Source organism: Streptomyces sp. NPDC096040 (genome assembly GCF_040303265.1).
Classification (GTDB): Bacteria; Actinomycetota; Actinomycetes; order Streptomycetales; family Streptomycetaceae; genus Streptomyces.
Genome location: NZ_JBEOTA010000004.1, coordinates 311,930 through 366,173 on the forward strand (window position 1 = coordinate 311,930; position 54,244 = coordinate 366,173).

The 54,244-nt window shown below is 70.0% G+C and carries 59 protein-coding genes, 2 tRNA genes and 1 riboswitch (2 of these 62 cut by a window edge); of the genes, 31 read left to right on the forward strand and 30 right to left on the reverse strand.

Features of this window, described 5'->3' with window-relative positions:
• The 4 genes from ABTY98_RS06930 to ABTY98_RS06945 all read left to right on the forward strand — a co-directional run.
• On the forward strand, positions 1-571 hold the final stretch of the coding sequence (locus ABTY98_RS06930; RefSeq protein ID WP_352219894.1) for a UPF0182 family membrane protein. 2,390 nt of this gene lie to the left of the window's left edge; only the last 571 of its 2,961 coding nucleotides appear in the window; its start codon lies off the left edge, out of view; the stop codon is at positions 569-571.
• A 41-nt stretch (positions 572-612) separates the two neighbouring features.
• A tRNA-Met gene (locus ABTY98_RS06935) sits at positions 613-686 on the forward strand.
• 215 nt (positions 687-901) lie between these two features.
• Entirely contained in the window at positions 902-2,743 is a 1,842-nt protein-coding gene (locus ABTY98_RS06940) for a tetratricopeptide repeat protein (protein ID WP_352219819.1), read from the forward strand.
• A gap of 85 nt (positions 2,744-2,828) precedes the next feature.
• A tRNA-Met gene (locus tag ABTY98_RS06945) sits at positions 2,829-2,902 on the forward strand.
• 145 nt (positions 2,903-3,047) lie between these two features.
• Here the strand turns inward: ABTY98_RS06945 and ABTY98_RS06950 are convergent.
• The 3 genes from ABTY98_RS06950 to hisN form a co-directional block, all read right to left on the reverse strand.
• Positions 3,048-3,467: a Fur family transcriptional regulator gene (locus ABTY98_RS06950; protein WP_352219820.1), complete on the reverse strand. Its 420-nt coding sequence runs from the start codon at positions 3,465-3,467 to the stop codon at positions 3,048-3,050.
• A gap of 142 nt (positions 3,468-3,609) precedes the next feature.
• The gene (locus tag ABTY98_RS06955) at positions 3,610-4,002 is read right to left on the reverse strand and encodes a CBS domain-containing protein (protein ID WP_352219821.1); all 393 of its coding nucleotides are present in this window, start codon (positions 4,000-4,002) and stop codon (positions 3,610-3,612) included.
• Positions 4,003-4,185: 183 nt separating this feature from the next.
• The gene (gene hisN, locus ABTY98_RS06960; protein WP_352219822.1) at positions 4,186-4,986 is read right to left on the reverse strand and encodes a histidinol-phosphatase; all 801 of its coding nucleotides are present in this window, start codon (positions 4,984-4,986) and stop codon (positions 4,186-4,188) included.
• Between the two features lie 197 nt (positions 4,987-5,183).
• On the opposite strand from hisN, the gene ABTY98_RS06965 reads away from it, so the two are divergent.
• The gene (locus ABTY98_RS06965; protein ID WP_352219895.1) at positions 5,184-5,786 is read left to right on the forward strand and encodes a TetR/AcrR family transcriptional regulator; all 603 of its coding nucleotides are present in this window, start codon (positions 5,184-5,186) and stop codon (positions 5,784-5,786) included.
• Positions 5,787-5,802: 16 nt separating this feature from the next.
• On the opposite strand, the gene ABTY98_RS06970 is transcribed toward ABTY98_RS06965, so the two are convergent.
• From ABTY98_RS06970 to ABTY98_RS06985, 4 genes are all read right to left on the reverse strand, one after another.
• Positions 5,803-6,126: a DMT family transporter gene (locus tag ABTY98_RS06970; protein WP_352219823.1), complete on the reverse strand. Its 324-nt coding sequence runs from the start codon at positions 6,124-6,126 to the stop codon at positions 5,803-5,805.
• 72 nt (positions 6,127-6,198) lie between these two features.
• The gene (rsgA, locus tag ABTY98_RS06975; RefSeq protein WP_352219824.1) at positions 6,199-7,209 is read right to left on the reverse strand and encodes a ribosome small subunit-dependent GTPase A; all 1,011 of its coding nucleotides are present in this window, start codon (positions 7,207-7,209) and stop codon (positions 6,199-6,201) included.
• Positions 7,210-7,221: 12 nt separating this feature from the next.
• On the reverse strand, positions 7,222-8,550 hold the full coding sequence (gene aroA, locus ABTY98_RS06980) for a 3-phosphoshikimate 1-carboxyvinyltransferase (protein ID WP_352219825.1): 1,329 nt from the start codon (positions 8,548-8,550) through the stop codon (positions 7,222-7,224).
• Positions 8,551-8,670: 120 nt separating this feature from the next.
• Entirely contained in the window at positions 8,671-9,384 is a 714-nt protein-coding gene (locus ABTY98_RS06985) for a M50 family metallopeptidase (protein WP_352219826.1), read from the reverse strand.
• Positions 9,385-9,576: 192 nt separating this feature from the next.
• Here ABTY98_RS06985 and ABTY98_RS06990 point away from each other — a divergent pair, with 192 nt between their 5' ends.
• From ABTY98_RS06990 to def, 8 genes are all read left to right on the forward strand, one after another.
• A complete protein-coding gene (locus ABTY98_RS06990) occupies positions 9,577-10,392 on the forward strand; it encodes an SOS response-associated peptidase (RefSeq protein ID WP_352219827.1) in 816 nt (271 codons plus the stop codon).
• Between the two features lie 27 nt (positions 10,393-10,419).
• Complete coding sequence (locus ABTY98_RS06995) at positions 10,420-11,052, forward strand: alpha/beta hydrolase family protein (protein WP_352219828.1); 633 nt, start codon at positions 10,420-10,422, stop codon at positions 11,050-11,052.
• Between the two features lie 256 nt (positions 11,053-11,308).
• Positions 11,309-11,992, forward strand: coding sequence for an RNA polymerase sigma factor SigR (sigR, locus tag ABTY98_RS07000; RefSeq protein ID WP_352219829.1), 684 nt, complete (start codon positions 11,309-11,311; stop codon positions 11,990-11,992).
• On the forward strand, positions 11,989-12,327 hold the full coding sequence (rsrA, locus tag ABTY98_RS07005; protein WP_352219830.1) for a mycothiol system anti-sigma-R factor: 339 nt from the start codon (positions 11,989-11,991) through the stop codon (positions 12,325-12,327). The genes sigR and rsrA overlap by 4 nt, the downstream gene beginning before the upstream one ends.
• Positions 12,328-12,474: 147 nt before the next feature.
• The gene (locus ABTY98_RS07010; protein WP_352219831.1) at positions 12,475-13,794 is read left to right on the forward strand and encodes an HD-GYP domain-containing protein; all 1,320 of its coding nucleotides are present in this window, start codon (positions 12,475-12,477) and stop codon (positions 13,792-13,794) included.
• Between the two features lie 68 nt (positions 13,795-13,862).
• Entirely contained in the window at positions 13,863-15,107 is a 1,245-nt protein-coding gene (locus ABTY98_RS07015) for an HD-GYP domain-containing protein (RefSeq protein ID WP_352219832.1), read from the forward strand.
• Between the two features lie 111 nt (positions 15,108-15,218).
• On the forward strand, positions 15,219-16,199 hold the full coding sequence (locus ABTY98_RS07020; protein ID WP_352219833.1) for a hypothetical protein: 981 nt from the start codon (positions 15,219-15,221) through the stop codon (positions 16,197-16,199).
• Positions 16,200-16,325: 126 nt separating this feature from the next.
• Positions 16,326-16,976: a peptide deformylase gene (gene def / locus ABTY98_RS07025; protein WP_352219834.1), complete on the forward strand. Its 651-nt coding sequence runs from the start codon at positions 16,326-16,328 to the stop codon at positions 16,974-16,976.
• 127 nt (positions 16,977-17,103) lie between these two features.
• Here the strand turns inward: def and ABTY98_RS07030 are convergent, their stop codons facing one another.
• Positions 17,104-18,069 (reverse strand): helix-turn-helix domain-containing protein, encoded by a 966-nt coding sequence (locus ABTY98_RS07030; RefSeq protein ID WP_352219835.1) that lies wholly within the window; start codon positions 18,067-18,069, stop codon positions 17,104-17,106.
• Positions 18,070-18,162: 93 nt separating this feature from the next.
• Here ABTY98_RS07030 and ABTY98_RS07035 point away from each other — a divergent pair, with 93 nt between their 5' ends.
• Positions 18,163-18,405 (forward strand): hypothetical protein, encoded by a 243-nt coding sequence (locus ABTY98_RS07035; protein WP_352219836.1) that lies wholly within the window; start codon positions 18,163-18,165, stop codon positions 18,403-18,405.
• Here the strand turns inward: ABTY98_RS07035 and ABTY98_RS07040 are convergent.
• From ABTY98_RS07040 to ABTY98_RS07065, 6 genes are all read right to left on the reverse strand, one after another.
• Complete coding sequence (locus ABTY98_RS07040) at positions 18,318-19,346, reverse strand: ribonucleotide-diphosphate reductase subunit beta (RefSeq protein WP_352219837.1); 1,029 nt, start codon at positions 19,344-19,346, stop codon at positions 18,318-18,320. The two genes, ABTY98_RS07035 and ABTY98_RS07040, sit on opposite strands and share 88 nt — an antisense overlap.
• The gene (locus ABTY98_RS07045) at positions 19,346-21,700 is read right to left on the reverse strand and encodes a ribonucleoside-diphosphate reductase subunit alpha (protein WP_352219838.1); all 2,355 of its coding nucleotides are present in this window, start codon (positions 21,698-21,700) and stop codon (positions 19,346-19,348) included. Before ABTY98_RS07045 ends, ABTY98_RS07040 begins: the two co-directional genes overlap by 1 nt.
• 124 nt (positions 21,701-21,824) lie before the next feature.
• Positions 21,825-21,949: riboswitch (cobalamin riboswitch) on the reverse strand.
• A 4-nt stretch (positions 21,950-21,953) separates the two neighbouring features.
• Positions 21,954-22,508, reverse strand: a complete 555-nt coding sequence (locus ABTY98_RS07050) for a GNAT family N-acetyltransferase (protein ID WP_352219839.1) — start codon at positions 22,506-22,508, stop codon at positions 21,954-21,956.
• Between the two features lie 94 nt (positions 22,509-22,602).
• A complete protein-coding gene (mctP, locus tag ABTY98_RS07055) occupies positions 22,603-24,231 on the reverse strand; it encodes a monocarboxylate uptake permease MctP (RefSeq protein ID WP_352219840.1) in 1,629 nt (542 codons plus the stop codon).
• Positions 24,228-24,497, reverse strand: a complete 270-nt coding sequence (locus tag ABTY98_RS07060) for a DUF3311 domain-containing protein (protein ID WP_352219841.1) — start codon at positions 24,495-24,497, stop codon at positions 24,228-24,230. Before ABTY98_RS07060 ends, mctP begins: the two co-directional genes overlap by 4 nt.
• A 123-nt stretch (positions 24,498-24,620) precedes the next feature.
• Positions 24,621-25,385 (reverse strand): GntR family transcriptional regulator, encoded by a 765-nt coding sequence (locus ABTY98_RS07065; protein WP_352219842.1) that lies wholly within the window; start codon positions 25,383-25,385, stop codon positions 24,621-24,623.
• Positions 25,386-25,743: 358 nt separating this feature from the next.
• Here ABTY98_RS07065 and ABTY98_RS07070 point away from each other — a divergent pair, with 358 nt between their 5' ends.
• The 4 genes from ABTY98_RS07070 to ABTY98_RS07085 all read left to right on the forward strand — a co-directional run bounded on the left by ABTY98_RS07070 (position 25,744) and on the right by ABTY98_RS07085 (position 30,561).
• Positions 25,744-27,030, forward strand: coding sequence for an extracellular solute-binding protein (locus ABTY98_RS07070; RefSeq protein WP_352219843.1), 1,287 nt, complete (start codon positions 25,744-25,746; stop codon positions 27,028-27,030).
• 200 nt (positions 27,031-27,230) lie between these two features.
• Positions 27,231-28,217, forward strand: a complete 987-nt coding sequence (locus ABTY98_RS07075) for a carbohydrate ABC transporter permease (protein WP_352219844.1) — start codon at positions 27,231-27,233, stop codon at positions 28,215-28,217.
• Positions 28,214-29,050, forward strand: a complete 837-nt coding sequence (locus ABTY98_RS07080; protein ID WP_352219845.1) for a carbohydrate ABC transporter permease — start codon at positions 28,214-28,216, stop codon at positions 29,048-29,050. The genes ABTY98_RS07075 and ABTY98_RS07080 overlap by 4 nt, the downstream gene beginning before the upstream one ends.
• Positions 29,051-29,058: 8 nt before the next feature.
• Complete coding sequence (locus tag ABTY98_RS07085; RefSeq protein WP_352219846.1) at positions 29,059-30,561, forward strand: glycoside hydrolase family 3 protein; 1,503 nt, start codon at positions 29,059-29,061, stop codon at positions 30,559-30,561.
• Positions 30,562-30,572: 11 nt separating this feature from the next.
• Here ABTY98_RS07085 and nagB read toward each other — a convergent pair whose 3' ends face one another.
• Positions 30,573-31,358 carry a glucosamine-6-phosphate deaminase gene (gene nagB, locus ABTY98_RS07090; RefSeq protein WP_352219847.1) on the reverse strand — a complete coding sequence of 262 codons (786 nt, stop codon included), beginning with the start codon at positions 31,356-31,358 and terminating at the stop codon, positions 30,573-30,575.
• A 571-nt stretch (positions 31,359-31,929) separates the two neighbouring features.
• On the opposite strand from nagB, the gene ABTY98_RS07095 reads away from it, so the two are divergent.
• Entirely contained in the window at positions 31,930-33,393 is a 1,464-nt protein-coding gene (locus ABTY98_RS07095) for a sensor histidine kinase (RefSeq protein ID WP_352219896.1), read from the forward strand.
• A gap of 175 nt (positions 33,394-33,568) precedes the next feature.
• Here ABTY98_RS07095 and ABTY98_RS07100 read toward each other — a convergent pair whose 3' ends face one another.
• Positions 33,569-33,826, reverse strand: a complete 258-nt coding sequence (locus ABTY98_RS07100; protein WP_006142322.1) for a WhiB family transcriptional regulator — start codon at positions 33,824-33,826, stop codon at positions 33,569-33,571.
• 319 nt (positions 33,827-34,145) lie between these two features.
• A complete protein-coding gene (locus tag ABTY98_RS07105; RefSeq protein WP_352219848.1) occupies positions 34,146-35,114 on the reverse strand; it encodes a diacylglycerol/lipid kinase family protein in 969 nt (322 codons plus the stop codon).
• A 136-nt stretch (positions 35,115-35,250) separates the two neighbouring features.
• On the opposite strand from ABTY98_RS07105, the gene ABTY98_RS07110 reads away from it, so the two are divergent.
• Complete coding sequence (locus ABTY98_RS07110) at positions 35,251-35,691, forward strand: hypothetical protein (RefSeq protein ID WP_352219849.1); 441 nt, start codon at positions 35,251-35,253, stop codon at positions 35,689-35,691.
• A gap of 59 nt (positions 35,692-35,750) precedes the next feature.
• Here ABTY98_RS07110 and ABTY98_RS07115 read toward each other — a convergent pair whose 3' ends face one another.
• The 3 genes from ABTY98_RS07115 to ABTY98_RS07125 all read right to left on the reverse strand — a co-directional run bounded on the left by ABTY98_RS07115 (position 35,751) and on the right by ABTY98_RS07125 (position 37,789).
• A complete protein-coding gene (locus ABTY98_RS07115; RefSeq protein ID WP_352219850.1) occupies positions 35,751-36,824 on the reverse strand; it encodes an RNA polymerase sigma factor SigF in 1,074 nt (357 codons plus the stop codon).
• Positions 36,825-36,841: 17 nt separating this feature from the next.
• Positions 36,842-37,255 carry an ATP-binding protein gene (locus ABTY98_RS07120; protein ID WP_004925829.1) on the reverse strand — a complete coding sequence of 138 codons (414 nt, stop codon included), beginning with the start codon at positions 37,253-37,255 and terminating at the stop codon, positions 36,842-36,844.
• A 273-nt stretch (positions 37,256-37,528) separates the two neighbouring features.
• Positions 37,529-37,789, reverse strand: coding sequence for a UBP-type zinc finger domain-containing protein (locus tag ABTY98_RS07125; RefSeq protein WP_352219851.1), 261 nt, complete (start codon positions 37,787-37,789; stop codon positions 37,529-37,531).
• Between the two features lie 61 nt (positions 37,790-37,850).
• Between ABTY98_RS07125 and ABTY98_RS07130 the strand changes: the two genes are divergently transcribed.
• A complete protein-coding gene (locus tag ABTY98_RS07130; RefSeq protein WP_352219852.1) occupies positions 37,851-39,446 on the forward strand; it encodes a Na+/H+ antiporter in 1,596 nt (531 codons plus the stop codon).
• A gap of 20 nt (positions 39,447-39,466) precedes the next feature.
• Here ABTY98_RS07130 and ABTY98_RS07135 read toward each other — a convergent pair whose 3' ends face one another.
• The gene (locus ABTY98_RS07135) at positions 39,467-40,348 is read right to left on the reverse strand and encodes a 1-aminocyclopropane-1-carboxylate deaminase/D-cysteine desulfhydrase (RefSeq protein WP_352219853.1); all 882 of its coding nucleotides are present in this window, start codon (positions 40,346-40,348) and stop codon (positions 39,467-39,469) included.
• Between the two features lie 33 nt (positions 40,349-40,381).
• Positions 40,382-40,972, reverse strand: a complete 591-nt coding sequence (locus ABTY98_RS07140; RefSeq protein ID WP_352219854.1) for an N-acetylmuramoyl-L-alanine amidase — start codon at positions 40,970-40,972, stop codon at positions 40,382-40,384.
• 286 nt (positions 40,973-41,258) lie between these two features.
• Between ABTY98_RS07140 and ABTY98_RS07145 the strand changes: the two genes are divergently transcribed.
• The 4 genes from ABTY98_RS07145 to ABTY98_RS07160 all read left to right on the forward strand — a co-directional run bounded on the left by ABTY98_RS07145 (position 41,259) and on the right by ABTY98_RS07160 (position 44,640).
• Complete coding sequence (locus ABTY98_RS07145) at positions 41,259-42,665, forward strand: family 2B encapsulin nanocompartment shell protein (RefSeq protein WP_352219855.1); 1,407 nt, start codon at positions 41,259-41,261, stop codon at positions 42,663-42,665.
• A gap of 113 nt (positions 42,666-42,778) precedes the next feature.
• The gene (locus ABTY98_RS07150) at positions 42,779-43,879 is read left to right on the forward strand and encodes a family 2 encapsulin nanocompartment cargo protein polyprenyl transferase (RefSeq protein WP_352219856.1); all 1,101 of its coding nucleotides are present in this window, start codon (positions 42,779-42,781) and stop codon (positions 43,877-43,879) included.
• A 171-nt stretch (positions 43,880-44,050) separates the two neighbouring features.
• A complete protein-coding gene (locus tag ABTY98_RS07155; RefSeq protein WP_352219857.1) occupies positions 44,051-44,260 on the forward strand; it encodes a hypothetical protein in 210 nt (69 codons plus the stop codon).
• Between the two features lie 47 nt (positions 44,261-44,307).
• Entirely contained in the window at positions 44,308-44,640 is a 333-nt protein-coding gene (locus ABTY98_RS07160) for a DUF952 domain-containing protein (RefSeq protein WP_352219858.1), read from the forward strand.
• On the opposite strand, the gene ABTY98_RS07165 is transcribed toward ABTY98_RS07160, so the two are convergent.
• The 3 genes from ABTY98_RS07165 to ABTY98_RS07175 form a co-directional block, all read right to left on the reverse strand.
• Entirely contained in the window at positions 44,637-45,377 is a 741-nt protein-coding gene (locus tag ABTY98_RS07165) for a VOC family protein (protein ID WP_352219859.1), read from the reverse strand. The two genes, ABTY98_RS07160 and ABTY98_RS07165, sit on opposite strands and share 4 nt — an antisense overlap.
• Positions 45,378-45,396: 19 nt before the next feature.
• Complete coding sequence (locus ABTY98_RS07170) at positions 45,397-45,813, reverse strand: VOC family protein (RefSeq protein WP_352219860.1); 417 nt, start codon at positions 45,811-45,813, stop codon at positions 45,397-45,399.
• A 369-nt stretch (positions 45,814-46,182) separates the two neighbouring features.
• Positions 46,183-46,581: a helix-turn-helix transcriptional regulator gene (locus tag ABTY98_RS07175; RefSeq protein WP_352219861.1), complete on the reverse strand. Its 399-nt coding sequence runs from the start codon at positions 46,579-46,581 to the stop codon at positions 46,183-46,185.
• 106 nt (positions 46,582-46,687) lie between these two features.
• Here ABTY98_RS07175 and ABTY98_RS07180 point away from each other — a divergent pair, with 106 nt between their 5' ends.
• From ABTY98_RS07180 to ABTY98_RS07195, 4 genes are all read left to right on the forward strand, one after another.
• Positions 46,688-47,842, forward strand: coding sequence for an inorganic phosphate transporter (locus tag ABTY98_RS07180; RefSeq protein ID WP_352219862.1), 1,155 nt, complete (start codon positions 46,688-46,690; stop codon positions 47,840-47,842).
• 19 nt (positions 47,843-47,861) lie between these two features.
• Positions 47,862-48,092, forward strand: coding sequence for a hypothetical protein (locus ABTY98_RS07185; protein ID WP_352219863.1), 231 nt, complete (start codon positions 47,862-47,864; stop codon positions 48,090-48,092).
• A 34-nt stretch (positions 48,093-48,126) separates the two neighbouring features.
• Positions 48,127-49,041 carry a polyphosphate kinase 2 gene (ppk2, locus tag ABTY98_RS07190; RefSeq protein WP_352219864.1) on the forward strand — a complete coding sequence of 305 codons (915 nt, stop codon included), beginning with the start codon at positions 48,127-48,129 and terminating at the stop codon, positions 49,039-49,041.
• Positions 49,042-49,161: 120 nt separating this feature from the next.
• Positions 49,162-49,644 carry a GNAT family N-acetyltransferase gene (locus ABTY98_RS07195; RefSeq protein ID WP_352219865.1) on the forward strand — a complete coding sequence of 161 codons (483 nt, stop codon included), beginning with the start codon at positions 49,162-49,164 and terminating at the stop codon, positions 49,642-49,644.
• A gap of 66 nt (positions 49,645-49,710) precedes the next feature.
• On the opposite strand, the gene ABTY98_RS07200 is transcribed toward ABTY98_RS07195, so the two are convergent.
• Positions 49,711-49,965: a hypothetical protein gene (locus tag ABTY98_RS07200; RefSeq protein WP_352219866.1), complete on the reverse strand. Its 255-nt coding sequence runs from the start codon at positions 49,963-49,965 to the stop codon at positions 49,711-49,713.
• Positions 49,966-50,091: 126 nt separating this feature from the next.
• Positions 50,092-50,487 (reverse strand): superoxide dismutase, Ni, encoded by a 396-nt coding sequence (sodN, locus tag ABTY98_RS07205; RefSeq protein ID WP_352219867.1) that lies wholly within the window; start codon positions 50,485-50,487, stop codon positions 50,092-50,094.
• Between the two features lie 145 nt (positions 50,488-50,632).
• On the opposite strand from sodN, the gene sodX reads away from it, so the two are divergent.
• Positions 50,633-51,085, forward strand: coding sequence for a nickel-type superoxide dismutase maturation protease (gene sodX / locus ABTY98_RS07210; RefSeq protein ID WP_352219897.1), 453 nt, complete (start codon positions 50,633-50,635; stop codon positions 51,083-51,085).
• On the opposite strand, the gene ABTY98_RS07215 is transcribed toward sodX, so the two are convergent.
• On the reverse strand, positions 50,971-51,618 hold the full coding sequence (locus tag ABTY98_RS07215) for a CGNR zinc finger domain-containing protein (protein ID WP_352219868.1): 648 nt from the start codon (positions 51,616-51,618) through the stop codon (positions 50,971-50,973). The genes sodX and ABTY98_RS07215 overlap by 115 nt on opposite strands.
• 100 nt (positions 51,619-51,718) lie before the next feature.
• Here ABTY98_RS07215 and ABTY98_RS07220 point away from each other — a divergent pair, with 100 nt between their 5' ends.
• Positions 51,719-52,489, forward strand: coding sequence for a class I SAM-dependent methyltransferase (locus ABTY98_RS07220; protein ID WP_352219869.1), 771 nt, complete (start codon positions 51,719-51,721; stop codon positions 52,487-52,489).
• A gap of 109 nt (positions 52,490-52,598) precedes the next feature.
• Here the strand turns inward: ABTY98_RS07220 and ABTY98_RS07225 are convergent, their stop codons facing one another.
• Complete coding sequence (locus ABTY98_RS07225) at positions 52,599-53,399, reverse strand: amino acid ABC transporter ATP-binding protein (RefSeq protein WP_352219870.1); 801 nt, start codon at positions 53,397-53,399, stop codon at positions 52,599-52,601.
• Positions 53,396-54,244, reverse strand: partial view of an amino acid ABC transporter permease gene (locus ABTY98_RS07230; protein WP_352219871.1) — the 3' portion only. Its footprint extends 81 nt past the window's final position; only the last 849 of its 930 coding nucleotides appear in the window; its start codon lies beyond the right edge, outside the window — the gene reads right to left on this strand; the stop codon is at positions 53,396-53,398. Before ABTY98_RS07230 ends, ABTY98_RS07225 begins: the two co-directional genes overlap by 4 nt.

Here is a 54,244-nt window from a genome sequence, read left to right on the forward strand (position 1 = left end):
CCAGAGCAAGTTCAACTCCGAACAGGACATCGCCGCCGCGATCAAACTCCTCAAGGGCGGCGACTCCGAGGTGGAGTACGGCAATCTGCTGACCGTGCCACTGGACGGGGGCCTGCTGTACGCGGAGCCCGTCTACGTACGCGGTGCCGGCGTCAAGTACCCACTGCTGCGCAAGGTGTTGGTGACCTACGAGGGCAAGACCGCCTTCGAGAACACCCTCGACGAGGCGCTCAACAAGGTGTTCGGCTCGAACGGTTCGGGCACGGGGTCCTCGGACACCGGATCCTCGGACACCGGGACGACCACACCGCCGACGTCCGGTAATCCGACGGTCCAGGAGGCGCTGAACGACGCCCAGAAGGCCTTCGAGGCGGGACAGGAAGCCCTGAAGAAGGGTGACTGGACGGCGTACGGCAAGGCGCAGGACGAGCTGCAGGACGCGCTGAGCCGGGCCGAGAAGGCGCAGTCCAAGGCCGACAAGACCGGTGGGGGCGCATCGCCGAGCAGCAGTCCGAGCCCCGGTGCCAGTGTGAGTCCCAGCGCGAGCAGCAGTCCCAGCCCGAGCGGGTGATCACGCCCGCCCCGCGCCGTGGTACGGTTTGAACACAACGGCGCGGGGTGGAGCAGCTCGGTAGCTCGCTGGGCTCATAACCCAGAGGTCGCAGGTTCAAATCCTGTCCCCGCTACTGAAGTCGAAGGCCCGGATCCAAGAGGATCCGGGCCTTCGTGGTGTCCGGACGGGCGGCGAACGCATGTACCGATGCGTGAGGTAGCCGTGCCGCTGTGGGGAGTTGGCGGAGATGTGTTTGACTTGTCGTTCTGTGGGCATGTCGACAAAACGCTGAAGTGACCTCACGGGTTGCGCTATACCGGATGTACCCAGGTTGCAGGTGGTGCGACGATGGACGTTATGGGGGACAAGGCAACTCTGTTCGAGACAGGGCGATTTGTGCAGCCTTCGGGCGAGGAGCCAACCCGCGACGAGGCCGCTGAGGCCGCTGAGGAGGCACGCCGCCGGCTCCACGCCGAGGCCGGTGACGTCGAGTCGATGAGTGTCCTCGGCGCCATGCTGCTGCGCCGTGGCGACCTCGACGGAGCCGAACCCCAGTTGCGTGCCGCCACCGCCGCCGGTGACCGTGCCGCCGCCAACAACCTCGGCGTCCTGCTGCACCAGCGCGGCTACCCCGAGGAGGCCGCCGGATGGTGGCGGATCGCCGCGGTCGCCGGCTCCGCGGCCGCGGCTCACGCGCTGGGCCGGCACCACCGGGAGCGCGGGGACGAACCCGCCGCCGAGTACTGGCTGCGCCAGTCCGCCGAGCAGGGCCACGCTCTCGGCGCCTACGCGCTGGCCGACCTGCTGGAGCACCGGGGGGACGCGGACGCCGGCCAGTGGATGCGGGCCGCCGCCGAGCGCGGGCACCGGGAGGCCGCGTACCGACTGGCGCGCGCGCTCGACCGCAGAGCGGTCGCGGGCGAGGGCGAGACCGGGGGTGACAACGGTGTCGGTACGGAGGCCGCCGCCGGGGCTCCGGAGGTCGAAGAGGCCGAGCAGTGGTACCGGCAGGCGGCCGCACGCGGCCACCGACGGGCCGCGCTGCACCTCGGGGCGATCCTGGAGAAGCGCGGCCAACTCAAGGAGGCCGGGCGCTGGTACCTGACCTCCGCCAAGGACGGCGAGGCCCGGGCCGCCTGTGCGCTCGGCTTCCTGCTGCGCGACGCCGGGGACACGGAGAGCGCCGCCGTGTGGTGGCTGCGAGCCGCGCAGGACGGCGACGGCAACGCGGCCAACGCACTCGGCGCGCTGCACGCCGAGCGCGGCGAGACACAGACCGCCGAGCGCTGGTACCGGGCGGCGATGGACGCGGGCGACGACAACGGGGCGTACAACCTCGGGCTGCTCTGCGCCGAGCAGGGGCGGACCGCGCAGGCCGAGCAGTGGTACCGGCGGGCGGCCTACGCGGGGCACCGGGAGGCGGCCAACGCCCTCGCCATCCTGCTGCTCCAGGGCGGCGACACGGCCGGCGCCGAACCGTGGTTCTCCAAGGCCGCCGAGGCCGGCAGCGTGGACGCCGCGTTCAACCTCGGGATCCTCTACGCCGGGCGCGGTGAGGACCGTGTCGCGCTGCGCTGCTACGAGCAGGCGGCCGCCGCCGGGCACACGGAGGCGGCACTCCAGGTCGGCATCGCCCGGCTGCGGGAGGGTGACGAGGCCACCGCCGAGCGGCATCTGCGGTGCGCCGCGGGCGGCGGGAGTGCCGAGGCCGCCTACCGGCTCGCCGCCGTGCTCGACGCACGCCGGCCGGCGGTGTCCGAGCACGAGCTCGGTGAGTCCTCGCTGCACACCAAGACCGAGTGCGAGGAGTGGTACGAGCGGGCCGCCTCGCAGGGACACCGGCGTGCCCAGGTGCGCGTCGGGATGCTCGCCGCGGCCCGCGGGGACGTGGTGGAGGCGGCGCGGTGGTACCGGGTCGCGGCCGAGGCCGGGTCGCGGAACGGGGCGTTCAACCTGGGGCTGTTGCTGGCCCGGGAGGGAAGCGAGCCGGAGGCCGCCGTGTGGTGGCAGCGGGCCGCCGACGCGGGGCACGGGCGGGCGGCGTTGCGGCTGGCCCTGGTCTACGCGCGTCGTGGCGAGCTGGCGGAGGGGCAGCGGTGGGCCGACCGGGCGGTGGCGCTGGGGCCGGCCGAGGTGACCGAGCGGGCGGGTCGGCTGCGGGACGCCCTGCGCGAGGAGCTGTCGGCCTGAGCCTGAGTCTTTCCGCAGGTCAGGCGGGCTGACAGCAATGGATTTGCTTCTGCTGCCGTCCCTCACGTAATGTTCTGTTCATCGACGCGGGGTGGAGCAGCTCGGTAGCTCGCTGGGCTCATAACCCAGAGGTCGCAGGTTCAAATCCTGTCCCCGCTACTGAAGGCCGAGGGCCGGAATCCAGAAATGGATTCCGGCCCTCGGTGTTTGCATGGGCACGGGCACGGCTGCGTAAGGGCGTCGAGCCCAGTTGCCACGAAAGCCCCGGCGCCACAAGGGTGCCGGGGCCTTTCGGGAATGGTCGTCAGGCGGCCGTCGCGCAGTCCGGGCACAGGCCTCGGTACGTCACCTCGACGTCGGAGACCGTGAAGCCGAAGCGCTCCGAGGAGGGGAGGTCGGCCAGCGGGTTGCCGGTGGGGTGGACGTCGCGGATCGAGCCGCAACGGGCGCAGACCAGGTGGTGGTGGGGGCGGTGCGCGTTCGGGTCGTACCGCTTGGCGCGCTTGTCTGTCGAGACCTCGAGGACCTCGCCGAGCGAGACCAGCTCACCCAGCGTGTTGTAGACGGTCGCCCGGGAGATCTCCGGCAGCTTGGCGACAGCCCTGGCGTGGACCTCGTCGGCCGTCAGATGGACGTGCTCGCCGTCGAGGACCTCGGCCACGACACGTCGCTGCGAGGTCATCCGCCATCCGCGTCCACGCAGCCGTTCCAGAAGGTCACTCATAGACACCAGCCTAACAGCAGGCCGACCATTTTCCGAACAGGTGTGACTTTGGAACTCTACTTGACTTGGACTAAGTCCAACACGCGCGGGCCGGATCCCCGGAGGTCGGAGTCCGGCCCGTTCGGCGTGCCGGTCGGGGGTGCTAGACGGGTTGCGGTGCGCGTGCCCCGACCCAGCAGCGGATGATGTCGCGGACCGAGACGATGCCGGCCGGCTCACCGCCGTCGAGGACGATCAGATGGCGGAAGCCGCCATGGGCCATCGCCCGGGCCGCCTCCTCCAGGGTCCAGGTCGGGGCGGCGAACACGACGTCGTTGGTGGTGTGGGCGTGGATGGGCTCCGTGTCCGGGTTCTGACCCAGGCCGACGGAGTTCAGGATGTCGCGTTCGGTGAGGATGCCGATGCCGCCGGCGTCCGGGTCGTGGACGATCGCCGCGCCCACGCGACGCGCGGACATCAGGGCGGCTGCCTGGCGGAGTGTGTGGGCTGGGCCGACGGTGAGGACCACCGTGCTCATGGCGTCACGGACGAGCATGAAAGGTGCCACCTCCTAGAGAACCGCGGAGATAGTTCAGCGATTCACAAATGCACAATGTGGGGGTTCTCACAGGGTGGCAGGTAAAGCAGGGGTCAACAAGGGGGTGCAGGCAGTCAATTGAGGGCGCACGCGCTCATATGTGCTGTAGAAGACTGCGCTGTTCTGCCTCAGAAGGCTGTTTCAGTAACGCTGGGTGAGGTAGGACAGCAGCTCGTCGTGGAGCAGACCGTTGGAGGCGGCCGCGTTGCCGCTGTGCGGGCCGGGGCGCCCGTCCAGGCCGGTGAAGGTGCCGCCGGCCTCCGTCACCACGATCGCGGTGGCCGCCATGTCCCACAGGGACAGCTCCGGCTCGGCACAGATGTCCACCGACCCCTCGGCGACCATCATGTACGGCCAGAAGTCGCCGTACGCGCGCGTGCGCCACACCTCGCGGGTGAGGTCCAGGAAGCCGTTCAGCTGGCCGCGCTCCTCCCAGCCGCTCAGCGAGGAGTACGCGAAGGAGGCGTCGGCCAGTTTCGAGACCTTGGAGACGTGCAGGCGGGTGGCCGAGGTGAGGCTGCGGCCGGTGTAGGCGCCGTGCCCCTGCGCCGCCCACCAGCGGCGGCCCAGCGCGGGCGCGGAGACCACGCCGACGACCGGCCGGTAGCCGCCCTCGGCCGCCTCCATTAGGGAGATCAGGGTCGCCCAGACAGGGACGCCGCGTACGTAGTTCTTGGTGCCGTCGATCGGGTCGATCACCCAGCGGCGCGGGCCGGTGCCCTCGATGCCGTACTCCTCGCCGAGGATCGCGTCCCGTGGGCGGGCGCGCTGCAACTGGCCGCGGACCAGCTCCTCGGCGGACTTGTCCGCCTCGCTCACCGGGGTCATGTCCGGCTTGGTCTCGACCTTGAGGTCGAGGGCCTTGAAGCGGGCCATGGTGGCGGCGTCGGCCGCGTCCGCGAGCACGTGGGCGAGCCGCAGGTCATCGTGGTAGTCCGGCATGTGACGAACGCTATCTGCCGGGGTGGGGGCGGGGCTACACAGGGATGAGGCGCATACGGGGGATGCCCGAGGATCTGTGCGGGATCCACTGCCCGCGTGCGTTGGCCGAAGGGCCCCCCGGTGCCTTCGCGAACCCTTGACAGTGGGATCGTGCGCGTCAAATCTGGGCGCAGACTCGCTCGCCCCAGGAGGCGATGATGCCTGCAGCCCGGGAATCCCTGCTGGACGCCGCGTTCACGGCGCTGGCCCGCCGACCGTGGGCCGCGGTGCGGATGGTCGACGTGGCCGCGGCGGCCGGGGTGTCCCGGCAGACGCTGTACAACGAGTTCGGCAGCAAGGAAGGCCTGGCGAGGGCGCTGGTGCGTCGGGAGGCCGACGGGTATCTGGCGGGGGTCGAACGGGCGCTAGGCAGCCATACCGAGGTGCGGGAACGCCTGACGGCGACGGCCGAGTGGATGGCGGTGGCGGCTCGTGAGAACGTGCTGGTACGGGCGATGCTCACCGGATGCTGGAGCGAGCGGCTGCCGTCGCCGACGCTGACCGCGGTTCCGTCGTCCTCCCCGGTGCCGGCGCAGCGGCGGGCGGATGGGCCGTTGCCCTCGCCCGGGGAATTCGTGCAGATCGTGCGGGATCGCGCGGTGGCGGTGCTGTCCGGGCCGGGAACGGTGAAGGGGAACGGTGAGCTGGTCCGGTCCTGTGAACTCGTCGTCCGGCTTGCGCTGTCGTGTGTGGCCGCGCCGCCGGGGGAGGGCGGATTGGCGGAGTTGGTGCGGGGGGTGTTGCAGCGGCAGCCGGTGTGAGAGGGGCCGGGTGTGACTAGTGGCTCGAGCCCGAGAGCTGGAGGCCGATCACGCCGATGATGACCAGGCTGATGGAGACGATCTTCAGGGTGGATACCAGGTCGCCCAGGAAGATCATGCCGTAGATCGCCGTGCCGGCCGCCCCGATGCCTGTCCACACCGCGTACGCCGGGCCCACGTCCAGCTTCCTGAGGGAGAGGGTCAGGAGGCCGAAGCTGCCCAGGGCGAAGGACGCGAACGCGATCGTCGGCCAGAGGCGGGTGAAGCCGTGGGAGAGCTTGAGGCACACGGCGAAGCCGGTCTCCAGAATCCCGGCCACGATCACCAGCAGCCACGCCATGTGCCGTCCTCCCGTAAGTCCAGGTGCGATTATGCACTTACCGAACGCCGGCCAGGACAAACACCGCGGTGGTCAGTCGCCTTCCTTGCGCTCCCGCGTGGCCAGCAGCCGGCGCAGCGAGTAGAGACGGGCCGGGTCCGCGTGGCCCTCGGCGACCCACTCGTCCAGCGCGCAGTCCGGCTCGTCGTGGCTGCACGCGCGCGGACAGTTCACCGTGCCGGGCTCCATTTCCGGGAACGCGTGGATCACCCGGGACGGGTCGACATGGGCCAGTCCGAAGGAGCGGATGCCCGGGGTGTCGATGACCCAGCCCCCGTCGTCGGACAGGGGGAGGGCGAGCGCGGACGTGGTGGTGTGACGGCCCCGGCCCGTCACGGCGTTCACATGACCCGTGATGCGGCGACGGTCTTCCGGGACCAGCGCGTTCACCAGGGTCGTCTTGCCGACGCCCGAGTGGCCGACGAACGCGGTGATCTTGCCGTCGATCTGCTCCCGCACGCGCTGGGCCGCGTCGCCGGTCTCCAGCTCCTCGCGGCTCGTGACGACGTACGGGATGTCCAGCGCGCCGTACAGCTCCAGGAGTTCGTCCGGTGGGGCCAGGTCCGACTTGGTCATGATCAGGAGCGGGGTGAGTCCGCCGTCGAAGGCCGCGACCAGACAGCGGTCGATCAGGCGCGGGCGCGGTTCGGGGTCGGCCAGGGCCGTGACGATCGCCAACTGGTCGGCGTTGGCCACGACCACCCGCTCGAACGGGTCGTCGTCGTCCGCGGTCCGGCGCAGCACCGACGCGCGCCCCTCGATCCGGACGATCCGCGCGAGCGTGTCCTTCTTGCCGGACAGGTCACCGACGAGGGCGACCCTGTCGCCCACCACCGCCGCCTTGCGGCCCAGCTCACGGGCCTTCATCGCCAGCACGGTCCGGTCGTCGACCAGGCAGGTCAGCCGGCCCCGGTCGACGGTGAGGACCATGCCCTCGGCCGCGTCCTCGTGTGCGGGGCGGATGTGCGTACGGGGCCGGGTGCCCTTGCGGTTGGGGCGCTGGCGGATGTCGTCCTCGTCGGTTTGCTTGCCGTAGCGGCGCATGGTCGTACGCCCCTAGGCCCCGTCGCTCCCGAGCATCCCGGTCCACAGGTCGGGGAAGTCCGGCAGGGTCTTCGCCGTGGTCGCCACGTTCTCGATCTGAACACCCTCCACGGCCAGGCCGATGATCGCACCGGCCGTGGCCATACGGTGGTCCTCGTAGGTGTGGAAGACCCCGCCGTGCAGCCTGCGCGGGCGGATGTGCAGGCCGTCGGCGGTCTCGGTGACGTCACCGCCCAGCTCGTTGATCTCCTTGGTGAGCGCGGCCAGCCGGTCCGTCTCGTGGAGACGGAGATGGGACACGCCCCGCAGGGTGGAGGGGGAGTCGGCGAGGGCGGCGACCGCGGCGATGCCGGGGGTCAACTCGCCCACGTCACCCAGGTCGACGTCGATGCCGTGGATCCGGCCGGAACCGGTGAACTCCAGGCCGTACTCGGTCAGTTCGCAGGAACCGCCCATCTCGGTGAAGATCTCGCGCAGCCGGTCACCGGGCTGGGTCGTACGCGAGGGCCAGTCCGGGATCAGCACCTTGCCGCCTGTCACCAGGGCGGCGGCGAGGAACGGCTGGGCGTTCGAGAGGTCCGGCTCGACGGTCAGGTCCCGGCCGAGCAGCGCGCCCGGGGTGACCCGCCAGACGTTCGGCTCGCCGCCCGACTCCGGGGTGTCCACCTGGGCGCCGACCGCGCGCAGCATGTCGACGGTCATCCGGATGTGAGGGAGGGAGGGGAGCGTCGCGCCGATGTGGCGGACCTCCACGCCTTGGTTGAACCGCGGGCCGGAGAGCAGCAGGGCCGACACGAACTGGGACGAGGACGAGGCGTCGATCGACACCGGGCCGCCCTCCAGAGCGCCGCTGCCGTGCACGGTCAGCGGGAGCGCGCCCCGGCCGTCGTCGTCGATCCGGGCGCCGAGGGCACGCAGGGCGTCGATCACACCGTGCAGCGGGCGTTCGTAGGAGCGGGGGTCGCCGTCGAAGCGGATGTCGCCCGCGGCGAGGGTGGCGACGGGCGGCAGGAAGCGCATCACCGTGCCGGCGTTGCCGACGTCGACCGTGGCGGGGCCGCGCAGGCCGGCCGGGAGCACACGCCACGCCTCGCCGGAGCCGTCGGGGCCGACGCCTTCGTCGATGCCGACGCCCATCGCCCGCAGGGCGCCGGCCATCAGCAGGGTGTCACGGGACCGGAGGGGGCGGCGGAGCCAGCCGGGTTCGGAGGCGAGGGCGGCGAGGACGAGCGCGCGGTTGGTGACCGACTTGGACCCGGGCACGTGGACCGTCGCGTCGACGGCTCCGCTTGCCTGGGGGGCGGGCCAGAGGGCGGTTGGTGCGGTGGGGTTTGCGGCCATGGGGTCACTTTAGTGGGAGGCCGCGCGTAGAGCCTTCGTGTGCGGCTGTGCGGGGGCCGGCCGTGCCCGCGGCGCAGCCGCCGACCGACACGGCCCCGCGCCCCCGAACAGGAGGGCCGGTCATGCCCCCAGCAGCCACCTGCCCCCACCGATCAGCGAACACAGCGACACCGCGTGGAACAGGAACAGCCACATCCCCGCCGGTACGTGGGTCAGCCGTGACAGTTGGTCCGCGTCCGAGTCACCGGCTCCGCCCCGGGAGCGTTTCGCCTGTAGTTCGAACGCCGGGCGCACGCCGCCCAGCAGCAGGAACCACACCACCGCGTACGCGAACGCCGCCTGCACCTGGGGCCCGGCCAGCCAGGACACCAGCAGGAACGCGCCGCCCGTCAGGAACACCGTCAGGACGCCGTACGCGTTGCGGATCATCACCAGCATGGCGATGAGCAGGGCCGTCGCGACCCACAGCAGAAGGGTGATGCGGCCGGCGCCGAGCAGGGCCGCGCCGCCCAGGCCGAGGAGCGGCGGCGCGGTGTAGCCGGACGCCGCCGTGAGGATCATGCCCAGGCCGTGCGGCTTGCCCCGGCTGACCGTGAGGCCACTGGTGTCGGAGTGCAGACGGATGCCGGTGAGCTGACGGCCGGTGATCAGGGCGACCAGGCCGTGGCCGCCCTCGTGGGCGATCGTGACGGCGTTGCGCGATATCCGCCACACGGTGTGCGGGACGACCACGGCGGCCGCAGCGGCCAGCGTCGCGATCACCACCCACAGGTCCGGGTCGGGCTGGGTGCCGGTCAGCTCGTCCCAGAGAGAGGTCGCTGTGCTGGTGTCCATGGTCTCCGGTCGTTCCCTCTCGTCGTACGGAACCGGCAGTGTGACACGTATGTATGTGTGGACGGCATCCCAACGGCCAGGAGAAAGGGAACGTCCCCGGATCACCGGTGTCCGTCGGCGAGTTGGGCGCGAGACGCGGTCTGGTCCGCCGTCCCGGCTTCGGTCCCGGGAGTGAAATGTAGGGTTGTGAAGATGTGCGGACGGTACGCGTCGAGTCGTAGGCCCGAGGACCTGGCCGGAATCTTCGAGGTCGAGAAGTGGGAGCCCGAGGAGACTCTGGAGCCCGACTACAACGTGGCCCCCACCAAGGAGGTCTACGCGGTCCTGGACCGGCCCCTGAAGGACGCCGACGACAAGCGGCCGGTCCGCCAGCTGCGCAGGCTCAAGTGGGGCCTGGTGCCCTCCTGGGCCAAGTCGCCCGAGGGCGGAGCCCGGATGATCAACGCGCGCGCCGAGACCGTGCACGAGAAGCCGTCGTACCGCCGCGCCTTCGCCGCCCGCCGCTGCATCCTGCCCGCCGACGGCTACTACGAGTGGGTCACCGCCAAGGAGGAGCGCGACCTGGAGGTCGAGGGCAGGAAGAAGCGGCCGCGCAAGCAGCCGTACTTCGTACTGCCCGCCGACGGCTCGGTGTTCGCCATGGCCGGGCTGTACGAGTTCTGGCGGGACCGCACGCTCCCCGACGAGCACCCGCTGGCCTGGTGGGTGACCTGCTCGGTGATCACCACGGAGGCGGAGACCTCGCCACTGGCGGTGGCGCCCGCGGAGGGCCCCCGGTCACTGTCCGACATCCACCCCCGGATGCCGCTGATGCTGACCCCGGACCGCTGGGACGCCTGGCTCGACCCGGCCCGCACGGACGTCGAGGACCTGCGGTCGCTGCTCGCCCCGCCCCCGGAGGGCCTGATGCGGGCCTACCCGGTCTCCACGGCCGTCAGCAACGTCCGCAACAACAGCCCGGAGCTGCTGACGGAGCTGGAGGCACCGGAAGAGAGCACACTCTTCTAGCCTTCCGACGTGACCTAGCCTTCAGGCGTGACCACTTCGAAGATCGTCGGTACGGAGGCGGGGGACGCCCGCATCACCTGGTACGAGGCGGAGAAGGCCCGGCTGGTGCTCGCCCTGAGCCATGGGGCGGGCGGGGGCATCGAGGCCCGTGACCTCCAGGCGATCGCCGCGGTACTGCCGGAACACGGTGTGACCGTCGCGCTCGTGGAGCAGCCCTGGCGGGTCGCCGGGAAGAAGCTTGCCCCCGCGCCGAAGACCCTCGACGTGGGCTGGCGGGGCGTGTGGCCCGCGCTCGCCGCACCGGGGCTGCCGGTGGTGTCCGGCGGGCGCAGCGCCGGGGCCCGGGTCGCCTGCCGTACGGCCACGGAGCTGGGCGCGGCCGCCGTCCTCGCGCTCAGCTTCCCGCTGCACCCGCCGGGCAGGCCGGAGAAGTCGCGGGCCGAGGAGCTCCTGGGGGCCGGGGTGCCCACGCTCGTCGTCCAGGGCGGGAACGACCCGTTCGGGAAGCCGGCCGAGTTCCCGGAGGGCGACTACGCACTCGTCGAGGTGCCGTACGGCGATCATGGATTCGCGGTGCCCAAAAGGGCAGACATCGAGCCGGAACGGGCAGTGGCCATCATCACGAACGCGGTCGTCGAGTGGACCGCACCACTCGGGTGACACCCGGGAATGTTGAGTGGCGGACCACTGTTGAGGCGGACAGAAGTGCTGGGGCACCAGCGCCGACGCCGAAGGAGAGGAAGTCCGCCGCATGGGTTCGACCATCTGCCCGAGCCGCAGCAGCAGCGCTGACCTGGACTGGACAGTGCTGCACGCGGCCAAGACCGCTCCTATTCGAGCGGCGGCAGGCACGGGTCGTGTTCTATCCTCCGAGTCGAGTGGGATCGGTTTCGGTCCTGCCCTGGATCTTGAGGAGGTGGGTCCGGTCACTGGGACCGACGCAGGGACCGACAACGGCCAGGCGGAGCTGCCCGAGGGCCAGGGCACGAGCGCGGAGTCGACCTCGGAGCGCACCGCGCGCTTCGAGCGGGACGCGCTGGAATTCCTCGACCAGATGTACTCGGCCGCGCTGCGCATGACACGCAACCCGGCCGACGCCGAGGACCTGGTGCAGGAGACCTATGCCAAGGCGTACGCGTCGTTCCACCAGTTCCGTGAGGGCACCAACCTCAAGGCCTGGCTGTATCGCATTCTGACCAACACCTTCATCAACTCGTACCGCAAGAAGCAGCGCGAACCGCAGCGCTCGGCGGCCGAGGAGATCGAGGACTGGCAGCTCGCCCGTGCCGAGTCGCACATGTCGACCGGTCTGCGCTCCGCGGAGTCGCAGGCGCTCGACCACCTGCCCGACTCGGATGTGAAGGAAGCGCTGCAGGCGATCCCCGAGGAGTTCCGCATCGCCGTCTACCTCGCTGACGTAGAGGGCTTTGCGTACAAGGAGATCGCGGACATCATGGGGACACCCATCGGTACGGTGATGTCCCGGCTGCACCGGGGCCGCCGTCAACTGCGGGGCATGCTGGAGGACTACGCGCGTGAGCGCGGCCTCGTCCCGGCCGGCGCCGGAGAGTCGAACGAAGCGAAAGGCTCGGGCTCATGAGCTGCGGAGAGCCGCACGAGACGGACTGCAGTGAGGTACTCGACCATCTGTACGAGTTCCTCGACAGTGAGATGCCGGACGTCGATCGCGTCAAGTTCAGGCAGCACTTCGAGGAGTGCTCGCCCTGCCTGGAGAAGTACGGGCTGGAGCAGGCCGTGAAGAAGCTGGTCAAGCGGTGCTGCGGCCATGACGACGTACCGAGTGACCTGCGGGCCAAGGTGCTGGGGCGGCTGGACCTGATCCGCTCCGGCCAGGCCGTCCCGGAGCACGACGTCACGGCCACGCAGACCGCACCGGCCAAACAGGCCGCTCCGGTCACTTCGCAGGAGAGCTGAGCGCCCCTTGCCGAGTGCTCCCCGCCGGGCGTCGCCGCCCCGGTGGTCCGTCACCCGAATGTGCTAATCCTCCGGTCATAACCCCCGGGCCCTCCGGCTCCCGCCTAGGCTCCTGAGCCTGGACAGGCATGGTCGGGGGAGGGTGAGATGGAGGCGGTTCCGGCGCGGGTGCGCGCGTACGTGACCTGTGCCGCCCTCGGCGCCCTGTGCTGTCTGCTGCCACTGCCGTCGCTGCGCACGCCCTGGTGGGCGGTGGCCCTGCTGGCCGCGCTGTACGCGGGCTGCGAACACGTCGTACGACGTCGGCTCGGCGGCACCTTCTACCCGGTGCTGCTCGCCGGTGCGTTCCTGCTACCACCGCCGGCCGCCGCGCTCGTACCGCTGCCGGGTGCGCTGCTCTCGCACGTCGAGCAGCGGCCGCAGGCGCTGCGGCGGATCTGGCGGGCCGCCGAACTGGCGCTCGCCGTCTGGAGCGCGGGGCGGGTCCACTGGGCGCTGGGCGGCCGGGACTCCGTCGTGGGCTGCGACTTCCCGTACGCGCTGCTGCCCTGCGCGGCGGCGGTCCTGGCGTTCTGCGGGGTGCTCGCACTGCTGGACGGCGGGATCCTCGCCCTGGCCGAGCGCGTCCCGGCACGGCGGGCCTGGCGCGGTCTGCTCTCCCGGTCCCTCGCGCCGATCGGGGTGCACGGGCTCGCCGGGCTGATGATGGCCGTCCTGTGGCGCAGCCCCTTCGGTCCCGTGGCCGCGCTGCTCGTCCTGCTGCCGATGTGCGTGTCCTGGTGGGTGTTCGCCCAGTACCACCGGGAACGGGCCGCCCACCAGGCCACCATCCGCGCGCTCGTCCAGGCCGTCGACATCAAGGACGGCTACACCCGCGGGCACAGTGAGCGGGTCGGACAGGCCTCCGTGATGATCGCCCGCGAACTGGGCATGGACGACGAACGGGTGGAGGTGCTCCGCTTCGCCGGCATCCTGCACGACGTGGGGAAACTGGGCGTCCCGACCCGGCTGCTGCGCAAGGACGGCCCGCTCACCCCGGAGGAACGCCGGATCATCGAGCTCCACCCCGAGTACGGCCACGAGATGGTGCGCGGGATCTCCTTCCTCGGCGAGGCCCGCGCCGCGATCCTGCACCACCATGAGCGCATCGACGGCAGCGGCTACCCCTACGGTCTGGTCGGCAGTCAGATCCCCGAGCCCGCCCGCGTGGTGGCCGTCGCCGACGCGTTCGACGCGATGACCTCGACGCGCTCCTACAGCCGGGCCCGGCCGGTAGGGGCGGCGGTGGAGGAGTTACGACGCTGCGCCGGCCGGCAATTCGACGCGCGGGCTGTCGACGCCCTGGTGCGAGCCCTGGCCAAGGAGGGCTGGCACCCCGCGGTGACCGCCGACGTCCTCCCACCCGACCCCACCGTTTCCGGTCGGCCGAGAAGTGAGGCGCAGAACGTCGTGCGGGGCACCCCATGACACCGGGCAACCAGGCGTTCGGCACCAGGCCGAGAGCTGATCGTGGCCCCGCCGGTCCACCTGTCGGAATGCGTTTCCACTTCCCCCGGGCCCTCTGGTGCATCCGGCTCGCCGCCCTTCTCCTCGCTCTCGGCTGTCTCGCCGGCACCCTCTGGGAAGGGCTCGACGGCCGGGGGATCGCGCTCGCCTTCGGGGGCCTCGTAGCCGTCGGGGAGCTGAACCGCCGGACCGGTGCCGAGGCGCGGGAGGCCGCTCCGCTCGGGGCCGCCGGAGGGCTCGCCTACGCCCTGCTCGGTGCCGAGGGCGGGGTCGCCACGCACGACGGGGCCTTTCAGGTCGTCACCGTCGTCTGCGCGGCCTCGCTGCTCGGCAGCGTGCCCCACATAGCCGGCGGCCGCCGGCCCACCCTCGACCATCTCGCCCGCCGGGTGCTCACCGTCGGCTTCGCCGCCGTCTGCTTCCAACCCCTCTACAGCAGGGGCGTGTTGGAGCAGTGGGGCGGACCGGCGTACGCGCTGCTGCTGGTCGCGCTGCTGGTGCTCACCGCGCTGTGCGACGCCGTACTCGCCGCCGCGCAGGCGCACTCCCGCACCGGATGGCCGTTCGGGCCGCTGCTCCGGGACGAGCTGCGCGGACTGCTCGGCATCGGGTCCGCAGTCTGTGCCACCGGGGCGGTGATGGCACTGGCCGTCGCCGTCGTCGGCCTCTGGGCGCTGCCCGTCTTCTGTCTGCCCCTCCTCCTCACCCAGCTGTCCCTGCGCCGGTACGCGGCCGTGCGGGCCACCTACCGGCAGACCATCGCCTCCCTCGCCCGCGCCACCGAGATAGCGGGGTACACCCCGGCCGGGCACGCCCGCCGGGTCGCCACACTCAGCCAGGCCGTCGGGCGTGACCTGGGGCTGTCCGGAGCGGAGCTCACCGTGCTGGAGTACGCGGCGCTCATGCACGACATCGGCCAGCTGAGCCTGGTCGACCCGGTACCGGCCGGGGCCACGGCCGCGCTGCCGCCGGTGGAACAGCGCCGCATAGCCCTGCTCGGCGGGGCCGTCGTACGGCAGACCGGGGTGGACGCGGCGGTCGCCGTGGTCGTGGAGCGGCAGGCCGATCCCTACCGGGAGCAGCCGCTCGCCGCGCGGATCGTGCGGGTCGTCAACGCGTACGAGGAGAAGGCCCGGGATTCCGGGCCCGGTGGGCCGTTGACCGCGCTGGAGGAGTTACGCCTGGCCACTGCGGGGGACTACGCTCCCGAGGTCGTGGAGTCCCTGGCACGCGTACTCTCCAGGGACTGTCTGACCTTGCGCACGGCTGGGTAACCCATGGGTAATGAGCGGCCCTCCCGTCGTACGTGGTTGGATGCGAGGGAGAGGGTGTCCGGGGGCACAAGCCAGCCCACTGTGCGGAAATGGAACTGGCAGGCGGGAATCGTGAGGATCTTCGGCAAGGGACGGCACCGGCCCTCCGCCTCCTGGCGGCAGGCCACCGATCGCGCGTTCACGCTGATCGGCGACGGCCGGTACGAGGACGCGGGCGAACTGCTGACACGTGCCGCCGACCTGGAACCCTGGCTGTCCGAGTCCTGGTTCAACCTCGCCCTGCTGCACAAGTTCCGGCACGACTGGGAGCAGGCGCGGGCGGCCGGGCTGCGCGCGGTGGCCCTCCTTGACCGGGAGACCGGGGCGCCCGACTGGTGGAACGTCGGTATCGCGGCGACCGCCCTGCAGGACTGGCCGCTGGCCCGGCGGGCCTGGCAGGCGTACGGGCTGCGGGTGCCCGGCGGCGCCACCGCCTCCGGTGAGCCGACCGGCATGGACCTGGGCAGCGCCGCCGTACGGCTGTCCCCGGAGGGGGAGGCCGAGGTGGTGTGGGGGCGGCGGCTGGACCCCGCCCGCATCGAGGTGCAGTCCATTCCGCTGCCGTCGTCCGGGCGGCGCTGGGGCGAGGTCGTGCTGCACGACGGCGTGCCGCACGGCGAGCGGACCACGGTGACCGGGCACGCGTACCCCGTCTTCGACGAGATCGAGCTGTGGGCGCCGTCGCCGGTGCCGACCTGGGTGGTGCTGCTGGAGGCGGCGACGGAGACCGACCGGGACGCGCTGGAACAGCTGGCCGGGGACGCCGGGTTCGCGGCGGAGGACTGGTCGTCGTCGGTGCGGTTGCTGTGCCGCATGTGCTCCGAGTCGCGGATGCCGTCCGACGAGGGCGACGGGGTGCATCTCGATCCGCACGACCACAGTGAGCCGGGGCATCCGGGGCCGCTGGGGCACCGGACGGACGGGCAGCTGTGGGTGCCGGAGCGGGAGTGCGGGGTGGCTGCGCCGGCTTCGCTGGTGAGGGGGTTGCTGGACGGGTGGGTTGCCGACAGCCCTGACTCCCGGGACTGGCGGGATCTGGAAGAGGTTTGCTGAGCTTTGTGCTTCGGCTGCCCGCGCGGCGGAGTCGCATATGTCACAGCCCCGCGCCCCTAAAAGCATCCACGTACCCTGTACCTGCAACATCTCTCCCCGCTTTACCTAGGAAGGCTTACGTCGGTCATGGCGCAGCAGGACACCGATCAGCAGCACGCGGGCGTGCTCCCCGTGGATGACGAGGGGTTCGTCATCGACACCGAGGGGACCGAGGAGCGCGAGAACGCCTGGCGTGCGCGGGGGACCTCGCGGCCCATCACCGTCGTCGGGAACCCGGTGCTGCACAAGGAGTGCAAGGACGTCACCGAGTTCGGGGACGAGCTGGCGCAGCTGGTCGCCGACATGTTCGCCAGCCAGCGGACCGCCGAGGGCGTCGGCCTCGCCGCCAACCAGATCGGTGTCGATCAGAAGGTGTTCGTCTACGACTGCCAGGACGACGAGGGCGCCCGGCACGTGGGCGTGGTGTGCAACCCGAAGCTGGTCGACCTCCCGGCGGACAAGCGGCGGTTGGACGACAGCAACGAGGGGTGCCTGTCGGTGCCCACCGCCTACGCCCCGCTCGCCCGGCCCGACTACGCCGAGGTCACCGGGCAGGACGAGAAGGGCAACCCGATCAAGGTGCGCGGCACCGGCTACTTCGCTCGGTGCTTGCAGCACGAGACCGATCATCTGTACGGCTACCTGTACATCGACCGGCTCTCCAAGCGTGAGCGCAAGGACGCCCTGCGGCAGATGGCGGAGAACGAGCCCCGCTACCCCGTGGTCGCCAACGACTGAGGCGGAGAAGGCTGTTGTGGCGCCTGGTCGGGATCGTCCGGCCAGGCGTTCGTCATGTGGGGTAGTGAATGGAGCAAGTCCGTTCCCAGATCGGTCGGTTCGCTCCGGAACGCGCGCCGGTAGGCGTTCAGGCGGCCTCCGGTCCCCGGAAGGCGCGCCGGTAGGCGTTCGGTGTGGTGCCCAGCTCCTTCACGAACTGGTGCCGCAGCGCGGCCGCCGTACCGAAGCCGGTGCGGCCCGCGATGGCGTCCATCGTCTCGTCCGTTCCCTCCAGCAACTCCTGGGCCAGCAGCACCCGTTGCCGCAGGATCCAGCGGTACGGCGTGGTGCCGGTCTCCTGCTGGAAGCGGCGGGCGAAGGTGCGCGGGGCCATCAGGGCGCGGGCGGCCAGCTGCTCGACGGTGACCTCCTCGTCGAGATGCTCCGCCATCCAGGCCAGCACCTCGCCGACCGTGTCGCAGGGGCCTTCCGGCAGGGGGCGCTCGATGTACTGGGCCTGGCCGCCGTCCCGGTGCGGGGGTACCACCATCCGCCGGGCGATCTTCTTGGCGACCTCGGGGCCCTGTTCCTTGCGGACGATGTGCAGACAGGCGTCGATGCCGGCCGCGGTGCCCGCCGAGGTGATCACCGGGTCCTCGTCGACGTACAGCACGTCCGGCTCGACCCGGGTGCGCGGGAAGCGGCGGGCCAGCAGCTGGGCGTGCCGCCAGTGCACGGCGCACCGGCGCCCGTCCAGCAGCCCGGCCGCGCCCACCACGAAGACGCCGGAGCAGATGCTGAGCACCCGGGCACCCCGGTCCACCGCCCGGCGCAGCGCGTCGAGCAGCTCGGGCGGGTACTCCCGGTCGACATTGGCGTCGGAGGCCGGCACCGCGATCAGATCGGCCTCCTCCAGCCGGTCCAGACCGTACGGCGTGGAGACGGTGAGGCCCGGCACATGGGTGCCGAGCGCCGGCCCCTCCGCCGAGACGACCGCGAAGTCGTACACCGGCAGCCCCTCCTCGGAGCGGTCGAGGCCGAAGACCTCGCAGACCACCCCGAGCTCGAAGGGGTGCACACCGTCCAGCAGCACCGTGGCCACGTTCTTCAGCATGCTGCCAGTGTGCCTCGCCGCTGGCAGTAATTCGAGGCTGCATGGCAGTGCTGCCACTCACGGTAAGGAGTATCCGGCGCGACAGTGGTGTCCATGAACGGAAACCAGATCGAAGGTCTCGTCGGAATGGTCCTGGTCCTCGGAATCCTGGTCCTCATGGCCCTCCCGTCCGTGCTCGGCATCCTGCGCGACAGGCGCATCGACCGGCAGATCAGGGAGGCCCATGAGGCCCGCGGGGAGCAGCAGGCTCAGAAGTCTTCGTCCAGGTCGACGGTGCCCTCCACCGCGACCTGGTACGCGGACGGGCGCCGCTCGAAGAAGTTCGTCAGCTCCTGAACGCCCTGCAGCTCCATGAAGGAGAACGGGTTCTCCGAGCCGTACACCGGAGCGAAGCCGAGGCGGCCGAGCCGCTGGTCGGCGACGCACTCCAGGTACTGGCGCATCGACTCGGTGTTCATGCCGGGCAGGCCGTCACCGCACAGGTCACGGGCGAACTGCAGCTCCGCCTCGACGGCCTCCCGCAGCATGTCGGTGACCTGCTGCTGAAGCTCGTCGTCGAAGAGCTCCGGCTCCTCCTTGCGGACCGTGTCGACCACGTCGAACGCGAAGCTCATGTGCATCGTCTCGTCGCGGAACACCCAGTTGGTGCCCGTGGCGAGACCGTGCAGCAGACCCCGGCTGCGGAACCAGTAGACGTACGCGAACGCGCCGTAGAAGAACAGGCCCTCGATGCACGCGGCGAAGCAGATCAGGTTGAGCAGGAAGCGGCGCCGGTCGGCCTTGGTCTCCAGCCGGTCCAGGTTCTCCACCGAGTCCATCCACCTGAAGCAGAACTCCGCCTTCTCGCGGATGGAGGGGATGTTCTCGACGGCGGCGAACGCGGCCGTCCGGTCCTCCGGGTCGGGGAGGTAGGTGTCAAGGAGCGTCAGATAGAACTGGACGTGCACGGCCTCCTCGAAGAGCTGGCGGCTCAAGTAGAGCCGCGCCTCGGGGGAGTTGATGTGCTTGTACAGCGTCAGCACCAGGTTGTTCGCCACGATCGAGTCGCCGGTCGCGAAGAAGGCGACGAGCCGGCCGATCAGGTGCTGCTCGGAGGGGCTGAGCTTGGCGAGGTCCGCGACGTCCGAGTGGAGGTCGACCTCCTCGACGGTCCAGGTGTTCTTGATGGCGTCCCGGTAGCGCTCGTAGAAGTCCGGGTAGCGCATGGGACGCAGAGTCAGCTCGAAGCCCGGGTCGAGCAGGTTTTTCGATGTGACAGCCTTGTTCTGGGTGGTCATTACTGGCAGGCCTCGCAGGACTCGGGGTTTTCCAGGGAGCAGGCGACGGCGTCCGTCGTCTGCTGTACGGGGACGGTCGCCCGGGCGGCGCGGGCGATCCGGGTCGCCGGGCGCGAGCGCAGGTAGTACGTCGTCTTCAGGCCCGATTTCCAGGCGTACGCGTACATCGAGGAGAGCTTGCCGATGGTCGGCGTCTCCAGGAACAGGTTCAGGGACTGGGCCTGGTCCAGGTACGGGGTGCGGGCGGCGGCCATGTCGATCAGGCCGCGCTGCGGGATCTCCCACGCCGTGCGGTACAGCGCCCGTACGTCCGCCGGGATCCACGCGAAGTCCTGCACCGAGCCGTTGGCCTCGCGCAGCGCCTCACGGGTGCGCGCGTCCCAGACGCCCAGGTCCTTGAGCTCCTGGACCAGGTAGGAGTTGACCTGGAGGAACTCACCGGACAGTGTCTCGCGCTTGAAGAGGTTGGAGACCTGCGGCTCGATGCACTCGTACACACCGGCGATCGAGGCGATGGTGGCCGTCGGCGCGATGGCGAGCAGGAGGCTGTTGCGCAGACCGGTCCTTGCGATCCGCGCGCGCAGCGCCGCCCAGCGCTCCGGCCAGGTGAACTCGACGCCGTAGTGGTCGGGGTGCAGCACACCCTGCGCGGTACGGGTCTTCTCCCAGGCCGGCAGCGGGCCGCCGCGCTCGGCGAGGCCGGCGGAGGCCTCGTACGCGGCGAGCATGATCCGCTCGGCGATCCGGGTGGAGAGCGCCTTGGCCTCGGGGGAGTCGAAGGGCAGCCGCAGCTTGAAGAAGACGTCCTGGAGGCCCATCGCGCCCAGGCCGACCGGCCGCCACTTGGCGTTGGACCGGCCCGCCTGCTCGGTCGGGTAGAAGTTGATGTCGACGACCCGGTCGAGGAAGGTGACGGCGGTGCGGACGGTGTCGTCCAGCCGCTCCCAGTCGAGGTCACCTGTCGATGTGTCGACGAACGCACCGAGATTGACGGACCCCAGGTTGCAGACGGCCGTCTCACCGTCGTCCGTGACCTCCAGGATCTCCGTGCAGAGGTTGGAGGAGTGGACGACATGGCCCGCGGTGGCCGTCTGGTTCGCGGTCCGGTTGGCCGCGTCCTTGAAGGTCATCCAGCCGTTGCCGGTCTGCGCGAGGGTGCGCATCATCCGGCCGTACAGGTCACGGGCCGGGATGGTCTTGCGCGCGAGGCCCTTCTCCTCTGCCGCGCGGTACGCGGCGTCGAACTCGTCACCCCACAGATCCACCAGCTCGGGCACGTCGGCGGGGGAGAAGAGCGACCACTGCCCGTCGGCGTTCACCCGGCGCATGAACTCGTCCGGGATCCAGTGCGCGAGGTTGAGGTTGTGGGTGCGGCGGGCGTCCTCACCGGTGTTGTCGCGCAGCTCCAGGAACTCCTCGATGTCGGAGTGCCAGGTCTCCAGGTAGACCGCGGCCGCGCCCTTGCGCCGGCCGCCCTGGTTCACCGCGGCCACCGAGGCGTCGAGGGTCTTCAGGAACGGCACGATGCCGTTGGAGTGCCCGTTGGTACCGCGGATCAGCGAACCGCGCGAGCGGATCCGGCTGTACGACAGGCCGATACCGCCGGCGTGCTTCGAGAGGCGGGCGACCTGGTGGTACCGGTCGTAGATGGAGTCCAGTTCGTCCTTCGGGGAGTCGAGGAGGTAGCAGGACGACATCTGGGGGTGCCGGGTGCCGGAGTTGAAGAGGGTGGGGGAGGACGGGAGGTAGTCGAGGCGGCTCATCAGCCCGTAGAGCGCGGCGACTTCGTCGACCGACCTGTGGGTGTCGTCCTCGGCGAGGCCGGCGGCGACGCGGAGCATGAAGTGCTGGGGGGTCTCGATGACCTTGCGGGTGATCGGGTGCCGGAGCAGGTAACGGCTGTGCAGCGTGCGCAGCCCGAAGTAGCCGAAGCGGTCGTCGGCGTCCGGGTCGACCAGGGCGTCCAGGCGGCCCGCGTGCAGGCGCGCGAACTCGGCGGTGCGGTCGGCGATGAGGCCCTCACGGTGACCGACGGCCACGGACTCGGTGAAGGACGTCACGCCCTGCGAGGCGGCCTCGCCGCGGATCGAGATCGTCAGCAGCCGGGCGGCGAGCCGGGAGTAGGCGGGGTCCTCGGAGATGAGGCCGGCGGCCGCCTCGGTGGCCAGCTCACGCAACTCCGACTCGTCGGCCCGCGCGGACCGGCCCCGCAGCGCGGCGGCGGCGACCCGGCCGGGGTCGGCGTCGGGGAGGTCGGCGGTCAGCCCGGTCAGGGTCCGCAGCAGCGCGGTGCCGGGACCGTCCTCGTCCACAGAGATGGTCGCTGAAGCCGGTTCGGCTGGCGCGATGGTCACGTGGGGCTCTCCCTCGCTCGGCACGGGGCCTGGCGGAGGGCAGGGAGCAGCCACGAGCGCACACACGCGTGCCGCGTCCCCGGCCCACTCCACGAGGCCCGGACGTCAGAACACCCGGGCCGGACGGCCGGGCGTGCTGTCGGCAGGTCCTCGGACTGACGCTTGTGCACAGATGTGCGCAAGTACACCGTTGCGGGACAGTTCCGGATTCGCACCGGATTCCCCTGCGGCGACAGCGAGCATGAGCATACATCTAGTGCCGCGCTGTCGCGGCACCCCCACATGTTGTGTCGTGGCGGTGCCGCAGCGTCAACTCATAGGTGAGGAGAGTGATGTCGTCCAGCTGCGGCAAGGGATTCCAGTCCCGCTCGGGTGTGCGGACGAAGCCGAGGCGTTCGTAGATGCGGTGGGCGGATCTCATGGTGCGCTGAGTCGACAGGACGACCTTCTCGCAGCCGTCGAGGGCCTGCGCGCGGTCGATACAGGCGCGGACGAGTGCCTCGCCGGCGCCATTTCCGCGGGCGGCCCGGTCGACGGCGAGCATCCGGATCTCGGCCTCTCCGGGGGCGGCGAGGTCGGCCATCGGGCCGGGGCCGGAGACGAACGTGACTCCGCCGAGGAGGGCGTTGCCGTTCACGGCGACGAGAACGGTGGCTGCGGCTGCCCGATTCGCGACGTCCTTGAGTTCGGTGAGATACGAGTCGCTCTCGCCGAAGTCCAGGAGGCCGTCCTGGAGGTAGGCCTGGGCTGTCAGCTCGCCGAGGGGGCCGTATTCGGTGGGGTGCGCTTCCCGGATCAGGATCGTCATGCGGGTGAGTGTGTACGACAGCGGGCCGCCGAGGGTGGGATTTCTCGGTGGCCCGCTGTGGGTTGTGCGTGGCTGGTCGCCGCCCCTGGTTTGTTCAGTGGGCGCCTTCTGCGACAGCCGGAGGAAGTTCGACCTCCACCCCCGGGTCGCCGGCGTCCGCCGTGTAGTCCTGTGCCTTTGTCTCGTCGACGCCCTCCGGAGCCTTCAGCGCCTTCAGGGCGAACGTCAGGACCACCGTCACCACCACGTTCATCACGAACGCCGTCAGGCCGATGTAGCCGATCTCGCCGAAGCCCGGGATCTCCTTGGCCGAGCCGCCGAAGTGCTTCTGGGTGGGCGAGGCCACCCCGTACGCCGCGACCGTGCCGTAGACCATGCCGACCGCCCAGCCCGCCAGCAGGGCCCAGCGGTGGAACCAGCGGGTGAACAGGCCGCCGACCAGGGCCGGGAAGGTCTGCAGGATCCAGATGCCGCCCAGCAGCTGGAAGTTGATGGCGACCGTCTTGTCCATGGTGAGGACGAAGACCAGCGCGCCGACCTTCACCAGCAGGGACACGAGCTTGGAGACCTGGGCCTCCTGCTTCGGTGTGGCGTCCGGCTTGATGAAGTCCCGGTAGATGTTGCGGGTGAAGAGGTTCGCGGCCGCGATGGACATGATGGCCGCCGGGACCAGGGCGCCGATGCCGATCGCCGCGAAGGCCACGCCCGCGAACCAGTCCGGGAACATGTTCTCGAACAACTGGGGGATCGCCAGCTGGCCGTTGGTGACCTTGACGCCGGCCGCGATCGCCATGAAGCCCAGCAGGGCGAGCAGGCCCAACATCAGGGAGTACAGCGGCAGGATCGTGGTGTTGCGGCGGATCACCTCACGGCTCCTGGAGGAGAGCGTCGCGGTGATCGAGTGCGGGTACATGAACAGGGCGAGCGCGGAGCCCAACGCCAGCGTGGCGTAGGTCCACTGGCCCGCCTCCGGTGGGGCGAGCGCGCCGCGCGGTTTGCCGGTCGCCGGGTTGACCTGGGCGAACGCGTCGCCGGCCTTGGCGAAGATGTCGTCGAAGCCGCCCAGCTTGATCGGGATGTAGATGATCGCAACAGCGATGACGATGTAGATCAGCGCGTCCTTCACGAACGCGATGAGCGCGGGCGCCCGCAGACCGGAGGAGTAGGTGTACGCCGCCAGGACGCCGAAGGCGATCAGCAGCGGGAGGTCCTTCACGAACCAGTTGGTGCCGTCGCTGCCGCCGACGCCCATGACGTCGAGGACGGCCTGGATGCCCACGAGCTGGAGCGCGATGTAGGGCATCGTCGCCAGGATGCCGGTCAGGGCGACGGCGAGCGAGAGGCCCTTGGAGCCGAAGCGGCCGCGCACGAAGTCCGAGGTCGTCACATAGCCGTGCTTGTGGGAGACCGACCACAGGCGGGGCAGGAACGTGAAGATCAGCGGGTAGACGAGGATCGTGTACGGCACCGCGAAGAAGCCGGCCGCGCCCGCCGCGTAGATCGCTGCCGGTACGGCGACGAAGGTGTACGCCGTGTAGAGGTCGCCGCCGAGCAGGAACCAGGTGACCCAGGTGCCGAACGACCGGCCGCCCAGGCCCCATTCGTCGAGGGAGTGCTCGTTCTCGGCCTTGCGCCAGCGCGCGGCCAGGAAGCCGATGACCGTGACGGCCAGGAAGAAGAAGATGAAGACGCCGAGCGCGACGCCGTTCACACCGTCCTTCACTTCTGCGCACCCCCGCTCGTGTTCCCGCTCTTGCGGGCACGCTGCTCCCGCTGCCACAGCTGGTACGCGGTCATCGTGAGCGCGGTGGAGATCAGCACCCACAGCATCTGGTACCAGTAGAAGAACGGGATCCCGATGAACGTCGGGTCCGTCTTGGCGTAGGAGCCCACCCACAGCATCGCCACGAAGGGCGCGACGAGGCAGACGGTGATGATCACGCGTATAGGTGTCACCACCGGGTGCCTCACTTCAGGTACATCCGACATACCGCGGCTCCGTCCCCTCACCGTGCGCCTGTGTAATGCGCAGGCAATCTAGGTCACGGTGTCACCGGAGCGGAAGTGGCCGTCCGTCTATCGGTATGTCGATTCTGTGAAGGGCGGTCCGCGTCAGTCCTGCGGTCGCTTGAGGCGGGCCACGAACTTGTAGCGGTCGCCGCGGTACACCGAGCGCACCCATTCCACCGGCTGGCCCTCGCGGTCCAGGGAGTGCCGGGAGAGCATCAGCATCGGCAGACCCACGTCGGTGCCGAGCAGGCCGGCCTCGCGCGGGGTCGCCAGCGAGGTCTCGATGGTCTCCTCGGCCTCGGCGAGATGGACGTCGTACACCTCGGCGAGTGCGGTGTAGAGGGAGGTGTACTTGACCAGGGAGCGGCGCAGGGCGGGGAAGCGCTTGGCGCTCAGATGGGTCGTCTCTATGGCCATGGGCTCGCCGTTGGCCATGCGCAGCCGCTCGATGCGCAGCACGCGCCCACCCGCCGTTATGTCGAGCAGGCCGGCGAGCCGGTCGTCGGCGGTGATGTAGCCGATGTCCAGCAGCTGCGAGGTCGGCTCCAGACCCTGGGCGCGCATGTCCTCGGTGTACGAGGTGAGCTGGAGCGCCTGGGAGACCTTCGGCTTGGCGACGAAGGTGCCCTTGCCCTGGATGCGTTCGAGCCGGCCCTCGACGACCAGCTCCTGGAGGGCCTGGCGGACGGTGGTGCGGGAGGTGTCGAACTCGGCGGCCAGCGTGCGCTCGGGCGGGACCGGGGTGCCGGGCGTCTGTGTCTCCGTCATTTCGAGGAGATGTTTCTTCAGGCGGTAGTACTTGGGCACACGCGCGGTACGGACGGCTGTCCCGCTCTCGTTCTCCGCACTGCTGACGTCGGTGCTCATGCTCCGCCTTCCCGGCTCCTGATCCGGCCACCTCGTGGCACGGCAGCGTACCGGGAGTTCCCCTGCACGCTGCGTGATCCCCTCTGTATACCGCCGCGGGCCCTTTTGGTCTAGTCCACCACTGGAGTGGTCTACCGGAATTGTCTCGTCCGCGCCTCGGATTTTCGAGGGCTTCTTACTTAAAGGTTCCTGCATATATAGGTCGCATAACGGCTGGTCGGAGCCCATTCGGCCCCCCTTGACAGGCCTGCTGGTCTGGGCCAGGCTTCCCGCACTGGTCTACACCATTGGTCCAGGTCCCGGCCCAACGCTCGCGCGGGGAGGCAGGGGGGTTTGTGGCATCCCTGAGGAGGGTGGCGTGAAGCGCAAGCTGATAGCCGCGATTGGTATCGCGGGCATGGTCGTCTCCATCGCGGCGTGTGGCAGTGACAACAAGGACGACAACAAGGCGCAGGGGGCGGACGCCAAGGAGCTGACCGTCTGGCTCACCGTGGACGCGCAGAACAACTGGCCCGACCTGGTGAAGGCCGCCGACGCGGCCGTGCAGAAGAAGCACCCCGGCATCAAGATCAAGCACGAGTACTACGGCTGGCCGGACAAGAACACCAAGCTGGACGCCGTCCTCGCCACGGACAAGGCCCCCGACGTGGTCGAGATGGGCAACACCGAGATGCTCGGCTACATGGTCAAGGGCGCCTTCGCCCCCGTCGAGACCTCCCAGTTCACCAATTCCGACCAGTGGCTCGACGGCCTCAAGGCCTCGGTGACCTACGACGGCAAGACCTACGGCGTGCCGTACTACGCCGGTGGCCGCGTGGCCAACTGGCGCAAGGACATCGCCGCCTCGGCCGGCATCAAGACCACGCCGAAGACCTACACCGAGCTGACCGCCGACCTGGACAAGATCCAGAAGAAGGAAGGTGACAAGTTCAGCGCCTGGTACCAGCCCACCCGCGACTGGTACGCCGCCATGTCCTTCGTCTACGACGCCGGCGGCTCCATCGCCGCGGAGTCCGGCGGCCAGTGGAAGGGCAACCTCTCCTCGCCCGAGTCCATCAAGGGCCTCACCGAGTTCAAGAACGTCATCGACAAGTACATGCACGGTGACAAGACCAAGGACGAGTCCGACCGGTACATCGTCTACGGCCAGGGCAAGTCCGCCATGATCTTCGGTGCCGCCTGGGAGGGCGCGACCGCGGCCGACCCGAAGAACGACAAGACGGGCGGCAAGCTCAAGAACAACCTCGTCAACTTCGTGATGCCCGGTCCGTCCGGCAAGAACATGCCGGTCTTCCTGGGCGGCTCGGACCTCGCCATCCCGGTGAAGTCCAAGGCCCAGGGCGTCGCCGCCGAGTGGATCAACGCGTTCACCGGTCCCTCCGGCCAGAAGGGCCTGATGGCCAAGGGCAACCTGCCCAACAACAAGACCGACCTCGCGACGCTGAAGAACGACCCGGCGACGGCGGTTCCGGCCACCGCGGCCGAGTCCAACTGGTTCGTCCCGATGGCGCCGGGCTGGGGCCAGGTCGAGAAGGCGCAGGTCCTGCAGACCATGCTGCAGAACATCGGCACGGGCAGGCAGACGGTCGAGGCGGCGGCGAAGGCCGCGGACGCGGCGATCGACAAGGTCATCAACAAGGCGTAGTGGCCTGCGGCCGGGCCTGGCCCACGGGGGCGGGTCCGGCCGGTGCTTGAAGTCGGAAAGTGCCGCGACGGTTGGTGGGTTGGTGCCGGTGCGTTGTGGCTGGTCGCGCACATGCGGCGGTAGTCGCATATCGATACCGCCCCGCGCCCCTGGAGGGGCGCGTTGATGCCGGCCTCTCTTCATCTGCTTAGGAGCTCGCGATGAGTGCCGCTGATACCACCACACCCGCCAAGGTGCCGCCGCAGCGGCAGGCGCCACCCCCGGGCCCCCAGGCCAGACCACGTACCAACCGGCGCTCGGGCGGTCCCGCCGTCCCCTGGATGCTGCTCGCGCCCTGCCTGGCGATTCTCGGGCTGGTGCTCGGCTATCCCTTCTACCGGCTGGTCGCCCTCTCCTTCCAGGAGTTCGGGCAGTCCCAGCTGTGGGGGTTCAAGCCGGCCGAGTGGGTCGGGTTCGGGAACTTCTCCGGCGTCCTGGGCGACACCGAGTTCTGGCAGGTCGTGCTGCGCACGATCGTCTTCGCGGTCGGCTGCGTGGTCTTCACCATGGTCGTCGGCATGCTCATCGCCCTGCTGCTGCAGCGGGTCTCCGGCTGGGTGAAGACCCTGGTCAACATCGTCCTGGTGGCCAGCTGGGGCATGCCGGTCATCGTCGCCACCACGCTCTTCAAGTGGCTCTTCGACTCCGACTACGGCATCCTCAACGCCCTGCTCAGCAAGATCCCCGGGGTCGAGATGATCGGCCACAACTGGTTCGCCAGCGGGCCCCAGGGGCTCGCGGTGATCATGCTCCTGGTGGTCTGGGGAGCGGTGCCCTTCGTGGTCATCACGCTGAGCGCCGGTCTGACCCAGGTCCCGGCGGAGCTGGAGGAGGCCGCCCGGCTCGACGGCGCGGGCGCCTGGGGCGTGTTCCGCTACGTCACGCTCCCCATCCTGAAGCCGATCATCGTGATGCTCACGACCCTCTCGGTCATCTGGGACATGGGCGTCTTCCCGCAGGTCTTCGTGATGCGCGGCGGCCACCCCGAGCCCGAGTTCCAGCTGCTGACCACCTACTCCTACGACCGCGCCTTCGTGGTCAACGACTACGGACAGGGCTCCGCGATCGCCCTGCTCACCGTGCTCCTCCTGCTCGGTGTCGTCGCCGTGTACATGCGCCAGATGCTGAAGATCGGAGAGGTCGAATGAGTACCGCAGCCGTCCGCAGGGGCCCACGTCTGGGCTGGAACCTCCTCGGCCTCCTGGTCTTCGTCATCGTCGGCTTCCCCGTCTACTGGATGCTGAACACGGCGTTCAAGCCGGCGAAGGACGCCATCGACCCGGACCCGAGCCTGCTGCCCACGGGGCTGACCCTGTCCAACTTCCGCCGCGCCCTGGACATCGGCGACTTCTGGGGCTCGGTGGGCCGCAGCCTGATCGTCTCCCTGTCCGTCGTCGTGATCGGCATGGTCATCGGCCTGCTGGCCGCCCTGGCCATCTCGCGGTTCGCCTTCCGCGGCCGCAAGGTCGTGATCGTCGGCATCCTCGCGGTCCAGATGGTCCCGCTGGTCGCGATGATCATCCCGGTCTTCCTGCTCCTCAACGACCTGGGGCAGTACGACAAGCTGACCGGCCTGATCATCACCTATCTGACCTTCATCCTCCCGTTCACGGTGTGGACCATGCGCGGCTTCATCGTCAACATCCCGAAGGAACTGGAGGAGGCCGCGATGGTCGACGGCTGCTCCCGCACCGGTGCCTTCGTCCGGGTGGTCTTCCCGCTGCTGGCCCCGGGCCTGGTCGCCACCTCGGTCTACGCCTTCATCCAGGCCTGGAACGAGTACATCTACGCCCTGATGCTGCTCAGCCAGGAGCACCAGACCGCGACCGTCTGGCTCGCCAACTTCACCACCAAGCACGGCACCGAATACGCCCCGATGATGGCCGGCTCCACGATGATGGCCGTGCCGATCGTCGTCCTGTTCCTCCTCGTCCAGCGCAAGATGGCCGCGGGCCTGACCGCGGGCGCCGTGAAGGGATAACGCCCCCGATGACGACACTCGCAAGCGGCACCACCGCGTCCGGTCCGAAGGACGGCCTGACCCGCGACGCGCTGACGGTCCTCCAGCCCGGCTTCACCGGCACCACCGCCCCCGACTGGCTGCTGCGCCGGCTCGGCGAAGGCCTCGCCTCCGTTGGGGTGTTCGGCCGCAACGTCGCCTCGCCCGAGCAACTCGCCGCCCTCACCGCCCAGTTGCGCGCCGAACGGGACGACGTCCTGGTGGCGATCGACGAGGAGGCAGGTGACGTCACCCGCCTCGAGGTGCACACCGGCTCCTCCTTCCCCGGCAACCACGCCCTCGGCGCCGTCGACGACGTGGAGCTGACCAGGGAGGTCGCCCTCGAACTGGGCCGTCGCCTCGCGGCCTGCGGGGTGAACTTCGACTGGGCCCCCGCCGCCGACGTCAACTCCAACCCTGCCAACCCGGTCATCGGCGTCCGCTCCTTCGGCGCCGACCCCGACCTGGTCGCCCGCCACACGGCGGCCTATGTCACCGGCCTCCAGACGGCCGGGGTGGCGGCCTGCACCAAGCACTTCCCGGGCCACGGCGACACGGCCGTCGACTCCCACCTCGCCCTGCCCCGCGTCGACGTGACCGCCGATGTGCTGCGCGCCCGCGAACTGGCCCCGTTCCGCGCCGCCATCGCCGCCGGTTCCCGCGCCATGATGAGCGCGCACATCCTGGTCCCGGCCCTGGACCCGGCCCGACCGGCGACGTTGTCCCGCACGATCCTCACCGATCTCATCCGCGGCGAACTCGGGTACGACGGCCTGATCGTCACCGACGGCATCGAGATGCAGGCCATCTCCGCCACCTATGGCATCGAACACGGCAGCGTCCTCGCCATCGCAGCCGGAGCCGACGCGATCTGCGTCGGCGGCGGCCTCTCGGACGAGGAGACGGTACGACGCCTGCGCGACGCCCTGGTCGCCGCGGTCCACTCCGGCGAACTCCCCGAGGAACGCCTGGCGGAGGCGGCGGACCGGGTACGGTCACTGGCCCGCTGGACGGCGACGACATCGGCTCCGGACCCGAACCCGCAGTTCACCGACATCGGCCTGGTGGCGGCCCGCCGCGCACTCGATGTGACGCGCGTCGACTCCTGCACGCCGCTGACCGCGGCCCCCTTCGTGGCCGCGTTCACCTCGGAGTCCAATATCGCGGTGGGCACGGAGACCCCCTGGGGGGTGACGGCGGAGCTGTCCCGCCGGCTGCCCGGCACCGAAACGGCCTGCTTCACGGGCGACCACGCAGGCGAGGAGGCCCTGGCGGCGGCGGGCGACCGCAGGATCGTGGCAGTGCTCCGAGACGAACACCGCCACCCCTGGATGACAACGGCCCTGGACGTGCTCCTCAAGTCCCGCCCCGACACGGTCGTGGTGGAAATGGGCGTCCCCCAGGCACCCCCCAGGGGCGCCCTGCACATCGCCACCCACGGAGCGGCAAGGGTCTGCGGCACGGCGGCGGCAGAGGTAATAGCGCCCCGGTAGGGGCAAATCCGCTAGATCCCCTGCCAAGCAGGCTTGTTGGCGAACGTGTACCGGAAGTAATCCGCAAGCTTCAGCTTCGACGCGGCGGCCTCGTCCACCACCACCGTCGCATGCGGATGCAACTGCAACGCAGACGCGGGACACACCGCGGCGACCGGCCCCTCCACGGTCGCCGCGACCGCGTCGGCCTTCCCCTCACCCGTCGCGAGCAGCACCAGATGCCGCGCCTCCAGGATCGTCCCGATCCCCTGGGTGATCACATGGTGCGGCACCTGCGAGATGTCCCCGTCGAAGAACCGCGCGTTGTCGACCCGGGTCTGCTCGGTGAGCGTCTTGATCCGCGTCCGCGACGCGAGCGACGAGCACGGCTCGTTGAACCCGATGTGCCCGTCGGTCCCGATCCCGAGCAACTGCAGATCCACGCCGCCTGCCCGGCCCAGCGCCCCGTCGTACGCCTCACAGGCGGCCTGTACGTCCTCGGCCGCGCCGTCGGGGCCGAGGAACGCGTCCATCCCGATCCCGAGCGGCTCCAGCACCTCGCGCCGCAACACCGAGCGGTAGGACTCCGGATGCTCGGCCGGCAGCCCCACGTATTCGTCGAGCTGGGCTATGCGCGCCCGCGAGGCGTCCACGGCACCGGACCGCACCTTGGCCGTGAGCGCCTGGTAGATGGGCAGCGGGGTCGAACCAGTGGCCACCCCGAGCAGCGCGTCCGGCTTGCGGCGGAGCAGTTGGGCCATGGCCTCGGCGATCAGCTCGCCACCCGCGGCGGCGTCCGGAACGATGACAACTTCCACGCTGGGCCTGCCGTTCTGTCTATGTGGTTTAGACCAATCTGATGGGACCAATCTAACAGAACCGGCCCCGTCCCCCCCCGGGAGCGGGCGCAGGAAAAGAGGACAAGTGTGAGGTTACGTGAATGCGTCAGATCGGGTGAATCAAGGAAAATTCCCACCCGCGGACCGGAGTGTCGGAAATTGCGGCGCCCTTCCGGCCCCACAACCGTCTCCGGCGGGCTACGCTGCGATCCGTCAACTGTGAACAGTCTCCAACGCATGGACACACACCGTGGTCTAGTCCACAATTGCGTACGAGGGCTGAAGGAGTACGGCGGGACCGTGCCCCACAGTCACACTCTTCCGTCTTCCCCGCACAGGAAGGCGGACCGAGGAACCGGAGCTCTCTGCCCTGACTGCCCCGGCTCCTCACCTTCGGCCGATCGGGACCGCACACCCCGTGGCCGTTGCTGCTCCGGGCTGCGGTGCCGGGAGGGTTGAGGGTCCCTCTCAGGCGCCGCGGCCCGCGGGTGTTCCAAGGCGCTTTTAGGCCATGAACAGACCCGCGGGTACGCTCGCAGATGTGCCCTCCATGAACGAACTGGTCCGCCAGCACACCGCCCTCGGCGACTCCGACCTCGAGTGGCTCCATCTGCTGGTCTCGGAGTGGCAGCTGCTCTCCGACCTCTCCTTCGCCGACCTGGTCCTGTGGGTCCCCACCCACGACGGCACCCGCTATGTCTCGGTGGCGCAGATGCGCCCCAACACCGGTCCCACCTCCTACCAGGACGACATGGTCGGCCACCTGGTCCCGCGCGGCCGCCGTCCCATGCTGGACATCGCCCTGGACGAGGGAAGGATCGTCCGTGAGGGTGACCCGGAGTGGCGCGAGGAGGTCCCCGTACGGGTCGAGTCCATCCCGGTACGGCGCGAGGGGCGGGTCCTCGGGGTCATCGCCCGCAACACCAACCTGCTGACCGTGCGCACTCCGAGCCGGCTGGAGCTGACCTACCTCCAGAGCGCCTCCGATCTCGCGCAGATGATCGCTGCCGGATCGTTTCCCTTCCCGAACCAGCAGGTCGACATGGATGCCTCGCCGCGCGTCGGCGACGGCCTGATCCGGGTGGACGCGGACGGCATCGTCCAGTACGCCTCCCCGAACGCCCTCTCCGCCTACCACCGTCTCGGCGCCGCCGACCTGTTGGGCCACGACCTCGGGCAGACCACCGCCGAACTCGCCCCGACCAAGGGGCCGGTGGACGAGGCACTGGCCAAACTCGCCAGCGGCTGGGCGCCCCGCGAGTTCGAGATCGAGTCCAGCGACGGTGTGATCCAGTTCCGGTCGATCCCGCTCAAGCCCAAGGGCACCCGCATCGGTTCCCTGGTGCTGCTCCGGGACGTCACCGAACTCCGGCGCCGCGAACGCGAGTTGATCACCAAGGACGCGACCATCCGGGAGATCCACCACCGGGTGAAGAACAACCTGCAGACGGTCGCCGCGCTGCTCCGCCTCCAGGCCCGCCGGATCGAGTCGGAGCGCGGCCGGGAGGCCCTGGAGGAGGCCGTACGCCGGGTCGGCTCGATCGCGATCGTGCATGAGACGCTGTCCCAAAACCTGGACGAGCGCGTGGAGTTCGACGAGATCGCCGACCGGGTGCTCGCGATGGTCGCCGAGATCTCGCCCGGCAAGGTCACCGGCCGGCGCACCGGACGCTTCGGCATACTCGACGCGGAGGTGGCGACCCCGCTGTCGATGGTCCTCACCGAGATCCTGCAGAACGCCCTCGAACACGGCTTCCGCGAAGGCGACACCGGCACCGTCGAGGTCACGGCCGTCCGCGGCGGCACCACCAAGGAGGCCCGCCTTCTGGTCACCGTCCAGGACGACGGCGTCGGCCTGCCCGAGGGCTTCGACCCGCACCGCTCCGGCAACCTCGGTCTGCAAATCGTACGGACGCTGGTGGAGGGCGAGTTGGGCGGCACGTTCGACATGGTGCCGGCGCCGGAGCGGGGGACCCGGGTGATCCTCGACGTACCGGTGCAGACGCAGAAGTAGCCCGATGCGGGTACCGGGGCACAGCAAAGAGCCCCGGACCTGGTGGGTCCGGGGCTCGCTGCTCGTTGCTGCTCGTTCCAAGCGCATCGGGGGTACTGCGCGCTGCGGCTCGGGGGCGGGAGATGCGTACTCGCTGTACGCGCCGCCAAGCTCAGGCTGAGCGGGGTGGGTTGCGTCAGGCGGAGGCCTGACGAGCCCGGTTGCGGGCGGCACGGCGCTTCATCGCGCGACGCTCGTCCTCGCTGAGGCCACCCCAGACGCCGGAGTCCTGACCGGACTCAAGCGCCCACTGCAGACACTGGTCCATAACGGGACAGCGACGGCAGACGGCCTTGGCTTCCTCGATCTGCAGCAGCGCAGGACCGGTGTTGCCGATGGGGAAGAAGAGCTCGGGGTCTTCCTCGCGGCAAACGGCGTTGTGACGCCAGTCCATGGCTGCTACCTCTCCTTGGTATTACATGCACGTTGCTTGTGAATGTGAACGCTTTCACGAATCCCTCAACAAGTGAAGGGCCGACCGCCAGGTTCCCTGGCAGGGGTCCTGTGAGTTGAAGGGGATTCCGGTGATCAGTGGACGCCAGTCTTGCGGGCTGTCCCGACCGCCACGTAGAGCCTCGCAAACCTCAGCGACGGATACAACCCCTTCCGGAAAGTTTTTTTTGATTCCTCGGTGTCGACTGGGTCACAGCCGTACTTCCATGGGGTGGATCCTGGCCTAAACGTTCGAGTGAAAGGACTTTGGCCCGTTCCGCTCACACAATCACACGCAGTGCGCGGCGTACGCCTGTGAACGTCACGCTCGTACGCAGTCCTAGGTGGTCGCCGTCCATCTGAAGGGGGAGGGCGACCTTCGAATGCAAGGTGAACTGGTCCAGATCGTGCAGGGACACCGCATGCTTGCCATGGGGTCCGCGCTCGGGGGACGAATTCAGCAACTGCGTGCCATACCGGGCAACCGCGGCGGTCGACAGACGGCTGAGACCGAGTACGTCGATGCCCTTATCGAACGAGGCCTTAGGCGACGTGTACATCGGGCGATTGCCGAGATACGTCCAGGGCGAGGTGTTCGAGACTATCGCCACGACCAGATCCTTGATCGGGTCGCCGCCCGGCCGCTCAAGCGTGATCGCGCCGTGCCGGCGGTGCTGCTCACCGAAGAACTGCCGGACGACCTGTCGTACGTACAGTGCGTGCGTCGACTTCTTGCCGAGCTCGCGCTGCTGCTCGACCCGCCCCACCACGCCGGCGTCGAAGCCGAGCCCCGCGTTGAAGGTGAACCAGCGGGCCGGGACCGCCTCGTCCTCGGTGCCGGGTGTACCCGCGGTCAGGCCGAGGCCGACGATCCGCTCCTGTTTCTCGCGCAGCGCGTCCAGCAGCGCGCCGGTGGCCTCGATCGGGTCGTTCGGCAGGCCGAGGGCGCGCGCGAAGACATTGGTGGAGCCGCCGGGGACCACCGCGAGGCCGGGCAGCCGGTCCAGGTCGGGGCCGGCGTGGAGGAGGCCGTTGACCACCTCGTTGACCGTGCCGTCGCCGCCGAGGGCCACGACCAGGTCGATGTCGTCGCTCTCCGCCGCCTGCCGACCCAGGTCACGGGCGTGGCCGCGGTACTCGGTGGTGACGGCCTCCAGCTTCACTTCGCTCGCGAGCGCGTGGATCAGGACATCACGCCTACGTGCGCTTGTGGTGGTTGCCGCCGGATTGACCACGAGAAGTGCACGCATGGATTGCAGCGTACCCACTCGAAAGTACCGGGCCCAGGGCGCGTTAGGGATCCGGTAAGAGAAAGGGGCGTGAGTCTGAACACGTGGTCCTGCGGGGCGGGGGCCGGTGTTTTCGGGCGAGGGCTACCCTTCTGGCGTGAGCAATGCGCCTACGGCTGAGAAGGCCGACGTAACCGACGGACCCCGTCCTCGGCGGCTGACGTATGCGGCCGCGCTGAACGGGCTGGAAGGCCTCGCGCTGGCGGTCGGCGGGGTGTGGATGCTCGTCCTCGGGTTCACCGGATCTCCGGACGACCGGGGGCAGGCGGTCACCGGGGGCATCACGGTGATGCTGCTGGCGCTGCTGCCGCTGCTGGCGGCGCGGGGGTTGCTGCTGCGGAAGAGCTGGAGCCGGGGCCCTGCGGTGATCACGCAGATCATGGCGCTGCCGGTGGCCTACAGCTTGCTGCAGGCCGACAGTGCGTCTGTGCCGGCGGGGATCGTGCTGGCCGTGGTGGCCATTGCCTCGCTGGTGCTGCTGGTGAACTCCGCCACCACCCAGGCCCTTGGGATCAAGGGGCCGGGGCGTAGCGGCTGACCTCTGGTCCTTGGCGGAAAGATCTGCGACGGAAAGATCTACGGAGATCTACGGAAGATCTACTCCTCGACCAGCAGCTTCTCGCGTAGCTGGGCCAGGGTCCTCGCCAGCAGCCTCGAGACGTGCATCTGGCTGATGCCGACCTCCTGGGCGATCTGGGACTGGGTCATGTTGCCGAAGAAGCGGAGGAGAAGGATCCGCTTCTCTCGGGGCGGGAGGTCTTCCAGGAGCGGCTTGAGGGACTCGCGGTACTCGACGCCCTCCAGAGCCTCGTCCTCCGCGCCGAGCGTGTCGGCGACCGCCGGGGACTCGTCGTCGGTGTCGGGGACGTCCAGGGACAGGGTGGAGTACGCGTTGGCCGACTCCAGGCCCTCCAGGACCTCCTCCTCCGAGATGGCCAGCTTCTCGGCCAGCTCGTGCACCGTGGGGGAGCGGCCGTGCTGCTGGGACAGCTCCGCCGTGGCGGTCGTGAGCGCGAGGCGCAGCTCCTGGAGACGGCGCGGGACGCGGACCGCCCAGCCCTTGTCGCGGAAGTGGCGCTTGATCTCGCCGACCACGGTCGGGGTGGCGTACGTGGAGAACTCCACGCCCCGCTCCGGGTCGAACCGGTCGACCGACTTGATCAGGCCGATGGTGGCGACCTGGGTGAGGTCGTCCAGCGGCTCGCCGCGGTTGCGGAAGCGGCGCGCGAGGTGCTCCACGAGCGGCAGATGCATCCGGACCAGCTTGTTGCGTAGCTCCGCGTACTCGGGGCTGCCGTCCTTCAGCTTGCGCAGCTCGATGAACATGGCGCGGGCCCCGCTGCGGTCCTGAGGTACGTGCTGGGTCGCCTGCACAACCTCCGCGGCCAGCGCCTCGTCCTCGGCGTATCGCTCGTGCTCGCTCATCGTCCCGCCCGTCGCCCTTCCACGAGCCGTCGCCCCGGCTCGGTCCGGGGCCGCGACCCCGTTCCGCCCTTCCGGGGGCGCGCTCTGCACGGCATCGTCCGGCCCGATCCGCCCAGAGGGTTCCTCCGGGTGCGGCCTGGCCTGTTCCGGGATGCCGTCGATGCCGTCAGCCATGCGTCGGGAGCCGGCCTCGGGGTCTTCGCCCCCGGCCGACAGCTCCCGTGTGCCGCGCTCTTCGTCCCGCACCGGCCCGTCCCCGTTCCTCACGCCGGCCCGGGTCCCGCGCCGCGCTGTTTGTAGAGGCTGATCGACACGGTCTTGTCCTCGTCGACGGCCGACGAGACCTTGCCCGCGAGGGCCGAGAGCACGGTCCAGGCGAAGGTGTCGCGCGACGGGGCGTGGCCGTCCGTGGTCGGGGCGGAGACCGTGACCTCCAGAGAGTCGTCGACGAGGCGGAAGACACAGCTGAGCACCGAGCCGGGAACGGCCTGCTGGAGCAGGATCGCGCAGGCCTCGTCCACCGCGATGCGCAGGTCCTCGATCTCGTCCAGGGTGAAGTCCAAGCGGGCGGCGAGACCGGCCGTGGCCGTCCGCAGCACCGACAGGTAGGCACCCGCAGCCGGCAGCCGGACTTCCACGAAGTCCTGGGTCGCGGGCTCGCCTGCGATCTGGGACACCCTCACCTCCATGGTGGTACAAGCTTTTCGGGGCCGAGGGTCGCCCCCCGGGGTAACGCACTACATGCTTCAGCGGTGACGCTACCGCGCTCCGAACTTTTCTGTCCCGGGACCCCAAACCCCCTGGCGTCACTCACAGTAAACCTGTGGATACGCTCCGTGTCTAGGGGTCCGGCTTGCCCAATTGGGAAGAGCGCGCGCCGGGTTGACGTACCCCGGCGTCGAACCGTCGAACCGTCGCCGCGGCCGCCCGTCGGCAGCCGTAGTGCAGTGTCACACGAGGACGTGGTCGACGAAGCACCAGCGCCAGTCCTCACCCGGCTCGAAGGTCCGCATCACCGGGTGACCGGACGTCTCGTGGTGCCCCGTCGCGTGTCTTCCCGGTGACGAGTCGCAGCAGGCGACATGGCCACAGGTCAGACAGAGCCGCAGCTGGACCGGGTGCCAGCCCCGGGCGAGACACTCCGGGCAGGTCTTGTTCTGCGGCTCGGGTTCCGGGTGCGGCAGCGCGGAGGCGTGCGTGCACTGTTTCATGATTGCCAGATTACGACGGGTGTGCGGGTGGCCGCGCGGAAAATGAGGGCGGGCGAGGATCATGGACGTGTTGCCACTGCTGTTGCTGGTTGCGGGAAGCGCGGCGATCGCCGGCGCGGCGCGGCGCACCCCGGTGCCGGCGCCCCTGCTGCTGGTCGCCGTCGGCCTGGCGGTGTCGTACATTCCCGGAGTTCCCGACTACACGCTCGACCCGGACATCGTGCTCCCGCTGGTGCTGCCTCCGCTGCTGTACAAGGAGGGCACCGAGAGCTCGTATCTCGACCTGCGGGCGAACATGCGGCCCGTGGCGCTGCTGTCGGTGGGGTACGTGCTCTTCGCGACCTTCGTCGTCGGCTGGGCCGCCTACGCGATCGTGCCCGGGCTGCCGCTGCCCGCGGCGCTGGCGCTGGGCGCGGTGCTTGCGCCCACGGACGCCGTCGCGGCCGCGTCGATCGGCCGCCGGGTGGGACTGCCGTCCCGGCTCACCACGATCCTGCAGGGCGAGTCCCTGCTGAACGACGCCACGGCGATCACCGCCTACCGGGTGGCCGTCGCGGCCGCCCTCGGCGAGAGCGCCTCCTGGATCGACGGGGTCGGCGAGTTCCTGCTGGCCGCGTTCGGCGGCGTACTGGTCGGCGTGGCGCTGATGGTGCCGATCCACTGGCTGCGCACCCATCTGAAGGAGCCCCTGCTCCAGAACACGCTGTCGCTGCTGATCCCGTTCGTCGCCTACGGCGTCGCCGAGCAGTTCCACGCCTCCGGTGTGCTGGCGGTCGTGGTGGTCGCCGTCTATCTCGGTCACCGCGCCTGGGAGGTCGACTTCGCCACCCGCCTCCAGGAGGAGGCGGTGTGGCGGATGGTCGCGTTCCTGCTGGAATCGGCGGTCTTCGCACTGATCGGACTGCAGCTGCCGGTCGTCCTGAAGGGTCTCGGGGCGTACAGGGGCATCGACGCCGCCTGGTACGCGATCGCCCTCTTCCTCGCCGTGGTCGCGGCCCGGTTCGTGTGGATCTACCCGGCGGCCTTCCTGCCGCGCCTGCTGTTCCGGCGGATTCGTGAACGCGAGGAGGACCTCAACTGGAGGAGCCCCGTCGTCGCCTCCTGGGCCGCCATGCGTGGCGTGGTCTCGCTGGCCGTCGCCTTCTCGATCCCGCTCACCGTGCACGACGGCAGCCCCTTCCCGCAGCGCAACCTGATCCTGTTCCTGACCTTCACGACCGTCATCGGAACCCTGGTGATGCAGGGCCTCAGCCTGGCCCCGCTGATCCGCCTGATGAAGTTCCCGCCCCGGGACGTGCAGGCCGAGACCCTCGCCGAGGCCAACGCCCAGGCGCAGGCGTCCCGCGCGGCCGAGAACCGCCTCGACGACCTCCTCGCCGACGACCGCAACCAACTGCCGCCGCCGCTCGCCGACCGCCTGCGCACGGTCCTGGAACGCCGCCGCAACGCCGTCTGGGAACGGCTCGGCCAGACCAACCCCATCACCGGCGAGTCGGTCGACGAGACATATCGCCGTCTGTCCCGTGACATGATCAGCGCCGAACGCGAGGTCTTCGTCCGCCTCCGCGACCACCGTTACATCGACGACGAGATGCTCCGCACCCTGCTGCGCCGACTGGACCTGGAGGAGGCGGCGGCATACCGGGAGGCGGCCTGAACTCGCAGGAGAAGCGCTGGTCAGCCGGTGATGACCGCCGCCACCCGCGTCCCCCGCCCCCACGCCCCTTCCGCGGCCAGCTCGACAAGCCCATACAGCAATTTGGCGACATACAACCGCTCCACCGCCATCCCGTGCCGGTCCTCGAAGTCCCTGGCGAAGTCCTGGAGTTCGGGTGTCGTCCGCGCGTACCCGCCGAAGTGGAACCGCCCGTCGAGCGACCACTCCCCTCGTCGCCCCCCGAACGCCTCCGTCTGGAGCCGCTCCGTCTCCCCTTCCAGGAACCCGCCCCTCAACACCGGCACCCCCAGCGCCCGCTGCCCCGTGCCCAGCCCGGCGGCGAGCCCGGCCAGCGTGCCCCCGGTTCCGCACGCGATCGCCACCACGTCGGCCCGTCCGCGCAACTCCTCGCCGAGGGCGCGGCATCCCCGTACCGCGGCGGCGTTGCTGCCGCCCTCCGGCACGACATACGCGTCCTCGGCTCCCGCCGCGCGCGCCAGAGCGGCCGGCACCCCCGGCTCGGTCTTGCGTCGGTACGTCGACCTGTCGACGAAGTGCAGACGCATGCCGTCGGCCGCGCACCGCGCCAGCGAGGGGTTCAGCGGCCGGGCGGCCAGTTCCTCGCCCCTGACCACCCCCACCGTGGGAAAACCGAGCAGGCGCCCCGCCGTGGCCGTCGCCCGCAGATGGTTGGAGTACGCCCCGCCGAAGGTGAGCACCGGCCGTCCGTCCGCCGCCTCGATGTTCGGGACCAGTTTGCGCCACTTGTTGCCGATCAGCTCCGGGTGGATCAGGTCGTCCCGCTTGAGGAGGAGCCGGACGCCGTGGCGGGCGAACCGGTCGTCGGCCAGCTCCTCAAGGGGGGACGGGAGCCGGGGGCTGAGTATGTCGGCGCTGGTCACGCCGTCATTGTCACCCGGGGCGCGCACAAGCGGTCACTTCAGGCGGTCCCGGACGCGCTCGCGCAGCCAGTCCATGGTGAAGCCGCGGGGGTCCACCTTGCCCGGCTGCCACTCCAGGTGGCCGATCACCGACCGCTCGGTCCAGCCGTGCCGCCGGCACACCGCCGCGGCCACCTTCTCGATCGCCTCCAGCTGGGCCTCGGGCCAGGGGTCCTCGCCGTCGCCCATGTTCTCGCACTCGAAGCCGTAGAAGTGCCGGTTGCCGTCCGTGTTCGCCTCGTTGTCCGGGGGCAGGGCCTTCTCGGCGATCACGGCGCGCAGCACGTCGTCGTCGCCCGGTCCCGCGTGGTTGGCGCGGCCGTGGCCGACCAGATGGACCGTGCCGTCCTTGGCGATGACGCCGTGGCACAGCGGGCCGGGGAGGTCGGGGCGGCCGTCGTAGCAGATCCGGACCGTGTGTTCGGTGCCGTGGGTCACCGTGTGGTGGATCATCACGCCGTGGACGGGGCCCCAGGGCCCCTTGTGGTTCCGGTTGTGTTCTCTCCACTCGCCGACCTCGACGACCGTGACGCCCTCGGTGCGCAACGCGTCGAGGAAGGCGTCCGCGGACATGGGTGGGGCCATGACCGCCTCCTTCGCTTTTGTGCTGGCTTGTACCGAACTTCTACAGAAGCCGGATGTCCGGGACCAGCTCCCACGAGGGTGTTCGGATGGCGTGCGAGCCGATCAGGACAAGTCGCCATATCGCGGGTCAGGTGAGTGGATATTCGCCCGGCATGCCCACTTGTTCGATGATCTATTCCCGCTCTTTCGGGTAATGGCACCAGCACGCTGCGTGATGACAGGGTGGTCGGCGAGACCGATGCGCGGGCAGTTCGGCGTCCGTGCAGGTATGGGAGGGCATTTCCTTATGTCGGTAGGCGAAGAGGTCCGCACGGATCAGGGCAAGCCGCAGCAGTCTCTGGACACCGCGGCCGCGCGGAACCTGGCCACCACGACCAAGTCCGCGCCCCAGATGCAGGAGATCAGCTCCCGCTGGCTGCTGCGGACGCTGCCCTGGGTCGATGTCCAGGGCGGCACGTACCGAGTGAACCGGCGGCTCACCTACACGGTCGGCGACGGCCGTATCACGTTCCTGAAGACCGGCGACCGTGTCGAGGTCATCCCCGCGGAGCTGGGCGAGCTGCCCATTCTGCGGTCGTACGAGGACCAGGAGGTGCTGGGGGAGCTGGCCCAGCGCTGCCGGCAGCGCGACTTCGCCGCGGGCGAGGTCATCGCCTCGTTCGGCAACCAGGCGGAGGAGGTCCACCTGCTGGCCCACGGCCGGGTCGAGAAGATCGGCACCGGCCCCTATGGCGACGACGCGGTGCTCGGCGTCCTCGCCGACGGCGCGCACTTCGGCGAGCAGGGCCTGATCGACCCGGACGCCATCTGGGAGTACACCGCCCGCGCGGACACGGCCTGCACCGTGCTGACCCTGTCCCGGCAGGACTTCGAGCAGGTCGCGGAGCGCGCCGACTCACTGCGCGAGCACCTTCAGCAGCTGCGCGCGATCCCCGAGCAGCGCACCAACAAGTACGGCGAGAAGGAGGTCGCTCTCGCGGCCGGCCACAGCGGCGAGCCCGAGATCCCGCACACCTTCGTCGACTACGAGGCCCGGCCGCGTGAGTACGAGCTGAGCATCGCCCAGACCGTGCTGCGCATCCACACCCGGGTGGCCGACCTCTACAACCAGCCGATGAACCAGACCGAGCATCAGCTGCGGCTCACCGTCGAGGCGTTGAAGGAGCGCCAGGAGCACGAGCTGATCAACAACTCGGAGTTCGGGCTGCTCAGCAACTGCCAGTACGACCAGCGGCTGCAGCCGCACGACGGCGTGCCCAGCCCGGACGACATGGACGAGCTGCTCAGCCGCCGGCGCGGCACCAAGCTCTTCCTCGCCCACCCGCGCGCGATCTCCGCCTTCGGGCGTGAGCTCAACAAGCGTGGACTGGTCCCCGAGTCCGTCGAGATCGGCGGCAACCGCATCCCGACCTGGCGCGGGGTCCCGATCTACCCGTGCAACAAGATCCCCGTCTCCGAGGCCCGGACCACCTCGATCATCGCCATGCGTACGGGCGAGGCGGACCAGGGCGTCATCGGGCTGCGCCAGTCCGGGATCCCCGACGAGATCGAGCCGAGCCTCTCGGTCCGCTTCATGGGCATCAACGAGCAGGCCATCATCAACTACCTGGTCACGGCCTACTACTCGGCGGCCGTCCTGGTCCCTGACGCGCTCGGCGTGCTGGAGAACGTCGAGATCGGCCGCTGGAGGTGACGTTTCCGCACTTGGCGGCCGTGTTCCCGCCCTCCGGGGCGGGTACATCCTCGGGGTACGTGCCGAGCCGGGGCGGAGACGCCACCGTTTGCGCACTCCGCGAGGGGGAGGCCATGACCGAGTTCGTGACGGAGCGGCAGCAGCGTGCCGCGGGGGCGCCGCCGGAGAGGCCCGAGTCCCTCGACGGGGCCGAGGCGGCGGCCGTCCTGGAGCGCGCCCGGGCGTCCGTCGACCCCGAACTGCACGCGGCCGTCGACTCGTTGCCCGGTTCGATGCGGCGGATCGCTCGCTACCACTTCGGGTGGGAGCACGCGGACGGCACCCCGGCGGCCGGCAACGCGGGCAAGGCCATCCGGCCCGCCCTCGTCCTCACCGCCGCCGACGCGCTCGGCGGACCGGGGGCCCGGGCGTCCGCCGTGCGGGCCGCGGCCGCCGTGGAGCTGGTGCACAACTTCACCCTGCTGCACGACGACGTCATGGACCGGGACACCTCCCGCAGGCACCGGCCCACGGCGTGGACCGTGTTCGGCGACGCCGACGCGATCCTCGCCGGGGACGCCCTCCAGGCGCTGGCCCTGCGGCTGCTCGCCGAGGACCCGCACCCGGCGTCCGGGGCCGCCGCCTCCCGGCTCGCCCAGTGCGTCATCGAACTGTGCGCCGGTCAGCACGCGGACACGGCCATGGAGGACCGGGCCCCCGGCGAGGTCACCCTCGACGAGGTGCTCGCCATGGCCGAGGCCAAGACCGGGGCGCTGCTCGGCTCCGCCTGCGCCCTGGGCGCGCTGTACGCGGGGGCGGGAGCGGAGGAGGTGGCGGCGCTCGACGGCTTCGGACGGCAGGCCGGGCTCGCCTTCCAGCTGATCGACGACATCATCGGGATATGGGGTGATCCACGGCGCACCGGCAAGCCGGCCGGCGCGGACCTGGCGGCCCGCAAGAAGTCCCTGCCGGTCGTCGCGGCCCTCACCTCCGGCACCCCGGCCGCGGGCGAACTCGCCGAGCTGTACGCCAAGCCGCGGGTGCGGGCCGACGCCGACGAGATCGCACGTACGGCACTGGCCGTGGAGCGGGCGGGCGGCCGCGACTGGGCGCAGGCCGAGGCGGCCGACCGGATGGCCCGGGCGATGCAGGAGCTCGCCCGTGCCGTACCCGACCCCGAGTCGGCCACAGGCCTGCTCGCGCTCGCCGAGTTCGTGACCCGGCGCAGCAGGTGAAGACCCCGGAGCCCCCGGGACCGCGCGGCTCCTGACCCCGCACGGCCCCCCGGGGGCTCCGGCCCGACGGGTCCCGCACATCCCCACGGCGTGCGGGGCCCGCCGACTTACGCCCCGGGAAGCGCGCGTTGGCAGGAAGCGCTGAACCCGGCCCCGGCCTACGCTGGGAGCATGGACAGCCAGGACCAGGTCTGTCCGGTCTGCGGACAGGCCGTCGAGAGTGTGGTGCGGCGCCACAAGACGCTGGGTGCCTGGGTTCCGGTCTGGGGGCCGGGGCCCTGCCGCAACCCCCACTGCGCCGAGTACGCCGGACCGCCGAGCCCGCGGGAGCAGCCACCGCCACCGCAGCAGCCGCCCGAATCCGCCGGGAGGAGATCCTGACCGGTGACGCGGTCCGCGCCGCCCGGCCGACGCCGTAACGTGATCACATGACCGGACTCCCGAACATCCTGCACATCACCGAGCGCGCCCTGTGGGAGGAGGCCCGTGCGCGGGGCACCTACGAGCTGTCCACCCGCGGGCGCACCCTCCAGGAGGAGGGCTTCATCCACTGCTCCACCCGCGACCAACTCCCGCGCATCGCCGCCTTCTTGTACGGCTCCTACGACGGCCCGGACGAACTGGTGGTGCTGGTCATCGACCCGGCCCGGGTCGGCGTACCAGTGAAGTGGGAGGCGGCGGAGCCGGGCGGCGAGGAGTTCCCGCACGTGTACGGGCCGGTGCCGGTCACGGCCGTGGTGGACGTGGAGCCCTGGGGCTAACCCCGGCTCGGGAGTCCGCCGGTCTCCGGGTCCCGGCCGGTCAGGCAGTAGACGCCGCCCGCCGGGTCCCGCATCACCGTCCAGTGCCGGCCGTCGGCCACGTGTACGGCGCCGAGTTCCTCGTGCCGGGCCCGGGTCGCCGCGATGTCCGCGCAGGCCAGATCGAGGTGGGCGGCGGTGGGTCGCTCGTCGTCCAGCCGCTGGAGCAGGATCCGCACGGGCAGCCCCGCCTGCGGCCTCAGCACCCGGAACTCCGGCAGCGAACCGGTCAGCAGTTCCCAGCCGGTCAGCTCCGCCCAGAACGCGGTCTCCGTCTCGTACGCGGACGGCGGGATGTCGAGGCTGACCTGGTCGAGCCGGCTGCCCGCGACGACCGGCGGCCGTACCGACTCCCCCTGCCAGGGCACCGCGCACCACAACTGCCCGGCGGGCGAACCCATTACGGCCCATCCCTCGTGCTCCGCGACCGGCTCGGCGCCGAGTTCCCGGGCGTGCCTCACCAGCCCCGGCACGTCCTCGACGCAGAGGTCCAGGTGGGCTCCGCCGGGGCCCGAGTCGACGCCCTGGAGCTTGACGCAGGCGTCGACGCCGGTGGCCGGCAGCAGCGTCACGAACTCGTCGTTCTCCCCGCGGGGTGCGGAGAGGAAGGTGCCGGTCACGGCCGTCCAGAACGCCTGGGCGGCGGCGAGGTGCGCGGCCGGGCGGTCGGCGAAGGCGTACGTCCAGCTGATGGTCATGGACGGGATCGTAGGGGTCCTAGTTGCCCCGGCGTTCCGTGAAACGGAGCAGGTTGCCCGCCGGGTCCCGGAACGCGCAGTCCCGTACGCCCCAGTGCTGGTCCGTCGGCTCCTGGATCACGTCACCGCCGTGTTCCCGCACCCGTTCGTACAGCGCGTCACAGTCGGTGGTGGAGAAGATCACCCCGCGCAGCATGCCCTTGGCGAGCAGTTCGGCCATGGCCTGCCGGTCGGCGGGGGAGGCGTCCGGGTTGGCGCCGGGCGGCTCCAGCACGATCTCCACGCCCGGCTGATGGGGCGACCCGACCGTCACCCACCGCATCCCCTCGAACGCCACGTCGTTGTGGACCTCCAGACCGAGGACGTCCCGGTAGAAGGCCAGGGCCTTGTCATGGTCGTCGACGGCGATGAAACACTGCGCGAGTTTTACGTCCATGGGGTCAGGCTAGGAGGAAACGGCCGGCCGTGCCGGGTCGGCTCACGACCTCAGCTCATGGCCCGGACGTAGGGGTCGTGGCCGGGGGGCGAGGTGGCCCGAGCGATGAGGGGCGGAACACAGAGGAGCACAGATGCCGCCCAGCCGGCCCTCGGCCGGGGCGTCCCCGGCCGAGGGCCGGCTGGCCGGCGAGGGCCGGCTCGCCTCGGAGCCAGTCGGCCAGGGACTCCGCGTCCGAGACCGGGTGGGGGCTCAGGACGGAGATGATTGCAGTTGCCACGTATCCCCCGATGCGTTCAATGGCCTCGTCGGACAACGGTGTTGACCTTGACGGCCAGTGCAGGGCCGGGGCAGCGCACAATGGCCTGGTCAGTACGGGCGGCGACGGGGCCGGGTGAAGGTACGGGCCACACAGGACGGGATCGCCGTGCTCTCCTCGTGGTCCCGCGCCCGGTACGCGCTCGGCGTCTCCCCGACCAGCTCGGTGAACCGCGAGCTGAAGGACCCCAGCGACGTACAGCCGACGGCCATGCACACCTCCGTCACCGTGAGGTCGCCGCGCCGCAGCAGCGCCTTGGCCCGTTCGACCCGGCGGGTCATGAGGTAGCTGTACGGCGTCTCACCGAAGGCCTTGCGGAAGCTGCGCTGGAAGTGTCCCGGCGACATGAGGGCCGTCCGCGCGAGCTCGGTCATGTCGAGCGGTTCGGCGTACTCGCGGTCCATGCGGTCGCGCGCCCGGCGCAGCCGCCTCAGGTCCTCCACGGTCATGGCCCCAGCATGGCATGCACACCGCGCACACGGACCGGTTGTGTTCTTGAACCTTCGTTTACCTCCGGTTCTCATGCAATTGGCTCGCACTTGTTCGCATAAAAGAATGGACCACTTCACGTTCCTCGTGGCGGTCGTCATCGTCACGGCACTTGCTTTCGACTTCACCAATGGGTTCCATGACACGGCGAACGCGATGGCCACGTCCATCGCCACGGGTGCGCTCAAACCGAAGACGGCTGTCCTGATCAGCGGGGTACTGAACCTGGTCGGAGCCTTCCTCTCCACGGAGGTCGCCAAGACGATCTCCGGCGGCATTGTGGACGACGCCAAGGTGACTCCAGCGATGATCTTCGCGGGGCTCGTGGGTGCGATCCTGTGGAATCTGCTGACCTGGCTGGTCGGACTGCCCTCCAGTTCCTCGCACGCCCTGTTCGGCGGGCTGATCGGCGCGGTGTGGGTCGGTGCGGGCTCGGGCGCCGTGCACTTTGACAAGGTTGTCGAGAAGATCCTGATCCCCGCCGTGGCCTCGCCGGTCGTGGCGGGCGTCGCCGCTCTGATCGCCACGTACCTCGCCTACCGGCTCACCGCCCGCGGCCGCGCGGACTCCGTCACCCGGGGCTTCCGGCTCGGGCAGATCGGCTCCGCCTCGCTGGTCTCGCTCGCGCACGGAACGAACGACGCACAGAAGACCATGGGCATCATCACGCTGGCCCTGATCTCCACGGGCGCGCTCAGCCACGACGCGGGCCCGCCGGTCTGGGTGATCTTCAGCGCCGGTCTCGCCATCGCCCTCGGCACCTACATCGGCGGCTGGCGGATCATCCGCACGATGGGCAAGGGGCTGACCGAGATCCAGTCCCCGCAGGGCTTCGCGGCGGAGACGGCCTCCACGGCGGTCATCCTGACCTCCGCCCACCTCGGCTTCGCCCTCTCCACCACACAGGTCGCCTCCGGCTCGATCCTCGGCGCGGGCCTCGGCCGGCGTCTCGCGGAGGTCCGCTGGGGCGTGGCGGGCCGCATGGTGGCCGCCTGGCTGATCACGCTGCCCTGCGCCGCGCTGGTCGGCGGCGTCTCCGCGGCCACGGTCAAGCACGGCGGCAACTTCGGCACGGTCGTGGTCGCGCTGGTCGGCGCGGCGCTCGCGACCGGCATCGTCATCCTGTCGCGCCGCAACCCGGTCCGCGCCGACAACGTCAACGACCACCACGAGGTCGCCATCCGCACCCCGGCACCGAGCAACGTCGGCACCGCCGCCTGAGACACGGGAGTACCGCACAATGAGTATCGACTGGACCGCACTCGGGCAGGTCACCGCGGTGAGCATCGGCGTTACAGTCGCAGTGGTGGTCGTCTTCGCCCTCGGTGTCCTCGGGCTCGCCCGTTACGAGGGTGCCAGGGAGCAGGGCGGCACCAGCACCGTGGGCGCCGCCCAGGCAGGGCTCTGCTTCCTCGCCTGTGTTGCGGTGGTGGCGTACAGCATCTACCTGATCGTGCCGCAGTTCCACTGACCCGCTACCCCACTGAGCCGCTGAGGAGGACTGGATGACGACGCCGGACCTGCTGTCCGACCTGGCCGACCTGGCCGACCTGAAGGTCGACTACAGCGACCCGGACGACCCCGTACTCATCCGCCCGGACGGGTCCCCGATCGAGACCTGGCGGGAGAACTACCCGTACCCGCAGCGCATGGAGCGCAAGGAGTACGAGTGGCACAAGCGGCTCCAGCAGATCGAACTGCTGAAGCTGCAGACCTGGATCAAGGAGACGGGACGCCGGATAGTCATCGTCTTCGAGGGACGGGACGCGGCCGGCAAGGGCGGCACCATCAAGCGCTTCACGGAGCACCTGAACCCCCGTGGTGCGCGCGTGGTGGCACTGGAGAAGCCCACGGAACGCGAGAGCGGCCAGTGGTACTTCCAGCGCTACGTCGAACACCTCCCGACGGCCGGTGAGATAGTCCTCTTCGACCGGTCCTGGTACAACCGGGCCGGCGTCGAGCGGGTCATGGGCTTCTGCTCGGACGACGAGTACCGGCGCTTCATGCGCCAGGCGCCGCTGTTCGAGCGGATGCTGGTGGACGACGGGGTGGACCTGGTGAAGTTCTGGTTCTCGGTCTCGCAGGGCGAGCAGCGGACCCGCTTCACCATCCGCCAGGTCGACCCGGTGCGGCAGTGGAAGCTCAGCCCGATGGACCTGGCCTCGCTGGACCGCTGGGACGACTACACGGCCGCGAAGGTCGCGATGTTCCGGGAGACGGACACCGAGTACGCCCCCTGGACGGTGGTCAAGAGCAACGACAAGAAGCGCGCCCGCGTCGAGGCCATGCGCAGCGTCCTGGCCCGCTTCGACTACGCCAACAAGGACGAGGAGGTCGTCGGCAGCCCGGACCCGCGGATAGTGGGTGCGGCGGCGGGCCTCCTGGAGGTCGGCGAGGACGACCACGACGGCCGTCACTGAATCCGACGGGCATGGCAGAGGCCGACCGGATCTCCGGTCGGCCTCTTTGCTTCGATTTGCTTCGGCTTGCTTCTGGAATCGGATGGACACGGCTCGGCACGGTGCCCCAGGCTCTTCCGCATGATTCGTGCCGCCACCGAGAACGACGTCGCCGAGATCCACACGATGATCCGCGAACTCGCCGAGTACGAACAGGCCCTGGAACAGGCCCGGGCCACCGAGGAGCAGCTGCGCGAGGCGCTGTTCGGCCCCCATCCCGCCGCCTACGCCCTGATCGCCGAGGACGACACCACGGGCGAGGTCGTGGGCTACGCCCTGTGGTTCCCACGCTTCTCGACCTGGACCGGCACCCGGGGCATGCACCTGGAGGACCTCTACGTACGGTCGCAGGCCCGCGGCGGGGGACATGGCAGGGCCCTGCTCGCCTCCCTCGCCACGCTCTGCCTGCGCAGCGGCTACGAGCGCTTCGAGTGGTGGGTCCTCACCTGGAACGAACCGGCGATCGACTTCTACAAGTCGCTCGGCGTGGAGTTCCTGGACGAGTGGCGGGTATGCCGCCTGACCGGCACCCCGCTCAAGAACCTGGCTGCTGCTGCCTCGTAGGTATCGTCGTCGAACTCCCCGTCGAGGAGCGACATCGGGCCGCGCGGCACCGTACGCGCAAGGCGCTCAGTGGTCTTCGGGCCAGTTGGTTTCCTCGATCTCCGTCAGCAGCGCCTCACGCTGCCGAGGAGGCAGCGATTCGCCGTTGACGCTGTGCATGCCCCAGCGGATGGGGCAGGGCCCTTCATGGCCCGGGTCGGGGCGCAGGATCTCCGAGATCCGGTCCATCAGCTCCTCGTGCTGGGCCGCCGTGGCGATCAGTGCGATCTGCACCTGCCAGAGCCCGGGCTGCTCCGCAGGGTCTTGCGTGGGGTCGGGCACGACGGCTGTCCTCGTCTCGTGGAGTCTCCTGGAGCCTGCGGCCGGGCAGAAAAGACCGCACCCGGTCCGCCATGGACGCCGTTCTCGGCGGCCAGCGGACCGGGTGCGGCCAGGTGGACCGGAAGGTCAGGCCTTCTTGGTCTCCCAGAAGATCTTGTCGATCTCGGCGATGAGCTCCAGGGCCTTCTCGCCGGTCTTCGGGTCCGTGGACGCCTTGGCGGCGGACAGGGCCTTCAGGGTGTCGTTGACCAGCTGGTGCAGCTGCGGGTACTTCTCGAAGTGCGGGGGCTTGAAGTAGTCGCTCCAGAGGACCGACACGTGGTGCTTGGCGAGCTCGGCGCGCTGCTCCTTGATGACGGTGGCGCGAGCCTGGAAGTGCGGGTCGTCGTTGGCGGCCATCTTTTCCTGGATGGCCTTCACCGACTCCGCCTCGATGCGGGCCTGGGCCGGGTCGTACACACCGCAGGGCAGGTCGCAGTGCGCGCTGACCTTGACCTTGGGGGCAAACAGGCGGGAAAGCATGGAGCATTCCTTCCTCGTGATCGTCTTCTCAGGTGGGACATTACTCCCTGGGCAGCCTGATTTCGCGAGTGCCCCCATGGGCTTAGGACAAAAGTCCAGGGTCAGACTGAGACTGGTGGAGGAACGGACCGGGGAGGTGCCGGCGATGCCGGAGCTGTCGCAGGAGACCGAGCGGGGGAGGGGCGCCGCGCCCTTCGGACTGGCCGAGGTGACCGGCCCGTCGATGGTGCCCACGCTCTACCAGGGGGATCAGCTCCTGGTCTGGTACGGGGCCCGGGTGAGGGCCGGTGACGTCGTCGTCCTGCGTCACCCTTTCCAGCAGGACCTGCTGGTCGTCAAACGGGCCGTGGAGCTGCGCGAGGGCGGCTGGTGGGTGCTCGGGGACAACGCGTACGCGGGCGGGGACAGCACGGACTACGGGACCGTGCCGGAGGAGCTGATCCTCGGCCGCGCCCTGTTCCGCTGGCGGCCGCGCAAGGCCGGTCAGCGTTCGCCGCTGGCGCTGGCAGGCTGGGCGCTCGCGGCTGCCCGCCCGGTGCTCGCCGACCGCTCCGGCCGGTCGGGCCGGTCCGCCTCCAGGCGTTTGCGGGCCCGGTAGGCGGCCACGTTGGCCCTGGTCGCGCAGCGGTCCGAGCAGTAGCGCCGGGAGCGGTTGGTGGAGGTGTCGAGGTAGGCGTTGCGGCACGGCGCCGCCTCGCACAGGCCGAGCCGGTCGACGCCGTACTCGGTGAGATGGAAGGCCAGGCCCATCGCCGCGATCGCCGCATAGCCCGCGGTGGCGTTGGAGGGGTGGTCCGCCAGGTGCATGTGCCACAGCGGGCGGCCGTCCTCGTCCCGGTGGTCGTGGCCGGAGATCTGCGGCGACACCGGGAATTCGAGCAGCAGTGAGTTCAGCAGGTCCACGGCCAGCGTCTCGTCGCCCTGGTCGGCCGCCTCGAAGACCGCGCGCAGCCGGGCCCGCACCGAGCGGAAGCGGGTGACATCGGCGTCGGTGGTGCGGCGGGCCGCCGACGCGTTGACCCCGAAGAGGCCGCGGACGGCCTCGACCGAGGTCAGGGAGTCCTTGCCCCGGGCCGGTTCCTCGCTGTTGACGAGTCGGACGGCGTAATCCGAGTAATAGGCCAGTTCCACTTGTAGTCCTTACGGGGGTGCTCTACGGTCAGTGGTGCGGTCGGGTAACAGCCGGTCGTACTTCCAGGGTATTACGGGACTTGTGCGGTGGAGGGTTGCCATGACAGACGCGCAGACGACCACGACCGGGGCCGACTGGGGCGCCTGGCAGAAGAGCTGGGACCGTCAGCAGGAGTGGTACATGCCGGACCGCGAGGAACGCTTCCGGATCATGCTCGACATGGTCGAGGCGCTCGTCGGTACGGCCCCTCGGGTCCTGGATCTGGCGTGCGGCACCGGAAGCATCACCGCCCGGCTGCTCGCCCGCTTCCCGGAGGCGGTGAGCGTCGGAGTCGACCTCGACCCGGCCCTCCTCGCCATCGCCGAGGGCACCTTCGCGGGCGACGACCGGGTCACGTTCGTCACCGCCGACCTCAAGGACCCCGAGTGGCTCACGAGGCTGCCGTACGACTCGTACGACGCCGTTCTCACCGCCACGGCCCTGCACTGGCTGCACAGCGAACCCCTCGCGGCCCTCTACGGTCAGGTCGCGGAACTCGTTCGCGACGGCGGTGTCTTCATGAACGCGGACCACATGATCGACGACAGCACGCCCCGGATCAACGCGGCGGAACGGGCACAGCGGCATCGTCGTATGGATCAGGCCAAGGAGTCGGGGGCGCTCGACTGGGCCGAGTGGTGGCAGCTGGCCGCGCAGGATCCGGCGCTGGCCGGGCCGACGGCCCGCCGGTTCGAGATCTACGGCGAGCACGCCGAAGGCGACATGCCCTCGCCGGCCTGGCACGCGCGCGTGTTGCGGGAGAAGGGGTTCGGGGAGGCCCGGGCGGTGTGGTGCTCGCCGTCGGACACGCTGCTGCTCGCGGTCAAGTAGCGCCGAGGGGGCGGTAGGAGCATGCCGAAGGGGCGGTACGAGCATCCTCGTACCGCCCCTTTCGCGTCGTACCGCGCCTTCGCGTCGCGCCGCGGAACCGTCGTACTCGCTACAGCACCTTCGACAGGAACGACTTCGTCCGGTCGTGCTGCGGGTCGGTCAGTACGTCGCGCGGGTGGCCGGACTCGACCACCACGCCGTCGTCCATGAAGACCAGGCTGTCGCCGACCTCGCGGGCGAAGCCCATCTCGTGGGTGACGACGATCATCGTCATGCCGTCCTCGGCCAGGTCCCGCATCACGTCCAGGACCTCGCCGACCAGCTCCGGGTCGAGCGCGGAGGTCGGCTCGTCGAAGAGCATCAGCTTGGGCTGCATGGCGAGCGCGCGGGCGATCGCGACGCGCTGCTGCTGGCCGCCGGAGAGCTGCGCCGGGTAGTGGCCCTTGCGGTCACCGAGGCCCACCCGGTCCAGGAGCCGCTCCGCGCGTTCCCGTGCCACCGCCCTGGACTCGCGCTTGACCTGGACCGGCGCCTCCATGACGTTCTCCAGGGCCGTCATGTGCGGGAAGAGGTTGAAGCGCTGGAACACCATGCCGATGTCCCGCCGCTGCGCCGCGACCTCCTTCTCCTTCAGCTCGTAGAGCTTGTCGCCGTGCTGGCGGTAGCCGACCAGGTGGCCGTCGACGTACAGGCGGCCGGCGCTGATCTTCTCCAGGTGGTTGATGCACCGCAGGAACGTGCTCTTGCCGGAGCCGGACGGGCCGATCAGGCAGAACACCTCGCGCGGCAGCACCTCCAGGTCGATGCCCTTGAGGATGTGCGCCGGCCCGAACGACTTGTGCACGCCTTCGGCCCTGACCATCGGCGCGCTGCTGCTCGGCGGGGTGATGTCCTTGGCGAGACCGGTCATCGGGCCACCTCCGGGCGGCGGAACGAACCGAACAGTCGGAGGTTCTTCTTCAGACGCTGGAACGGCGTCGGTGGCAGGCTGCGCGTCGAACCGCGGGCGTAACGGCGCTCGAGGTAGTACTGGCCGACGCTGAAGACGCTGGTGAGGATCAGGTACCAGATCGACGCGACGAAGTACATCTCGACCACCGCCAGCGAGGTGCTGGAGATGTCCTGGGCGCGCTTGATCAGTTCGTTGAACTGCACCGCGTACGCCAGCGACGAGGTCTTGAGCATGTTGATGAACTCGTTGCCGGTCGGCGGCACGATCACGCGCATCGCCTGCGGCAGGATCACCCGGCGCAGTGTCTGCCCGCTGGTCATGCCCAGCGCGTGCGAGGCCTCGGTCTGGCCCTCGTCGACCGACTGGATGCCGGCCCGGACGATCTCCGACATGTACGCGGCCTCGTTCAGGCCGAGACCCAGCAGCGCCGCCAGGAACGGCGTCATGACCTGGTTCATCTCGTCCTTGTAGAACCCCAGGTTGAGGATGGGGAACACGAGGGACAGGTTGTACCAGAGCAGCAGCTGCACCAGCACCGGGGTACCGCGGAAGAACCAGACGTACAGCCACCCCACGGTGCTGGTGACCGGGTTCGAGGACATCCGCATCACCGCGAGGATGATGCCGAGTACCAGGCCCAGGACCATCGCGAGCACCGAGATGTACAGCGTGTGCCAGACGCCGGACAGGATGGTCCCGTCCGTGAGGTAGTCCGGGATGATGCTGTAGTTGATGTTCGCGTTGGAGAAGGCGATACCGATCAGCACCAGGACGGCGATGACGGCGGCGCCCGCCACCCAGCG

Bases quoted from the DNA above. Each gene is read 5' to 3' on its own strand.
- ABTY98_RS06940 (WP_352219819.1), top strand. From the start codon at position 902: ATGGACGTTATGGGGGACAAGGCAACTCTGTTCGAGACAGGGCGATTT.
- ABTY98_RS06950 (WP_352219820.1), bottom strand. From the start codon at position 3,467: ATGAGTGACCTTCTGGAACGGCTGCGTGGACGCGGATGGCGGATGACC.
- ABTY98_RS06955 (WP_352219821.1), bottom strand. From the start codon at position 4,002: ATGCTCGTCCGTGACGCCATGAGCACGGTGGTCCTCACCGTCGGCCCA.
- hisN (WP_352219822.1), bottom strand. From the start codon at position 4,986: ATGCCGGACTACCACGATGACCTGCGGCTCGCCCACGTGCTCGCGGAC.
- ABTY98_RS06965 (WP_352219895.1), top strand. From the start codon at position 5,184: ATGCCTGCAGCCCGGGAATCCCTGCTGGACGCCGCGTTCACGGCGCTG.
- ABTY98_RS06970 (WP_352219823.1), bottom strand. From the start codon at position 6,126: ATGGCGTGGCTGCTGGTGATCGTGGCCGGGATTCTGGAGACCGGCTTC.
- rsgA (WP_352219824.1), bottom strand. From the start codon at position 7,209: ATGCGCCGCTACGGCAAGCAAACCGACGAGGACGACATCCGCCAGCGC.
- aroA (WP_352219825.1), bottom strand. From the start codon at position 8,550: ATGGCCGCAAACCCCACCGCACCAACCGCCCTCTGGCCCGCCCCCCAG.
- ABTY98_RS06985 (WP_352219826.1), bottom strand. From the start codon at position 9,384: ATGGACACCAGCACAGCGACCTCTCTCTGGGACGAGCTGACCGGCACC.
- ABTY98_RS06990 (WP_352219827.1), top strand. From the start codon at position 9,577: ATGTGCGGACGGTACGCGTCGAGTCGTAGGCCCGAGGACCTGGCCGGA.
- rsrA (WP_352219830.1), top strand. From the start codon at position 11,989: ATGAGCTGCGGAGAGCCGCACGAGACGGACTGCAGTGAGGTACTCGAC.
- ABTY98_RS07010 (WP_352219831.1), top strand. From the start codon at position 12,475: ATGGAGGCGGTTCCGGCGCGGGTGCGCGCGTACGTGACCTGTGCCGCC.
- ABTY98_RS07015 (WP_352219832.1), top strand. From the start codon at position 13,863: ATGCGTTTCCACTTCCCCCGGGCCCTCTGGTGCATCCGGCTCGCCGCC.
- def (WP_352219834.1), top strand. From the start codon at position 16,326: ATGGCGCAGCAGGACACCGATCAGCAGCACGCGGGCGTGCTCCCCGTG.
- ABTY98_RS07030 (WP_352219835.1), bottom strand. From the start codon at position 18,069: ATGCTGAAGAACGTGGCCACGGTGCTGCTGGACGGTGTGCACCCCTTC.
- ABTY98_RS07035 (WP_352219836.1), top strand. From the start codon at position 18,163: ATGAACGGAAACCAGATCGAAGGTCTCGTCGGAATGGTCCTGGTCCTC.
- ABTY98_RS07040 (WP_352219837.1), bottom strand. From the start codon at position 19,346: ATGACCACCCAGAACAAGGCTGTCACATCGAAAAACCTGCTCGACCCG.
- ABTY98_RS07050 (WP_352219839.1), bottom strand. From the start codon at position 22,508: ATGACGATCCTGATCCGGGAAGCGCACCCCACCGAATACGGCCCCCTC.
- ABTY98_RS07060 (WP_352219841.1), bottom strand. From the start codon at position 24,497: ATGTCGGATGTACCTGAAGTGAGGCACCCGGTGGTGACACCTATACGC.
- ABTY98_RS07065 (WP_352219842.1), bottom strand. From the start codon at position 25,385: ATGAGCACCGACGTCAGCAGTGCGGAGAACGAGAGCGGGACAGCCGTC.
- ABTY98_RS07075 (WP_352219844.1), top strand. From the start codon at position 27,231: ATGAGTGCCGCTGATACCACCACACCCGCCAAGGTGCCGCCGCAGCGG.
- ABTY98_RS07080 (WP_352219845.1), top strand. From the start codon at position 28,214: ATGAGTACCGCAGCCGTCCGCAGGGGCCCACGTCTGGGCTGGAACCTC.
- ABTY98_RS07085 (WP_352219846.1), top strand. From the start codon at position 29,059: ATGACGACACTCGCAAGCGGCACCACCGCGTCCGGTCCGAAGGACGGC.
- ABTY98_RS07095 (WP_352219896.1), top strand. From the start codon at position 31,930: ATGAACGAACTGGTCCGCCAGCACACCGCCCTCGGCGACTCCGACCTC.
- ABTY98_RS07100 (WP_006142322.1), bottom strand. From the start codon at position 33,826: ATGGACTGGCGTCACAACGCCGTTTGCCGCGAGGAAGACCCCGAGCTC.
- ABTY98_RS07105 (WP_352219848.1), bottom strand. From the start codon at position 35,114: ATGCGTGCACTTCTCGTGGTCAATCCGGCGGCAACCACCACAAGCGCA.
- ABTY98_RS07125 (WP_352219851.1), bottom strand. From the start codon at position 37,789: ATGAAACAGTGCACGCACGCCTCCGCGCTGCCGCACCCGGAACCCGAG.
- ABTY98_RS07130 (WP_352219852.1), top strand. From the start codon at position 37,851: ATGGACGTGTTGCCACTGCTGTTGCTGGTTGCGGGAAGCGCGGCGATC.
- ABTY98_RS07140 (WP_352219854.1), bottom strand. From the start codon at position 40,972: ATGGCCCCACCCATGTCCGCGGACGCCTTCCTCGACGCGTTGCGCACC.
- ABTY98_RS07145 (WP_352219855.1), top strand. From the start codon at position 41,259: ATGTCGGTAGGCGAAGAGGTCCGCACGGATCAGGGCAAGCCGCAGCAG.
- ABTY98_RS07150 (WP_352219856.1), top strand. From the start codon at position 42,779: ATGACCGAGTTCGTGACGGAGCGGCAGCAGCGTGCCGCGGGGGCGCCG.
- ABTY98_RS07155 (WP_352219857.1), top strand. From the start codon at position 44,051: ATGGACAGCCAGGACCAGGTCTGTCCGGTCTGCGGACAGGCCGTCGAG.
- ABTY98_RS07160 (WP_352219858.1), top strand. From the start codon at position 44,308: ATGACCGGACTCCCGAACATCCTGCACATCACCGAGCGCGCCCTGTGG.
- ABTY98_RS07165 (WP_352219859.1), bottom strand. From the start codon at position 45,377: ATGACCATCAGCTGGACGTACGCCTTCGCCGACCGCCCGGCCGCGCAC.
- ABTY98_RS07170 (WP_352219860.1), bottom strand. From the start codon at position 45,813: ATGGACGTAAAACTCGCGCAGTGTTTCATCGCCGTCGACGACCATGAC.
- ABTY98_RS07175 (WP_352219861.1), bottom strand. From the start codon at position 46,581: ATGACCGTGGAGGACCTGAGGCGGCTGCGCCGGGCGCGCGACCGCATG.
- ABTY98_RS07180 (WP_352219862.1), top strand. From the start codon at position 46,688: ATGGACCACTTCACGTTCCTCGTGGCGGTCGTCATCGTCACGGCACTT.
- ABTY98_RS07185 (WP_352219863.1), top strand. From the start codon at position 47,862: ATGAGTATCGACTGGACCGCACTCGGGCAGGTCACCGCGGTGAGCATC.
- ppk2 (WP_352219864.1), top strand. From the start codon at position 48,127: ATGACGACGCCGGACCTGCTGTCCGACCTGGCCGACCTGGCCGACCTG.
- ABTY98_RS07195 (WP_352219865.1), top strand. From the start codon at position 49,162: ATGATTCGTGCCGCCACCGAGAACGACGTCGCCGAGATCCACACGATG.
- sodN (WP_352219867.1), bottom strand. From the start codon at position 50,487: ATGCTTTCCCGCCTGTTTGCCCCCAAGGTCAAGGTCAGCGCGCACTGC.
- sodX (WP_352219897.1), top strand. From the start codon at position 50,633: ATGCCGGAGCTGTCGCAGGAGACCGAGCGGGGGAGGGGCGCCGCGCCC.
- ABTY98_RS07220 (WP_352219869.1), top strand. From the start codon at position 51,719: ATGACAGACGCGCAGACGACCACGACCGGGGCCGACTGGGGCGCCTGG.
- ABTY98_RS07225 (WP_352219870.1), bottom strand. From the start codon at position 53,399: ATGACCGGTCTCGCCAAGGACATCACCCCGCCGAGCAGCAGCGCGCCG.